This window comes from Streptomyces sp. NPDC001507, from assembly GCF_042894765.1.
GTDB lineage: Bacteria > Actinomycetota > Actinomycetes > Streptomycetales > Streptomycetaceae > Streptomyces.
Genome location: NZ_JBIAVV010000012.1, coordinates 224,745 through 279,368 on the forward strand (window position 1 = coordinate 224,745; position 54,624 = coordinate 279,368).

Sequence of the window (54,624 nt, forward strand, 5' to 3'; positions counted from 1 at the left end):
GCAGCGCGCGCTGCCGCTCCGGGTCCAGCCAGTCGGGGACGTGCACGGCGCCCGGTGCGATGCGGGCGCGCGCCCTCGGGAACAGTTCATCCTCCATGCCCCCATCCTGCCCGACCGGGCCTGAGCTGCGGTTCCGCTAGCCTGGACGCACGATGAGCGACCGTATGACGACTGCCTGGGGCGAGTTCGAGCTGTCCCGCTTCCCGGAGGATCCGCGCGACCGGCTGCGTGCCTGGGACGCCTCCGACGCGTATCTGCTGCGCCATCTCGACCAGGAGCGGACCGGGCTGTCCGGCACGGTCGTGGTGCTCGGCGACCGGTGGGGCGCGCTGGTCACGGCGCTGGCGGCGCACCGGCCGGTGCAGATCACCGACTCGTACCTGAGCCAGGAGGCGACCCGCGCGAACCTGGCGCGCGCGGGTGTCGAGCCGGGCGCGGTACGGCTGCTGACCACCCAGGATCCGCCGCCGGACCGGGTCGACGTGCTGCTGGTGCGGGTGCCGAAGAGCCTTGCGCTGCTCGAGGACCAGCTGCTGCGGCTGGCGCCCGCCGTGCACGCGGGGACGGTCGTGATCGGCACCGGCATGGTCAAGGAGATCCACACGTCGACGCTCCGGCTGTTCGAGCGGATCCTCGGTCCGACCCGGACCTCGCTGGCCGAGCAGAAGGCCCGGCTGATCCACTGCACGCCGGATCCGTCGCTGGAGCGCCCGGAGAACCCGTGGCCGTACAGCTACGCGCTCCCCGCCGGCATCGGCGCGGTCTCCGGTCGTACGGTCGTCAACCACGCGGGGGTCTTCTGCGCCGACCGGCTCGACATCGGGACGCGGTTCTTCCTGGCGCATCTGCCCGAGGGCGGCCGCCGGATCGTGGACCTGGGGTGCGGGAACGGGGTCGTGGGCACGGCGGTGGCGCTGGCCGATCCCACGGCCGAAGTGCTGTTCGTGGACGAGTCGTTCCAGGCGGTCGCCTCGGCGGAGGCCACCTACAAGGCGAACGGGGTCCCCGGGCACGCCGAGTTCCGGGTCGGCGACGGGCTGGCGGGGGTAGCGGCCGGCAGCGTGGACGTGGTGCTGAACAACCCGCCGTTCCACTCCCACCAGGCGACCACCGACGCGACGGCGTGGCGGATGTTCAGCGGCGCGAAGCGGGCGCTGCGGCCGGGCGGCGAGCTGTGGGTGGTCGGCAACCGGCACCTCGGCTACCACGTGACGCTGCGCCGCCTGTTCGGCAACAGCCGACTGGTCGCGAGCGACCCGAAGTTCGTGGTGCTGAAGGCGGTCAGGCGCGGGTAGTCCCGCCGGTGAGCACGCCGATGATCCGGGTCACCTCCCGGGCCATCGCCTCCCGGCCGGCACCGAGGTACGGGCGGGAGTCGACGGCCTCGGGATGGTCCGCGAGGAAACGGCGGACGGACGCGGTCATCGCCATGTTGAGTGCCGTGCCGACGTTGACCTTGGCGATGCCCCCGGCGACCGCGGCGACCAGTCCCCCGTCCGGGACTCCGGAGGAGCCGTGCAGGACCAGCGGGACCGGCACGGCGGCCGAGAGGCGGCCGAGGAGGTCGTGGTCGAGGGCGGCGGTGCGCGTGGTCATCGCGTGGGCGCTGCCGATCGCCACGGCCAGTGCGTCGACGCCGGTGCCGGCGACGAAGTCCCGTGCCTCGGCGGGGTCGGTACGCGCCCCGGGCGCGTGGGCGTCCAGCGCCGGCCTGCTGTCCTTGCCGCCCACCTCGCCCAGCTCCGCCTCGATCCACAGGCCCTGGCCGTGCGCCCAGGCCACGGCCGCCGCGGTCGCGGCGAGGTTCGCGGCGTACGGCAGCCGGGACGCGTCGTACATGACCGAGCTGAATCCCGCGTCCGGAGCCTGCCGGAGCAGGGCGTCGGTGCGGACGTGGTCGAGGTGCAACGCGACCGGCACGCGGGCGCGTTCGGCGGCCGCGGCGGCGGCGCGGGCCAGTGGGAGGAGGCGTCCGAGGCGGAACTTGACGGCGTTCTCGCTGACTTGGAGGACGACGGGCGCACCGGCCGCCTCGGCACCGGAGACGACGGCCTCCACGTGCTCCAGGGTGATGACGTTGAACGCGGCGACGGCGGTCCGGGCTTCGGCGGCCCGGGCCAGGAGTGTGCCGGTGGTTGCGAGGGGCACGCTCACTCCCCGCCGGCCGGGGTGAGGATCACCGAGCGGGTGAGATGGCGCGGCCGGTCGGGGTCGAGGCCCCGGGCGGCGGCCACGGCGACCGCGAGGCGCTGCGCGCGGACCAGTTCGGCGAGCGGGTCGAGGGCGCCCTGGATCCACAACCCGCCGGTGGCGGCGACCTGTTGGGCGAGTCCGGCCGGCGCGGGGCCGAACATCCAGGTGGCGGTGGCCCGGGTGGTGATGCTGATCGGGCCGTGCCGGTACTCCATGGCCGGGTAGGCCTCGGTCCAGGACAGCGAGGCCTCGCGCATCTTGAGCCCGGCCTCGCTCGCGAGTCCGACGGTCCAGCCGCGCCCGAGGAAGGTGAACTGGCCGCACTCGACCAGCTCCGGCGGCAGCGGAGTGGACAGCGCGGTCCTGGCGTCGGCGGCCACGGCGTCGGTGTGCAGGCCGAGGTGGGCGCGGAGCAGGGTGAACGCGCTGGTGGCGAACCGGGTCTGCACGACGGAGCGTTCGTCGGCGAAGTCCAGGACGACGAGGTCGTCGGCGGCGCCGGTGACGGGGGCGCCGGGGTCGGCGGTGATCGCGGCGGTGCGCGTGCGCCCCTTCAACTCGCCCAGCAGGTCCAGTACTTCGGTGGTGGTGCCGGACCGGGTGAGGGCGAGCACCCGGTCGTACGACCGCCCGTGCGGGAACTCCGAGGCGGCGAAGGCGTCCGTCTCGCCGTGCCCCGCGGACTCGCGCAGTACGGCCGCGGCCTGGGCCATGAAGTACGAGGTGCCGCAGCCGACGATCGCCACCCGCTCGCCCGGCGCCGGGAGGGCGTGGGCTCGGCGGGTGGCTTCGGCGGCGGCTCGGGTCCAGCACTCGGGCTGGCTGTTCAGCTCCTCAGTGATATGTGACATACCACTAGCCCTCCCCTGCATGAGACATCATGCTCGTTCTTGCAAGGTAGGGCCACTTTCCAAGCACAATCAAGCACCCTGCCGAAATCCAGGTGCGCTAAGGTCACCGGGAGTCACCGGAAGGACCGAGGAACGGAGGCGGCGGATGTCGCGCGACGCCCGCTGGAAGGCGCTGCTCGAATTGCTGGTCGAGCGCGGCCGCCTCGAGGTCGAGGAGGCTGCGGCCGAGCTGGCGGTCTCGGCCGCCACCATCCGCCGGGACCTCGACCAGCTCGCCGAGCAGCAGATGCTGGTGCGCACCCGGGGCGGGGCGGTGGTGCACGGGGTGTCGTACGAGCTGCCGTTGCGCTACAAGACCGCGCGGCAGGCCTCGGAGAAGCAGCGGATCGCCAAGGCGGTGGCGGACCTGGTCGAGCCGGGCGAGACGGTGGGACTGACGGGCGGTACGACCACCACGGAAGTGGCCCGCGCCCTGGCCGTACGCGGAGACCTCACCACCGGTACGCCGGCGCTGACGGTGGTCACGAACGCGCTCAACATCGCGAACGAGCTCGCGGTGCGGCCCCAGTTCAAGATCGTGGTGACGGGCGGGGTGGCGCGCCCGCAGTCGTACGAGCTCATCGGGCCGCTCGCGGACGGGGTGCTGGGTCAGATCACCCTCGATGTGGCGGTGCTCGGAGTGGTCGCCTTCGACGTCGCCCACGGGGCCGCGGCCCACGACGAGGGGGAGGCCGCGGTCAACAGGCTGCTGTGCGAGCGGGCGGCCCGCGTGGTGGTCGCCGCGGACTCCAGCAAGCTCGGCGGGCGGGCGTTCGCCCGGATCTGCGCGGCGGAGCTGGTGGACGCCCTGGTCACGGACACGGCGGCGGCGCCGGAGACGGTCCGCAGGTTCGAGGAGGCGGGTATCCGGGTCCTGACCGTGTGAGCGCGACCCGGCACCTTCCGGCGATCCGGCTCTCGGTCACATCCCGCCGGCGTGTCACATCCCGCTGGTGTCCGCACTGACGAATCCCGCGCCCCGCTGGTCGTTGCAGCCGAACACGGGCCGGTCGGCCGGGTCGGGCCAGCTCTGCTGGGCCTGGAGGGCGACGCTCACCAGGGTCAGCAGCAGGTCGACGTCGCTCGCGGCGTCGAGTCGTATGGTCACCCACTGCGAGCCCGGCACGATCCGGATCGCTCCCGTGCTCTTCAGGTCCTTCGCGAAGTGCCGGATGGCATGGGTGGTGAGACGCAGGTCCACATCGCGGTCGGAGTGGAAGTGCGCGATCTCGCCCTGCGCCGAACTCACGCCCTGCCCCAGACCGCAGCTCGGTACGGCCTGGGTCAGGTCGGGCCAGGTCGCCAGTTGCGCCAGAGCGCGCGAGGCCAACGTCATGGGGCCATCATGGCCCGCTCACTCTCCGGTAACCAACCAGCGAGCAGTTATTAACCGAGCTGTTGCCGGACTCTGTCCGAACACAAACCCCTGGGACGAGTGAATATCCGCAGGAATTCAGTGGTTCGGGGGACGGAAGGTGCCTGTCGGGCGTCCGGGACGGCCGTGTCCGACGTCACGTTTTGTGCGGGTCTGTTACGTGCCCTACGCGCGCCTGGCACCCGTCGCCGCGAACGCGTCGGCGGCGGCGAGGTCGAAGTCCCCGTGGTCGCTGCCGAGGCCCTGGGCGACCAGGGCCGCCACGGCGTTGCCGAGGACGGCGGCGTCGTGCGGGGTGCGGCCCAGGCCGATGCCGAAGACGAACCCGGCCGAGAAGGCGTCGCCGCAGCCGGTGGTGTCCACGACGTCGATCTCGAAGGCGGGTACCGGCTCGGCGCCCTCGGCGGTGACCAGCAGTGCGCCGTCGCCGCCCCGGGTGACCGCGACCAGTCCGGCGCCGGCGCCGACCAGCTTCTTCGCGCCCGCCACCAGGTCGTCCTCGCCGGAGAAGCCCAGCACCTGGTCGTCGTTGGGGAGGAGGTGGTCGACGTACGGCAGCGCGGCCGCGATCTGCTCGAAGCTGCCGAGGACACCGGGTGCGAGCAGGTCCACGGAGGTCGTCAAGCCGTGCTCCTTGGCGAAGTGCAGGATGCGGGCGGCGGCGTCGACGCCGATCAACTCCGGTCCGCCGAGGTGGAGATGGTCGGCCTCGGCGAGGGCGTCCCAGGGCACGTCGTCGACGCCGTAGGTGATGTTGGCGCCGAGCAGGTGCAGGGAGGGGCGGTCGCCGCTCGGGCGGATGGGCAGCACGCTCGCCGAGGTGGCGGTGTCGGTACGGCGGACGAGGAACCCGGTGTCGATCCCGGCCCTGCGGAGCAACTGCACGAGCATGTCGCCGGTCGCGTCGGCGCCGACGGCCCCGGCGCTGCGCACGGTGGCACCGAGCTTGGCGAGGCTCAGCGCGGTCCCGCCGGCGGTTCCGGCCGCGGTCATCCTGATGTCCTCGACCAGGGTGGCGCCCTGGCCCTCGGGTATCGCGTCCACCGGCCGGACCAGCACGTCCAGCACGTGCACACCCATCGTGACGACTCTCATGGCTTGTCCTCCTGCAGGGTTCGGGTGGTGCCGTAGTTCCGGGCGATGGCGGCCTCGATCACCGCGAGCTGCTGCCGCTCGTCCAGGACGCGGGGTGTTCCGAGGGCCGCCGCGTGCTGGTAGACGCCGCAGGCCCATTCGAGCAGCAGGGCGTTCTCGGCGGCCTTGTCGAGGGTCGGGCCGACGGTGACCGAGCCGTGGTTGGCCATCAGCGCGGCGCTGCGGCCGTCGAGCGCGGCGAGTACCGACTCGGCGAGTTCCGGGGTGCCGAAGGTGGCGTACGGCGCCACCCGCACGGTGCCGCCGAGGGCGAGCAACTGGTAGTGGATGCACGGCAGTTCGTCGACGACGCAGGAGAGGGCGGTGGCCATCGGGGCGTGGGTGTGGACGACCGCGCCGGCGCCGAATCGACGGTAGACCCCCAGGTGCAGGTCGAGTTCGGAGGTCGGCTCCAGGGTCCCGGCGACCACCTGGCCGTCCAGGTCGACCACCGTCACCTGGCCCGCGGTGAGTTGGGCGAGCACCGCTCCGGTCGCGGTGACCGCGATCCGGTCCCCCGCCCGCACACTGACGTTGCCCGACGTTCCGATCAGCAGGCCCGCCGCTCCCAGGCGGCGGCAGACGTCCGCCACCGCGGCCCGTTCCTGAACCAGCGCGGAGCTTGAGTCCGTCATGGCCGCGACGGTAACGTAAACCTGAAACAAAGTCACGTTCAGATTCAGGGGTGGTCGTGTGACCGACCCGGCCGCCGAGGAGACCGGTGCCGTGCTGCGCCGTACTCCCCAACAGGCCCGCAGCAAAGCCCGGTTGGCGCGGGTGCTCAAGGCGGCCGAGCGCGTGCTGATCGCCGAGGGCGTGCCTGCCCTGACCACCACCCGGGTCGCGGTGGAGGCCGGGGTCTCGGTCGGCTCGCTGTACCAGTACCTGCCGGACCGGGACGCGATCATCGACGCGCTGGCCGCGACGTACTTCGCCCGGCTCGAAGCGGTGATGGAGGAGTTCGTGCGCGGCGCGGCGGCCGAGCGCTGGTCCGACCCGGTCGGCGTGCTGATCGACACCTACGCCGGGCTCTACCGCACCGAACAGGGCTTCCGGGCGCTGTGGTTCGGCAGCGGTCTGACCGACCGGACCCGGGCGGCGGACCGGGAGCACAAGCGCCGGATGGCCGACGGCGTACGCCGGATGCTGCTCGCGCTCGGCATCGCCGCCGACACCGAGGGGCTCGGCCCCGCCTGCCATGCCGCCGTCCTCGCCGCCGACGCGCTCGCCCAGGAGGCCTTCCGCCGCGACGCCGAGGGCGACGCCGCCCTCCTCGACGAGGCGAAGGTCATGCTGCGCGGCTACCTCACGGCCCTGGCCGCGAGGCGCGGGCGGCGGGACGGTGGTGCGGCGGGCGCCGGTCCGCTCAGCGGGCCCGTTCCCAGACCGGCTGGACGCCCGGAGTCAGCGCCGTGAAGTCCGGCAGTTCGCGCAGTGCCTGCTCGGCGCCGCCCGGCGTGTAGACCGCGATGACGCGCAGCTGCCGCCAGCCGGAGTTGAACGTGGAGTGCGGCGTTCCCCTGGGCACGTAGACGAAGTCCCCCGCCGTCACCGGGAACTCCCCCGAGTCACCGACGGTCTGGACGCCCTCGCCGTCGATGAAGTACAGCACCTCGTCGGAGTTCGGGTGGGTGTGCAGGTCGTGCCCCTTGGTGGGGTTGATGATCACCTCGCCCGCGGTGAGGGGAGCCCCGGGGAACAGGCCGGCGCTCACTCCCCACTTGATGCTTCCCCAGTCGAAGACCTCGGTCGGCAGTTCGGCGGGCACGGTACGGGTCCTCGGCTCGAATTCGCTCACGGTTCCTCTCCTCGTCGAAGTCGCCGGCGGCGCGACGGCACGGACACCGTAACGGCCGTGCCGGCCGCCATGGTCATCGGAAGCTGATGGACTTGAAGTCCTCGGTCTGCCGGCGGATGCCGGTCTCCGTGGGCAGGCGTTCGATCGAGCTCGCGCCGAAGAAGCCCACGACCCCGTCCGTCCGGGCGAGGACGTACTGGGCGTCCGCGGGTTCGGCGATGGGGCCGCCGTGGCACAGCACGAGGATGCCGGGGTTGACGGCGACCGCGGCGTCCCGCATCGCCTGGACCCGCTCCACGCACTCGTCGAGGGTGAGCGCGGTGTGTGCACCGATGGTGCCCTTGGTGGTGAGGCCCATGTGCGGGACGAGGACGTCGGCGCCTGCCTCGGCCATGGCGGTGGCCTGACCGGTGTCGAACACGTACGGCGCGGTCAGCAGGCCGCGTTCGTGTGCGGCCGCGATCATCTCGACCTCCAGCGCGAAGCCCATCCCGGTCTCCTCCAGGTTCTGGCGGAAGACCCCGTCGATGAGCCCCACGGTGGGGAAGTTCTGCACTCCGGTGAACCCGGCCGCCCGGACCTGGTCGAGGAAGCGGCCCATCACCCGGAACGGGTCGGTGCCGTTGACCCCCGCGAGCACGGGAGTGTCCCTGACCACGGGGAGCACCTCGTCCGCCATCTCCATGACGATGGCGTTGGCGTCGCCGTAGGCCAGCAGGCCCGCGAGGGATCCCCGGCCGGCCATCCGGTACCGCCCCGAGTTGTAGATGATGAGCAGGTCGATGCCGCCCGCTTCGGCGGACTTCGCGGAGAGGCCGGTGCCGGCACCGCCGCCGATGACCGGCCGTCCTGCCGCCACGGTCCTCCGCAGCCGTTCGAGTGCCGTGCTTCGGTCCATCGTCGCGTTCCCTTCTCCTCGGTCCGCCCGCGGGTGCGGGTCGGGTCCTCACCGGCCGGAGGTGATCAGCCGGTGCAACTGCCGTGCGGCCTCGCGCCCGAACCCGGGGTCGTTGATGTGCCGGTCCACCTCGATGATCTCGGCGGGCGTCCCGGCGAGCGCGCCGTGCAGCGCCGCGAAGAGCTCCGCGTCCGCGGCCGCGTCGCGGAACGGGCCGTCCTCCTTGTCGATGCCGCTGACCCCGCGCAGCGGCAGGACCACCGCGACCGGCCCGCGGGCACGGGACAGCTTCGTGCCGATCCGCCGCCCGAGTTCGGCGTTCTCCTCCGGGGTGGTGCGCATCAGCGTGACCGTCGGGTTGTGGACCAGGAAGCTCCGGTCGTCGAACCCGGCGGGTACGGTCTCCCGCGGCCCGAAGTTGACCATGTCGAGTGCGCCGACCGAGACGACCTGCGGGATGCCTCGCTCCCCGGCCGCCTCCAGCCGGTGCGGGCCCGCGCTGAGCACCCCGCCCACCAGGTCGTCGGCGAGTTCCGTGGTGGTGAGGTCCAGCACTCCGGCGAGCCGGCCGTCGCGGGCGAGCTTCTCCAGGGCACGGCCGCCGGCGCCGGTGGCGTGGAAGACGAGCGGTTCGTAGCCGAGTCCGGTGAGTTCCGCCCGTGCCTCGTCGGCGGCGGGGGTGGTCAGGCCGAACATCGTGACGCCGACCAGGGGCCGCCGCTCGCCGGCCGGCGCGGTGCGGCGGGCCTGCTGCACGGCGGCCATCGCGGCGATCGCGGCGGCGGCGTTGCCGAAGACCTGCCCGGAGACGGAGTTGATCCCGGCGACGTCCACGACCGAGTGCATGAGCGTCACGTCGCTCTCACCGACGTACGGCGAGACGTCGCCCGAGGCCATCGTGGAGACCAGCAGCTTCGGCACGCCGACCGGCAGGGCGCGCATCGCCCGGGACGCGACCGACGAACCGCCGGAGCCGCCGACGGCGAGCACACCGTCCAGCCGGTCCTCCGCGTACAGCGCGAGGACCACCGAAGCCGCGCCGGAGGCCATCGCCGCCATCGCCGCGCCCCGGTCGCCGCTCTCCCGCAGCGCGGTGAGATCGGCGTCGCCCGCCCGGGCGACCGCCGCGGCGGTGACGTCCGCGGGGTGGTCCGAGAACACGCCGACGTCGATGGTGACGGTGTGCGCCCCGTGGGCGCGCACCCGGTCCGCGATCCAGGCGTACTCCTCGCCCTTGGTGTCCATCGTGCCGATGAGAACGACCGTGGCCATCGTGCGTGCCTCCTGCTCCTCTTCGAGCCCTGTGCCAGGAATTGTGGTGGGGTGGCAGCCTGGTGACTGGTCCACTTAAGGCCGAGTGGACCAAGCCGGGCCGAGCAGGGCCCGGCACAGGGCTTGGCACGGGCGAGTGGACCGGGCCGGGAGGTGAGCGGTCGATGCGGACGGACGAGGACGCCGAGCGGGTGGTGCGGCTGCTCGGGGTGTGGCGCGGTGAGGCGTCCGTGAGCGTTCCGCTCCGGGACGCGCTCGCCGAGCTGATCGACGGCTCGTACCTGCCCGCCGGATGGCGCATGCCCGGCCAGCGGGCGCTGGCGGCCGCGCTGGGCGTGGCCCGGGGCACGGTCGCACGGGCGTACGCCGAGCTCATGGCGAGCGGCCGGGTGGCCGCGGCGCGGGGGTCGGGCACGTACGTCCGGGGCGCCGTCGGTCTCGTCCGGCCGGACGAGGGGCGGCTGACGTCATTCGGCGGCGGACAGGTGGTCGTCGATCTCTCCTCCGGGGCGCTGCCCGGCTCCGAGCTGGTCGCGGAGGTCATGCCGGAGGTCGGCAGGCAGCTGCGCAGACACCATCTCGGGGGGACGGGCTATCACCCCGCGGGGCTGCCGGACCTGCGGGCCGCGCTCGCCGCCCGCATCACGGCGCAGGGTCTGCCCACGCGGACGGACCAGGTCCTGGTGACCGCCGGTTCCCAGCAGGCCGTCTGGCTGATCGCGACGGCCCTCGCCGGGCCGGGTACCGTCACGCTCGTCGAGGACCCCAGCTACCGGGGCGCTCTGGAAGCCTTCGCGGGGGCGGGCGGCCGGGTGCGAGGCGTCCCCTGCACCCCGGCCGGCGTGGACCTGAACCTTCTCGAAGCCGCCGTCGCCGACGCGGACCTGCTCTACGTGCAGACCGCGCTGCACAACCCGACCGGCGCGCACATGCCGGAGCCGCAGCGCAGGGCCCTCGCCGGCCTCGCGGCCCGGCACGGCACCTTCGTGGTCGACGACCAGTCGCAGGCGGAGCTCGGCTGGTTCCGCTCCGACCCGCTGCCGGGGCTGGAGCGGATGGCGGACCCGGAACGCCTGCTGATCGTGGGCACGCTGTCCAAGCTGTTCTGGGGCGGGCTCCGGGTCGGGTGGGTACGCGGGCCCCGGGAGGTGGTCGGGCGGCTCGCGGCGCTGCGCGGCGGCATCGACCTCGGCGGGCCGGTCGCCGACCAGCTGGCGGCGCTCCTCCTGCTGCCGCGGGCGGACCGGCAGCGCGTGCTGCGCCGCGAGTTCCTGGCCCAGCAGTTCGCGGTGACCGAAGAGGTACTGAGAACGGTGCTGCCGCACTGGCGGTGGAGCACGCCCGTCGGCGGTTCGGGCCTGTGGACCGACACCGGCCAGGACGCCGTGGCCCTCGCCCAGCACGCGCTGGCCCGCGGCATCCGGCTCACCGCGGGTCCGGCCTTCTCTCCGCACGGCGGGCACCGCACCTTCGTACGACTTCCCGTGTGGCACCCGCAGTCCCGGCTCGCCGCCGCGGCCGAGCTCCTCGCCGGTCTCAGCGGCACCGGGTCCCCCTGACGGGGACCACACCCGCGAGGTCCCTCCGGCCGGTGGTCCGGGCGCGCTCCCGCCCACCGCCCGCCCTTGCCCGGGCCTCCCCCCTCGCCTAGCCTGAGTTTGTGCCGCTAATAAACAAAACCCGGACGCACAACGCCGTGCCCGGAGACTCCCTCACCCGACTCCGTACCGCCCTGACCGTCTTCTTCGCCATGGACGGCTTCGTCTTCGCCGGATGGGTCGTCCGCATCCCCGCCGTCAAGGAACAGACCGGCGCCTCGGCCGGCGCCCTGGGGCTCGCGCTGCTCGGGGTCTCGGCCGGGGCCGTGATCACGATGATGTTCACCGGACGGCTGTGCCGCCGCTACGGCTCCCACCCGGTGACCGTCGTCTGCGCCGTGCTGCTCTCCCTCAGCGTCGCGCTGCCCCCGCTCACCCACTCGGTGCCGGCCCTCGGCGCCGTACTGCTCGTCTTCGGCAGCGCCTACGGCGGCATCAACGTCGCGTTCAACAGCGCCGCGGTCGACCTGGTACGAGCCCTGCGGCGCCCGATCATGCCCAGCTTCCACGCCGCCTTCAGCCTGGGCGGCATGCTCGGCTCCGGTCTGGGCTCACTGATCGCCGGCGTGCTGACCCCCACGCAGCACCTGCTCTGCCTCACCGCCGTCGGCCTCCTGATCACCCTTCTCGCGGGGCGCACCCTGCTTCGCACTCCCCCGCCGCACACCCCGGGGGACGACGCACCGCACGGCACGTCCGCACCGCGCCGCCTGGCACCCCGCACCCGGCTGCTGGTCGTCACGTTCGGACTGATCGCCCTGTGCACGGCCTACGGCGAGGGGGCCATGGCCGACTGGAGCGCCCTGCACCTGGAACAGGACCTGGGCGCCGCACCCGGCGCGGCCGCCATCGGCTACTCCTGCTTCGCGCTCGCCATGACCGTCGGCCGGCTCAGCGGCACGAGGCTGCTCGAAGCCCTGGGCCAGACCCGCACCCTGGTGTTCGGCGGCACGACCGCCGCGGCCGGCATGCTGCTCGGCGCGCTCGCCCCGGCTCTGTGGGCGGCCCTCCTCGGGTTCGCGATCACCGGGCTCGGCCTCGCCAACCTCTTCCCCGTCGCCGTCGAACGCGCGGGCAGACTGGCCGGCCCCGACGGCGTCGCCGTCGCCTCCACCTTCGGCTACGGCGGCATGCTCCTGGGACCGCCCGCCATCGGGTTCATGGCGGAGTGGCTCTCCCTCTCCACCGCCCTCACCACGGTCGCCGCCCTCGCCGCCACCGCCGCGACCATCGCACTCCTGACCCGGCGCTCGGCCGGACACTGACCGGAGTCGCCGACGGCAGGACACGGGCCGGAGTCCGCGCCCGGCCCGGTACGGCCCGGCGCCGCCTCAGTCCAGCAGCCCCGGTTCCCGCACCGACTCCAGCATCCCGGCCAGTCTCACCGTGTCGGCGGACGTCCAGTCCGGTGGGCTCGTGATCTCGGCCCACGCGCTCGTCGGCAGGGTGCCGTACCGGTGGCCGAAGCCGTCCGGGACGCTGTCGGCGCCCGCCAGGTCGCAGGCCACCTGCCAGAACGTCAGCAGCGGATACCACTGCATCGCAGGCGAGACGTCCCGGGCACGTGGCCGGTCCAGCCAGTCCGGCCGGTGGAAGGCGAGGTCGGGCGACCACCAGACGACCGGGTCGGAACCGTTCTGGAGGTAGACCGCGCGGGGCTCGCCCCAGGGCGCGTCCGGGATGCCGTAGTCCGCCGGCACCTGCGCGAAGCGCACATGTGCCCCGTCGGCGACCACCGGCCGCCACTCGGGGCTGCCCGGCTGCCGTTTCGCGGTGACCGACTTCCACAGCGGGTTGTCGTACGTCGGGCCGACGAACAGCGCGCCGCCGGTCTCCGCGACGAGCGTGGGCAGGGAGCCGTCCAGGGCGGACTCCATGGAGAAGGAGCCGAGGCTCTCGCCGTAGACGAGCAGCCGGGGGCGGGAAGCGGCGGGGAGGGTCCGCCACTTGGCGTAGACGGCGTCGAAGAGGGCCCCTCCGGTGGCGGCGGCCTCGTCCTCGGTGAGCGCGGAGACCCAGCTGGGGAGGTAGGAGTACTGCATGGCGACCATGGCGGTGTCGCCGCCCCACATGTACTCCAGTGGCCTGCTGCCCTGGTCGTTGATCCAGCCGGTGCCGGTGGTGCCCATGACGGCGAGGATCCTGCGGGAGAAACCGCCGGTGCGCTCGAGTTCGCGTACGGCGAGGGCGGCACGTTCGTCGAGGGTGCCGGCGGAACGCAGGCCGACGTAGACCCGTACCGGATCCTCGGCCGGGCGGCCGGTGAAGGCGGCGATGTCGGCGCGGGGCGTGGCGGTGCCGACGAAGTCACGGCCCTTGGCGCCCAGGGTGTCCCAGTGGGCGGCGGACTCGGGGCTGCCGGAGAGGGTAGGCAGCCCCGGCCGGTGGACGCCCTTGGTGGTGCCCTGGTCGGCGAGGGACGCGGCGCTCTCGATCGCGTCCAGCGCGGCGCGCAGCAGGAAGCCCTGGACGACTCCGACGATCACGAAGGCGGCGAGGACGACCCCGGTGGCGTAGGCGGCGGGTCGCGGGACGAGGGTGCCGAACGCGTGCGCGACGACTCGGGTGCCGAGCCGTACCGTCCGGGCGGCCAGGAGCAGCAGCGTGGCGACGAGTGCGGCCACGACCGGGACGAGCGCCCACTGCCACCAGACGAGGTGCGGGGGCAGGTTCACCGCCCGGCGGACCTGGCCCTCCCAGCCGACGCTCCAGGCGGTGGCCGTGATCACGGCGGCGGCGCCGAGCACGGCAAGGGCGGCCCACAGGGCACGGCGGACCCGCCGGCGGACGCGGACGCCGGCCCAGCGGAGCAGTAGCCGGGCGAGGGCCTCCGCTGCGGCCCCGACGCCGTAGCCGACGGCCGCCGAGACGCCGGCCGCGAGTCCCTGCAGCCACCAGGCACGCGGGAGCAGGGACGGGGTGAGGGACAGGCAGTAGCACAGGACCGCCACCGCGATCCCGCCCCAGCACGGCCGCCGCCGGACCACCCGGTCGGGGCCCAGGTGCCGGCGCACCCGCTCCGCCGTCCGCCGGGTCCAGTCCTTCGTACGATTCAGGGCCTTGCCCGCTCCACTCACTTCGCCACCTCGGGACCACGATCTGTCACCGCACCGGCCGCCGCATCCGGAAGATCGGGAAAAGGTGCGGAGCCGCACGTGGTGTCCCATCGTGGTGGGCATGGCTCTGGCCCGGACCACCGAGCACCCCACCCCGCTGCGGAGGACGGTAGCGGGGTCGGCACCGCCGGGCCGTGGTCGTGGCGGTGGGCACCTCGTGACCCGCCCGCCGCTCCGCGCCCCGGCCGGGTTCTGACACCCCGCCCGCCATGCCGCTCCCCCGGATTCCCCGGCTGCCCACCCGTACCGCCGTGGCCGCGGTGGTGGCCGTGCTGGTGCTCGCGAACCTGCTGGACAACCGCTGGGCCGGGTCCTGGATCCTGCTCACCGCCGTGCTCACCTCGGCCGTCCTGGTGGGGCTGCTGTTCTGGGCCGGGGGCGGCTGGCCCGAACTGGGACTCGGACGGAACACGCTCGCGGCCGGGGCGCGTTGGGGAGCGGCCCTGATCGGGATCGTCGCCGGGGTCTATCTGTGCGCGGCCCTGCTCCCGGTCACCCGCGGCCTGTTCGCGGACCAGCGGACGAACGCGCTGAGCGGTTCGGAGATCGCCTTCAAGGCGCTGGTCGCGGTGCCCGTGGGAACGGCCCTGCTGGAGGAGACCGCCTTCCGCGGAGTGCTGTTCGCGCTGCTGTGCCGACTGCGCACGGCCACCACGGCCGCCGTCCTCTCCTCCGTGCTCTTCGGCCTCTGGCACATCCTCCCGTCCCTGAACCTCAACAAGGACAAGCCGACGCTGGGCTCGATCTTCGGGCACTCGGTCGCCGGGGCGGTCCTGGTGGACGTCGGCGCCGTGCTGTTCACGGCCGTGGCGGGCTGTCTGCTGTGCTGGGTGCGCGACCGCAGCGGCTCCCTGCTGGCACCGATGGCCCTGCACTGGGCGGTCAACGCACTCGGCTACGCGGTGGGGTTCCTGCTGCGCTGAGCGCACCGCCGCAAGGCCGCGGTGTGCCGTCTCCCGACCGCGGCGCCGTCGTGGCCGGTCGCGCAGTTCCATCAGCCTTCGGCGGGGTACCCCAGCCCCCCCCCTTTCGGGGCGCCGCCGATCAGCGGCAGGAACAGCCGCGCATCCGGCAGACTCGCCGCATGGAGACTGCTGAGTTCCTCGAAATCCTCGACCGGGAGGGCCGGTTGCTGGCCGCGGCCGCCACGGACGCGGGGCTCGACACGCCGGTGCCCACCTGCCCGGACTGGCGGGTGCGCGACCTGCTGCGGCACACCGGCACCATCCACCGGTGGGCCGCCGGGGTCGTCGCCGACGCGCAGACCTCGCCCCGTCCCGTCCCCGGCCCCCCGGACATCGACGGCGCGGAACTGACAGCCTGGTACCGGGACGGCCACCGCCGGCTCGTCGACACCCTCGGCGGCGCACCGCGGGACGTGCCGTACTGGACCTTCCACCCCGCCCCCGTCCCCTCACCGCTGGCCTTCTGGCTCCGTCGGCAGGCCCATGAGACGACCGTCCACCGGTACGACGCCGAGGCGGCACGCGGCGGCCCGGCGACCCCGGTCGGCACGGGCTTCGCGGTCGACGGCATCGACGAACTGCTGCGCGGCTTCCACGCCCGCACCCGCAGCCGGGTACGCAGCGAGCACCCGCGAGTGCTGGGGGTGCGCACGGTGGACGCGGACGCGGCCTGGACCGTACGGCTGTCGGAGCGACCGCCGGTCACCGAACTCGGTGCGCCTCATGACGCGACGGCCGAACTCGCCGGTCCCGCCGACCAGTTGTACCTGGCCCTGTGGAATCGGGTACCGGTGCCGAAGGTGACCGGCGACCCGGAACTTGCCGACCTGTGGCGGACGGACTCCGGAATCTGACTCCGGCCGGCCGACCGACGGCGGCGGCGCGCGGCCCGGTCTGCCGGGCTCAGCCCGGCTCGGCGGCCAGCATCCTGGTGAGCACCGCGCGCTGCACCGGCAGCAGCTCGCCGTGCAGCGCGCGCCCCTTGCCGGTGAGCGCCACCCGCACGCCCCGCCGGTCCTCCGGGCACATGGCCCGCTCGACCAGGCCGTCCTTCTCCAGGCGGGCGATCAGCCGGGACAGCGCGCTCTGGCTGAGGTGCACCCGCTCGGCGATCTCCTGGACCCGGAAGCTGCAGACGCCGTCCGCCGCCGGGCCGTCCGAGAGCAGGTCGAGGACCTCGAAGTCGCTGCCGCACAGGCCGTGTCCGCCCAGGGCGCGGTCCAGCTCGCACTGGGTGCGGGCGTGCAGGGCCAGGATGTCCCGCCATTGCTCCACGAGTGCCTGTTCGGGCTTCTTCGCCGCCATCCGGGCACCGTAGCAGAGAACAGGGATTGTTGCATCGTAATTAAATGCGTTTGCATTCGATGCATGTGCATGTAGTGTCTGGGTCCATGACCTCTCCGCTCACCGCCCCCGCCGCCGAGGGACGCTGGACTCCCCGGCTCTGGGGCACGCTCCTGGTGCTGTGCGCCGCCATGTTCCTGGACGCGCTGGACGTGTCGATGGTCGGCGTGGCCCTGCCGTCGATCGGCTCCGACCTGCACCTGTCCACCTCGACGCTGCAATGGATCGTCAGCGGCTACATCCTCGGATACGGCGGTCTGCTGCTGCTCGGCGGCCGCACCGCGGACCTGCTCGGCCGGCGCCAGGTGTTCCTCGTGGCCCTCGGCGTCTTCGCGCTCGCCTCGCTGCTCGGCGGCCTCGTCGACTCGGGCCCGCTGCTGATCGCCAGCCGCTTCATCAAGGGCCTGAGCGCGGCCTTCACCGCGCCGGCCGGCCTCTCGATCATCACGACCACGTTCCCGGAGGGCCCGCTGCGCAACCGCGCCCTCTCCATCTACACCACCTGCGCGGCCACCGGCTTCTCCATGGGCCTGGTGCTGTCCGGCCTGCTCACCGAGGCCAGCTGGCGCTTCACCATGCTGCTGCCCGCGCCCATCGCCCTGATCGCGCTCCTCGTCGGCCTCAAGCTGCTGCCGCGCAGCTCCCGCGAACGCGACCACAACGGCTACGACATCCCCGGCGCGATCCTCGGCACCGCCTCCATGCTGCTGCTGGTGTTCACCGTCGTGGAGGCACCGCAGGTGGGCTGGGCCTCGGCCCGCACCCTGCTCTCCTTCCTCGCGGTCGCCGTCCTGCTGACCGTCTTCGTCCAGGTCGAACGCCACTCCCCCGGACCGCTCATCCGTCTCGGCGTGCTGCGCTCGGGCAACCAGGTCCGCGCCCAGCTCGGCGCGATCGCCTTCTTCGGCTCGTACGTCGGATTCCAGTTCCTGACCACCCTCTACATGCAGTCCCTGCTCGGCTGGTCCGCGCTGCACACCGCCCTGGCCTTCCTGCCGGCGGGCGCGCTGGTGGCGGTGTCGTCGACCAAGGTCGGCGCGATCGTGGACCGTTTCGGCACCCCGCGGCTGATCGCGGCGGGCTTCGCCTTCATGGTCGTCGGATACGCCCTGTTCCTCCGTGTCGACCTGAGCCCGGCCTACGCCGCGGCGATCCTGCCCTCGATGCTCCTGATCGGCGCGGCCTGCGCCCTGGTCTTCCCCTCCCTCAACATCCAGGCCACCAACGGCGTCGACGACCATGAGCAGGGCATGGTGTCCGGGCTCCTCAACACCTCGGTGCAGGTGGGCGGCGCGATCTTCCTGGCGATCGTCACAGCCGTGGTCACCGCGGGCGCGCCCGCCCACGCGACCCCGCAGGCGGTGCTCGACAGCTACCGTCCCGGCTTCCTGGTGGTCGCGTTCGTGGCCCTCGCCGGGCTGCTGATCACCCTCACGGGACTGCGCACCCGGCGCCCGCAGCAGACCGTCGTGATCGCCAAGTCCACCGCCCCGGAGACCTCCCTGGAGGCCTCACTGGAGATCTCACCGGAGACCTCACCGGAGGCGGAGCGCGTGCCCACACGCGACTGATCGGGGACGCCTCCGGACGTGTGCCCGGCGGGGCCTGTTGCCCGCCGGGCACACGGCTGTGAAGCCGACGGGATGACGCCGTACGCGCGCTGGTCCGTTTCCAGGGCTCGGCTCAGCCCAGCCAGCCCGGTCGTACCAACCCCGACTCGTAGGCGAGGACGACCAGTTGGGCGCGGTCGCGGGCGCCCAGCTTGACCATCGTGCGGCTCACGTGGGTCTTGGCGGTGAGGGGGCTGACGACCAGGCGCCGGGCGATCTCCTCGTTGGACAGACCGATGCCGACCAGGGCCATCACCTCCCGCTCCCGCTCGGTGAGCCGGGCGAGGACGTCGGCGGCGGCCGGCTCCTTGGAACGGGCCGCGAACTCCGCGATCAGCCGCCGCGTCACCCCCGGCGACAGCAGCGCGTCCCCTGCCACCACCGCCCTGACCGCGCGCACCAGTTCGTCCGGCTCGGTGTCCTTGACCAGGAAGCCGGAGGCGCCGGACCGGATCGCCTCGAAGACGTACTCGTCGAGCTCGAACGTCGTCAGCATGACCACCTTGACGTCCGCCAGCTCCGGTTCGCCGGTGACCCGGCGGGTCGCCGCGAGGCCGTCCAGACGCGGCATGCGGATGTCCATCAGGACGACGTCGGGGCGTAGTTCACGCACCTTGTGCAGCGCCTCCTCGCCGTCCGCCGCCTCCCCGGTCACCTCGATGTCCGGCTGCGCGTCGAGCAACGCCCGGAAACCCGCCCGCACCAGCGACTGATCGTCGGCGAGCAACACCCGGATCATCGGTCCTCCCTATCATCCCTGGCACCCCCGCCGTCCCTGGCGTCCCGGTTGTCCAAGGGCAGTACGGCCAGCACCCGGAAGCCCCCGTCGGCGCGCGGCCCCGCCTCGATCGTGCCGCCCAGGGCCGCCGCCCGCTCCCGCATCCCGGCCAGCCCGTTCCCGCTGCCGCCCGCGTCCGCACCGGTCGCGGGACCGTCGTCGTCGATCCGCAACCGCAGCTCCCCGCCCCCGTGTTCGAGCCGCACGCGCGCGTGCCGCGAACCCGAGTGCCGTACGACATTGGTGAGGGCCTCCTGCACGATGCGGAAGGCGGCCAGGTCGGCGCCGGGCGCCAGGCGCGGCGGCTCCCCCGTCACGTCCACGGTGAGTCCGGCGCCCGCCGCCTGTTCCACCAGTTCCGGCAGCCGCCCGAGACCGGGCGCGGGCGCCCGTGGCACGTCTCCCGGGGCGCGCAGGGTGTCGAGCACCTGACGCACCTCGCCGAGGGCCTCCTTGCTGGCCGCCTTGATGGTGGTGAGTGCCGACCTGGCCTGCTCGGGGTCGGAGTCGAGGAGCGCGAGTCCCATGCCGGCCTGGACGTTGATGACCGAGATGCTGTGCGCCAGGACGTCGTGCAACTCCCGGGCGATCCGCAGCCGTTCCTCGTCCGCGCGCCGCCGGGCCGCCTGTGCGCGGTCGGCCCGTTCCCGCGCCCACTGCTCGCGCCGCAGCCGGACCAGTTCGGCCAGCGAGACGATGATCAGCACCCAGGTGACGATGATCAGCTCCTGACCGAGGTCGGCACCGCTGTCGCCCGGCGGCGGCAGCCACCGGTACAGCCAGAGCGAGATCAGCAGATGCCCGGCCCACAGCATCCCGAGCGCCGCCCAGGCGGCCCTGCGGTGCCCGGCGACGACGGCGCTGAAGCAGGCCACGGCGACGGCCGCGAAAACCGGTCCGTACGGGTAGCCGGCGGCGAGGTAGGCCAGGGCGAGCGCGGCCGTGCCGAACGCCACGGTCACCGGATGCCGGTGCCGCCACAGCAGCAGGGCGCAGGTGGCGAGGAGCAGCACGCGGGCGTAGGTGTCGAGGTGCTCGCGGTGGGGCTGGGTGTGGGCGGCGAAGTTCGACCCCACCAGTACGAGGACGGTGAGCGGCAGGGTGGAGCGCCAGGGCAGGCGGGGGCGCCGGACCCCCGTGCCGGGGCCGGTGCCAGGGCCGGTGCTGGTGCCGGGGCCGGTGGCTTCCGGGTGGTTCCACCACGGGGGGCCGGAGTGCCACCACCGGGCGGGGCCGCGCTCCCGTACCCGCTGCTCGTCCATGACCGCCACGCTAGACGCCGTCGCCCCGCGCGAGCGTCAGCCCGGCGAGGTGATCACGCGTACTCCCCGGGTAGTAGGTGGTGGCGGGCGGCGGACGGCGGCCTGGTGTCAGCGAACCGCCGTCAGCTCCGCCACCTCGGCGTCGAACATCCGGTCCGGGTCGAATCCCATGCCCGTGAAGTGACCGGCGAGTTCGAGGGAGAGCACCCCGTGCATCCGGGTCCAGAAGGCCAGCGCCCGGCGCAGTACTCCCGGTGGCGCGGAGTGGCCGCCGGCCCACTCGCGGTGCTGGGACAGGTGCGCGGTGAACCCGGCGGAGGCCGGCGGGGGCGCCGCGGGCTCGGCCGCCGCGCAGACGTCGAGCAGCGCCGCCACGATCTCCCGGGCGATGCCGGTGATGTCGTCGGGCGCCCGGTAGCCGGGGACCGGCGTGCCGTAGACGAGGAAGTAGCGCTGGGGGTCGTCGAGCGCCCACCGGCGCAGGGCGTGGGCGAGGCCGTCGATACCGACGTCGTCCCCGGCGGCGGCACTGAAGGTGTCGGCCAGGCTGCGGTAGGCATCCCGGATCAGCTCGGTGATCAGCTCGTCGCGGCTGCCGAAGTAGCGGTAGAGGGCCGGACCGCTCATGCCAAGTTCCTTGGCGATCGCGTTGAGGGACAGACCCGACGCGCCTGACCTGGCGATCTGCTCCCAGGCGCGCGCCTTGATGTCCGCTCGCACCTGGCTCCGGTACCGCTCGCGGGGGCTCATCGCGTCCGTGTCCGCCGCCATGGCCGTCACGCTCCTCTCGCACTTCTTTGTTTCAAGTTATCACTTTCGAGAGTGGCTCTAACAGTCGCGAGCACACCATCTGAAGTGATGGGTTGACACTCCAGCTAGGAGGAGTCATGTTTGTTATAACTTCTAACGCAAGCGAGAACCCATCTCGCTTGCGAGTTCATCTACACCCCGTTCATCTACACACCGTCTGTACGCGGAGGCCGTCGTCATGGGAATCGCAGAGACCGCAGGAACCGCCGGAAGCACCGGCGCCGGAAGCACCCAGCTCATCGAGGTCGTCCTGCCGGGCGTCGTCGAGCCGGAGGGCCTCCGTATCGAGCGCCGGGAGATCCCGGCCCCCGCAGCCGGCCAGATCGTCGTCCGCGTGGAGGCGACCGGCGTCTCCTTCGCGGAGCAGCAGATGCGCCGCGGCCGCTACTACGACCAGCCGCCCTTCCCCTTCGTCCCCGGCTACGACCTGGTCGGCACTGTGCAGACGGCCGGGGCGGGCGTCGCGCCGGAGCTCGTCGGCAAGCGGGTGGCGTCGCTGGTGAAGGTCGGCGGCTGGGCCAGTCACGTCGTGCTCGACACGGCCGACGCCGTGCAGGTGCCCGCCGGCGTCGGCGCCGCGGAGGCGGAGACGCTGGTCGTCAACGGGATCACGGCCTGGCAGATGCTGCACCGCAAGGCCAGGGTGCGCAGCGGCGGCACGATCCTGGTGCACGGCGCCAACGGCGGCGTCGGCACGGTGCTCGTCCAGCTCGCCCGGGCGGCCGGTCTTCAGGTGATCGGCACGGCCTCCGCCCGTCACCACGCCGCGCTGCGCGAGCTGGGCGTGACCCCCGTCGACTACCGCACCGAGGACGTGCCGGCCCGGGTCCGGGAACTGGTCCCCGGCGGCGTCGACGCCGTCTTCGACCACCTCGGCGGCCGCAGCGTCGTCGACTCCTGGCGGCTGCTCGCCCCGGGCGGCACCCTCGTCGCCTACGGCAGCGCCACCACCAGGGACGACTCCGGCTCCAAGCAGCTCCCCGTACTGAAGATCCTCGGCCGCGTGTGGTTGTGGAACGCGCTGCCCAACGGCCGGCACGCCTGCTTCTTCAACGTCTGGGAGGGCCGCGCCCTCGGCAAGGACCGCTTCCGGGCCCGGCTGCGCGCCGACCTCACCCAGGTGTTCCAGGCCTTCCAGCGTGGCGAGGTCACCGCGCGCGTCGCCGCCCGGCTGCCCCTGACCCAGGCCGCCGAGGCCCTGCGGCTCGCCGAGTCGGGGACCGTCGCGGGGAAGGTGGTCCTGATACCGGACGCCGGAGACGGGTCGTCGGCCGACTCGGCGCGATGAGGACCACAGGCCCGGCGGCCGCCGATTCGACGACCGGCCGCCCAGCGGCCCTCCGCCCAGCGGCCCTCCGCCCAGCGAACGCCGGCTCAGCGAACGCCGGCTCAGCGAACGCCGGCTCGGCCTTCGCCCGCTCGGCGCTCGCCACCGCTCCCCGCGAACGCGGCGCCGTCCGCGAAGGCCAGCCCCGCGAAGCGTTCGCCGATCCGGCGGTGGGTGGCCGCGTCCGGGTGGAGCCCGTCGGGCAGCGGGAGTTCGGCGGCGTCGGCCTCGCCGTAGAGGGCACGGCCGTCGAGGTAGTGCAGGTGCGGGTCCTCGGCCGCGCGCTGGGCGACGATCCGGGACAGCTCGTCCCGGACGACGTTCAGGGTGAGCTTGCCGCTCGCGCGCTCGGCCGGGTCGCCGGTGGCGACGAAGGTGATCCGTCCGGCACCGAGGGCGCTCAGGTCCATGGCGGTGGGGCCCGGCGTGTCCTCGTGCATGGGGCACAGGATCGGGGAGACGACCAGCAGCGGGGTGGTGGGGTGCCCCTCCCGGACGGTGTCGAGGAAGCCGTGCACGGCGGGGCCGAAGGCGCGCAGCCGCATCAGGTCCGCGTTGACGACGTTGATGCCGAGCTTGAGGCTGATCAGGTCGGCGGGGGTGTCCCGGACGGCGCGGGCGGTGAACGGGTCGAGCAGGGCGCCGCCGCCCAGCCCCAGGTTGACCAGTTCCACGCCGGCGAGCGCGGCCGCGAGCGCGGGCCAGATGGCGGTGGGGCTCGCGGCGTCGGAGCCGTGGCTGATCGAACTGCCGTGGTGCAGCCAGACCTTGCGGCCGGGATCGGGTGCGGCGGCGAGCGGGGCGTCGGTGCGCAGCGCGACCAGTTCGGTGGTCTCGTTGTGCGGCAACCAGATCTCGACGGTCTTGTCGCGCCCGGGCAGACCGGTGAACCGGAGGGTGCCGACCGGTCCGGGGCGCAGCTCCATGGACCCGGTGCTCATGTCGACGACCTGGACCGTGCCGCCGGACACGCTGCCCTGCCCGGCCAGGGTGCCGTCGACGAGCAGGTCGTAGACGCCGTCCGGGCGGGCCGGCGCGCCGACGTAGAGCCGCTTGGTGCGGAGGGTGTCCAGTTCGACTGCGGTGGCGCGGGTGCGGAACACCAGTCGTACGCCGGAGGGCTGGGACTCGACCATGGCGAGCTGCGGGTCGCCGCACTGGGCACGGGCCCGGGCCGGGAGCCGGTGCGGCAGGACGCCGTGTTCCGTGCGCTCCAGGTCGAGGGCGCCGCGCAGGAGGTCGGCGGTGATCGGCGTGGTGATCCAGCGGGAGTCGGTGTTCATCGCCTCTGCGTTCCGTCTTGCGTTCCGTCTTGCGTCCGGTCTTGCGGTCCGTACGGGGGTCGGGCTGGTGTGGGCCAGTTGCGCAGCAGCGCGTCGAGGGCGTCGAGGACGCGGGTCCAGGACTGCTGACTGTCGGGGGCGCTGTGGCTGAATCCGCCGCTCAGTTCCAGGTCGACGTAGCCGTGGAAGACGCTGCCGAGCAGCCGGACGGCATGGGTCTCGTCGGGTTCGGCCAGGTCGTAGCCGCGCAGGATCGCTCGGGTCATCTGCGAGTGCCGGACGCCGGCACTGGCCGCGGCCGTCTCCGGATCGAGGCGCAGCCGGGCCGCCGTGTAGCGGCCGGGGTGGGCGCGGGCGTAGTCGCGGTAGACGTCGGCGAACGCGAACAGGGCGTCCCTGCCGGCCCGGCCCGCCAGCGCGTCGGCGGCCCGGTCGGCGAGTTCCTCCAGCGCCAGCAGCGCGATCCTCGTCTTCAGGTCCTGGGAACTCTTGACGTGCGAGTAGAGGCTGGCGACCTTCACGTCGAACCGTCTGGCCAGGGCCGAGACGGTCACCTGGTCGAAGCCTGCCTCGTCCGCCAGCTCGGCTCCGGCCCGGACCAGGCGCTCCGTGCTCAGCCCCGCTCGTGCCACACCCGCTCCTCCGCCTTCAGCTCTTGCCTTCATCGAGAACCGATTATGCATTTGCCTAAAACCTTTAGGCAAATTAGCGTGCGCCACATGCGACAGCTGACTGCGCAAGAGATCCGCGCCGCCTTCGTGAACTGCACCAAGGGCGCGGCGAAACGCCTGAACATCCCGCACGACCTGGACGAACGGCCGTGGGCCGACCTGGACTACTTCGGCTGGCGCGACCCCCAGGCACCCGACCGCGCCTACCTGGTGACCGAACTGGACGACGGTCGAACGCAGGCGGTGGCGCTGCGCTGCCCGAGCCCCGCCTCCTGGCAGACCCGGCGCAGCATGTGCTCGATCTGCCTGACCACGCACACCGGGGGCGTCTCCCTGATGGTCGCCGCCAAGGCGGGGAAGGCCGGGCAGCAGGGCAACTCCGTGGGCGCCTACCTCTGCAGCGACCTCGCCTGTTCGCTGTACGTGCGGGGGAAGCGGGACGCGGGCGTGGGCGGCCGGATGCCGGAGTCGCTCACGCTGGAGGAGAAGGTACGCCGGACGGTCGGAAACCTCGCCGCGTTCCTGGAGAAGGTGACCGGATGACGGATGACCGGAATGCCGGATGACCCGGCCGACCGGATGACCGGCTGGCCGGCCGACCGGATGACCGGCTGACCGGATGACCGGCGCCGTCAGGGGAAGACCAGCCCGACTCCGTGGGCGAGCTGCGCGGCCGCATGCCGGAAGAACCGCTCCCGTTCCGCTTCCTCCACAACTCCCTGGAACTGGCCGAACAGTTCGAACCCGACCAGCCCGAACAGCTGGGCCCACGCCGCGGCCATGGCCACCGCCACCTCCGGCGGCAGGCCCGGCACCAGTTCGCCGGCCATCCGGCGGGCCTCGGGGGCGAGCTCGGCAGGCACGGGGGTGCGGGCCAGCCCACGCCCCTCGAACGCCTCGCGCAGGATCCCGACGAGGACGAGGGCGACCCGGGCGGCCGGCGGAATGGTCGTCTCCGGCGCCGAGTATCCGGGCACCGGCGAGCCGTAGATCAGCGCGTACTCGTGCGGATGGGTCAGCGCCCAGCCGCGCACCGCCTCGCACACGGCGACCCAGCGATGCGCGGGGGCGGCGTCTGCGGCAGCGGCGGCGGCATGGGCGGACTCTGCGGCCTCGCCGAGGGAGTCGTAGGCGTCGATGATCAACGCGGTCAGCAGGTCGTCGCGGCTGGGGAAATAGCGGTAGAGCGCCGAGGAGACCATGCCGAGCTCACGCGCCACCGCCCGCAACGACAGCTTGGCGGCACCCTCGGCCGCGAGCTGTCTGCGCGCCTCGTCCTTGATGGCGGCGGTGACTTCCATCCTGGCTCGCGCGCGGGCGCCCTGCGGAGTGGTCATGGAGCGCAGTCTGTCACGCCTGCAGAGCAGTGCACACATTATGGAGCAGTGCACATGGTTTGGAGCGCCGGTCTCGCATCAGAGCGGCGCTCACACACCAGTGCGCCGCTCAAAAAAGAGAGCACTGCTCTTGCAGTGGATCACCGATCTCCCCACACTGTTCCTCAAGAGAGAGCACTGCTCTCCCAACCGCGCTCGCCCAAGTGGGGGTCACCATGTCGTCGTCACAACCGCAGCCGCAGCCGTACCCGAAGCCGTACTACGCCGAGGCCAACCCGGTCGCCGTCCGCGTGAACAGCCTCGTCGGCTGGCTCGCCCGGCACGGGATCAGCCTCGCGGGCAGCGCGGAGCTGTCCGTGCGCGGCCGCACGAGCGGCAGGATGCAGCGCGTCCCGGTCAACCCGCACACGTACGACGGCATCCAGTACCTGGTCTCCGCGCGCGGGAACTCCCAGTGGGTGCGGAACATGCGCGTGGCGGGCGGCGGGGAGCTGCGGGTGGGGCGGAAGGTGCGGGAGTTCACCGTGGAGGAGCTTCCCGACGCCGAGAAGCTCCCGGTGCTGCGGGCCTACCTGGAGAGGTGGGGCTGGGAGGTCAAGCAGTACTTCCCCGGAGTGACGGCCGGGTCCTCCGACGACGAGCTCCTCGCGGCCGGCGCCGATCACCCCGTCTTCCGGATCACCGTCAGGAAGTGACGGCTTCCCCGGTCACGGAGTGACGGCTTCCTCGTCGGCCGCGCCCTCCTCGGCCGGAGCGTTCTCCTTCGCCGCCGGCTCCGGGCCGAAGGCGGTGAGGGCGCGCTGGGCGAGCGGGTGGGAGCGGATGAGCTCGCCGAGGGAGGTGCGGCCCTGGGTGATCTCCTTGAACGCGCGCCAGGCCGGACGGAACCCGGTCAGCGCCGCGTGGAACAGGCCGGGGCGGCGCTCGAACACCGCGAGCATCCGCTTGCCGACGCTCATCTCGACGCCGAGGCCCGCCTTGACCGCGAAGGCGTAGTTGAGCGCCTGCCGGCGGGTGTCGACGGCGTCGTGGGCCTCGGCGATCCGTACCGCCCACTCCCCCGCGAGCCGCCCCGAGCGCAGCGCGAAGGAGATGCCCTCGCGGGTCCACGGTTCGAGCAGGCCCGCAGCGTCGCCGCAGACCAGCACCCGGCCCCGGGACAGCGGGGAGTCGTCGGCGCGGCAGCGGGTCAGGTGGCCGGAGGAGATGCTCGGCTCGAAGCCGGCGAGGCCGAGCCGGGCGACGAAGTCCTCCAAGTACCGCTTGGTGGCGGCGCCTTCGCCACGGGCCGAGATGACGCCGACGGTCAGCGTGTCGCCCTTGGGGAAGACCCAGCCGTAACTGCCGGGCATCGGGCCCCAGTCGATGAGGACCCGGCCCTTCCAGTCCTCGGCGACCGCCTCGGGCACCGGGATCTCCGCCTCCAGGCCGAGGTCGACCTGGTCGACCTTCACCCCGACGTGGGCGCCTATGCGGCTGGCGCTGCCGTCGGCACCGACCACCGCGCGGGCCAGCAGGGTCTCGCCGCCCTGGAGCACGACCGCGACCGTCCGCCGGTCCGGGACCGCCGAACCGTGCTGCTCGACGCGCTGCACGGCGGCGCCGGTGCGCAGCTCGGCGCCCGCCTTCTGGGCGTGCTCGACCAGCTGCTGGTCGAACTCGGGCCGGTTGATGAGCCCGAACATCATCTGCTTGGAGCGGCGGGTGCGGGTGAACCGTCCGTTGTTGGAGAAGGTGACCGCGTGCACCCGGTCCTTGAGGGGCAGCTCGAAGCCGGGCGGCAGCGCGTCCCGCGAGGGACCGATGATGCCGCCGCCGCAGGTCTTGTAGCGGGGCAGCTCGGCCTTCTCCAGCAACAGCACGCGCCGTCCGGCGACCGCCGCCGCGTAGGCGGCCGAGGCGCCCGCGGGTCCCGCGCCCACCACGACGACGTCCCACACCCGCTGCGCGTCGTCCGCCTGCACGTCGTCCGCCGAAGAATTCTCGCCGCTCACGATGGTCCGCTGCTCCGATCAAGCCGTAGAAGCCATATCAGGCCGTAGAGGCCGTTTCAAGCCGTGGAGGCCCTGTAAAGCCGTGGGCCGGGATCTGTCCGCCCATGGGCCGGCATCTGTCACCTGTCCCCTCGCATCCTACGGCGGAGATCGCCGCAGGCCGCTGTGGGAGGATCGGTCCACTCACCAGTTCAACGTCGCACCCACGAGGAGCGTGCCCATGTCGTCCAATCCGGTCGCCGAGACCGTCGCCGCCCTGCTGCCCAGGGCCAAGGCGGAGCTCGCCGAGCTGGTGGCCTTCAAGTCGGTGGCGGACTTCGCCCAGTTCCCGAAGAGCGAGAGCGAAGGCGCCGCGAACTGGGTGGCCGACGCGCTGCGCGCCGAGGACTTCACGGACGTCGCCGTACTGGACACCCCGGACGGCACGCAGTCGGTGTACGGCTATCTGCCGGGTCCGGAGGGTGCCAAAACGGTCCTGCTGTACGCGCACTACGACGTGCAGCCGCCGCTGGACGAGGCCGCCTGGACCACCCCGCCCTTCGAGCTGACCGAGCGGGACGGCCGCTGGTACGGGCGCGGCGCCGCCGACTGCAAGGGCGGCGTGATCATGCACCTGCTGGCGCTGCGCGCGCTGAAGGCGAACGGCGGCGTCCCGGTCAACGTCAAGGTGATCGCCGAGGGCTCGGAGGAGATGGGCACCGGCGGCCTGGAGCGGTACGCCGAGCAGCACCCCGAGCTGCTGACGGCGGACGCGATCGTCATCGGCGACACGGGCAACTTCCGGGTGGGGCTGCCGACGGTGACCACGACGCTGCGTGGCATGGCCATGGTCCGCATCCAGATCGACACGCTGCGCGGCAATCTGCACTCGGGCCAGTTCGGCGGCGCCGCCCCCGACGCCCTGGCCGCGCTGATCCGCGTCCTGGACTCGTTGCGCGCCGAGGACGGTTCCACGACGGTCGACGGGTTCGCCCCGGAGTCGCGGTGGGAGGGCCTGGAGTACGACGAGGAGCAGTTCCGCGCGGACGCCAAGGTGCTGGACGGTGTCGGGCTGATCGGTGACGGTTCGGTCGCCGACCGCATCTGGGCCCGTCCGGCGGTCACGGTGCTGGGCATCGACTGCCCGCCGGTGGTCGGCGCCACCCCCTCGGTGCAGGCCGGCGCCCGCGCCCTGGTCAGCCTCCGGGTGCCGCCGGGCGTGGACGCGGCCGAGGCCGGCAAGCTGCTGCAGGCCCACCTGGAGGCGCACACGCCGTGGGGCGCCCGGGTGCGGACCGAGGTGGTCGGCCAGGGCCAGCCGTTCCGCGCGGACACCACCAGCCCGGCGTACCTGGCGATGGCCGACGCGATGGCGGTCGCCTACCCGGACGAGACGATGCAGTACGCCGGCCAGGGCGGCTCCATCCCGCTGTGCAACACCCTCGCCGGCCTCTACCCGCAGGCCGAGATCCTGCTGATCGGCCTGAGCGAGCCGGAGGCGCAGATCCACGCCGTCAACGAGAGCGTGTCCCCCGAGGAGCTTGAGCGGCTGTCGGTGGCGGAGGCGCTGTTCCTGCGGAACTACGCGGCGGGCTGAGCCCCCCGGGGCGGCGGACCTCCACGGTCCGCCGCCTTCCGCTGTGGGCCGAATCGCTCCGCCCACAGCGGAGGAGCCTCGCCGTGGACCGGGGGGCGTCCCTACGGTCGGGACATGGACGTCGTCGAACTGCTCCCCCGGCTGCATCTGCTGCGCTTCCCGGTGGGCCAGGCCTACCTCTGGCACGACCCGGAGACCGGCGCCTCCACCCTGGTCGACGCCGGCCCGCCCGGCTCGGGCCGGCCGATCGCCGACGCGCTGACGGCGCTGGGGCGGTCCCCTTCGTCGGTACGGCGGATCGTCCTCACCCACTTCCACGAGGACCATGTCGGCGGGGCCGCCGAGTTCGCCGCGCTGAGCGGGGCCGAGGTGCTGGCCCACCGTCTGGACGCGCCCGTGATCCGGGGCGAACTCGCCGGTCCGCCGCCGGTGTTCGAGGAATGGGAGCGGCCGATCCATGCCGCGGCGGCCAGGCTGCTGCCGGCCGGCCCGCCGGTTCCCCCGGGCGAGGTGACGGAGCTGTCCGACGGGGACGTCCTGGACTTCGGCGGCGGTGCCGGCGTCGTCCACGTCCCCGGCCACACGAACGGCAGCATCGCTCTCCATCTCCCCTCCCACGGTGTGCTGTTCACCGGGGACGCGGTGGCGGCGATGCCGGGGACCGGTGCGGTGGTGCTCGGGGTGTTCAACCTCGACCGGGACCGAGCGGTCGACTCCTTCCGGCGGCTGGCCGCCCTGGACACGCAGACGGTGTGCTTCGGCCACGGGGACCCGGTGACCGCCGACGCGGCACGGACACTGCGGGAATCAGCGGACACCTACGCCCCGCCGCGGTGACCATGGAGGCATGACCGACACCGCGCACCGCATCGCCGCCCACACCGGCGTCGCGGCCTCCCTGGCCCCGCTGAGCGACGCCGAACTGGCCGGGCTGGTCGCGGAAGGCGCACCGCTCGGCACCGGGATCGGCGGCAGAGCGGTGCGGGTGACGGTGGACGGCAGGCCGGTGTTCGTGAAGCGGATCCCCCTGTCCGACCGGGAACGGCAACCGCGGCACGCCCGCTCCACCGAGAACCTCTTCGGCCTGCCGCCGTACTGCCACTACGGCATCGGCGCGATCGGCTCCCCGGGGTTCGGGGCCTGGCGGGAGCTGGCCGCGCACGAGGTGACGACGGACTGGGTGCTGGCGGGCCGGTTCCCCGGTTTCCCGCTGCTGCACCACTGGCGGGTGCTGCCCGAACCGCCCGCCCCGCTGCCCGGCGAACTCGCCGACGTCGACGGGGCGGTGGCCTACTGGGGCGGCTCCGCGGGCCTACGGGCACGCATCGAGGGCCTGCGGGACGCCTCCGCGAGCCTCACCCTCTTCCTGGAGCACGTCCCGTACACCCTGCACGACTGGCTGGACGCCGAGCTGCGCACCGACCGCGCGGATTCGGCCTGCGCCTTCGCCGCTCACGGGCTGGAAGAACTCACCGCGTTCCTCTCGGGCAGCCATCTCCTGCACCTCGACGCCCACTTCCGCAACATCCTCACCGACGGCCGACAGCTGTACCTCACCGACTTCGGGCTCTCCCTCAGCTCACGCTTCCGGCTGGACCAGGACGAACGGGACTTCCTCGGCCGGCACCGGCACTACGACCGCGCGTACACCGTCTACCACCTGGTGATCTGGCTGGTCACCGCGCTGTACGGGTACCGGGGCGAGGAACGCGCGGAGTTCGTGCGGGCCTGTGCCGGCGGGACGCGGCCCGAGGGCATCCCGCGGGCCGCCGCCGGCCTGCTGGTGCGGCACGCCCCGCTCGCCGTCGGCATGGAGGTGTTCTGCCGGCGGCTGGAGCGGGAGAGCCGGCTGACGCCGTTCCCGTACCCGGACGGTCACAGCAGCTGCACGCTCTCCGCGTAGTGGCAGGCGACCGGGTTGCCGCCGCCCCGGTCGACCAGGTCCGGCACCTGCTCGACGCAGGCGGTGCGCTCGCTGTCGCTGAGCTGGTTCGCGAACTTGGGGCAGCGGGTGCGGAAGCGGCAGCCGCTGGGCGGGCGGACCGGGCTCGGGACGTCGCCCTGGACGGTGATCCGTTTCCGGGCGCGTTCCTTGCGCGGGTCGGGCAGCGGGATCGCCGAGACCAGGGCCTGGGTGTAGGGGTGGGCGGGGCGGGCGAAGAGCTGCCTGGCGGGGGCGATCTCCACCAGGCGGCCCAGGTACATCACCGCGACCCGGCCGGCGACGTGCCGCATCACGGAGAGGTCGTGCGCCACGAACAGGAAGGACAGGCCCAGTTCGCTCTGCAGGTCCATCAGCAGGTTCAGGACGCCCGCCTGGATCGACACGTCCAGCGCGGAGACCGGCTCGTCAAGCACGATCACCTTGGGGCGCAGCGCCAGCGCCCGTGCGATGCCGATGCGTTGGCGTTGGCCGCCGGAGAACTCGTGCGCGAAACGGTTGCCGTGCTCGGGGTTGAGGCCGACCAGGCGGAGCAGTTCGCGTACCTCGTCGGCGCCGCCGGTCCCGTAGCGGCCGTGGATGCGCAGGGGTTCGGCGACGATCTCGTGGACGGAGATCCTGGGGTCCAGGGAGGCGTAGGGGTCCTGGAAGACGATCTGCAACTCGCGCCGCAGCGGCCGCATCTGACGTCTGCTCAGGTCGGTCAGCAGGCGGCCCCGGTAGTGCACGGTGCCCGAGGTGGCGGTCTCCAGGTTGAGCAGGGTCCGGGAGACGGTCGTCTTGCCGGAGCCGGACTCGCCGACCAGGCCGAGCGTCTCGTTCTCGTGCAGGTCGAAGGAGACCCCGCAGACGGCGTGCACGTCGCCGACCCGGCGGCGGACCACACCGCGCGACATCACCGGGAAGTGTTTGACCAGGTCGCGGACCTGGAGGACAGGGGCGCCGGTGCCGCCGTGGCCGGGCAGCGGGGGCAGCGGATCGGTCATCGGGCATCGTCCTCCAGGTCCGCGAACCGGGCCAGGGCCTCGGTGTCGGCGCCGACGGCGTCGAAGACCTCGCCGGCCGCCGCGTCCACGAGTTCGTCGGCGAAGTGGCAGGCGCTGCGGTGCGCGCCGGATCCGGCGGGGCGCAGGGCGGGTTCGGTGGTGTCGCAGGGCTCGCGGCGCATCGGGCAGCGGGGCGCGAAGGGGCAGCCCGGGGGCAGGTTGAGCAGTGAGGGCGGGGAGCCGGTGATGGGGGTCAGGCGGTCCTCCTCGCGGTCGAGGCGGGGCAGGGAGCCGAGCAGGCCCAGGGTGTAGGGCATGCGCGGGGTGTAGAAGATCTCCTCGACGGAGCCGGTCTCCACGATCCGCCCGGCGTACATGACGGCGACCCGGTCGGTGTGTCCTGCGACCACCCCCAGGTCGTGGGTGATCAGGACGAGCGCGGCGCCGGTCTCGGCGCGGGCGGCCTCCAGCGCCTCCAGGATCTGCGCCTGGACGGTGACGTCGAGGGCGGTGGTGGGCTCGTCGGCGATGATCACGTCGGGGTCGTTGGCGATCGCGATGGCGATGACGACTCGCTGGCGCATGCCGCCGGAGAGTTCGTGCGGGTAGCTGTCGACGCGCCGTTCGGGGCTCGGGATGCCGACCGTGCCGAGGAGTTCCACGGCGCGTTCGCGGGCCGGACGTCTGCCGAGGCGCGGGTTGTGCCGGAGCAGCGTCTCGGCGATCTGGTAGCCGACGGTGTAGACGGGGTTGAGGGAGGTCATCGGGTCCTGGAAGACCATGGCGATGCCGCTGCCGCGTACGTCCGAGAGCCGGGCGTCGGACATCCCGAGCAGCTCCGTGCCCTCGAACCGGACGGAGCCGCGCACCCGGGCCGAGCCGGGCAGCAGCCCCATCACGGCAAGGGCGGTGACCGACTTGCCCGATCCCGACTCGCCGACGATGCCCAGCGCCTCACCGCGCTCCAGCCGGTAGCCGACGCCGCGCACCGCGCGTACGGCACCGTCCTCGGTCGGGAACTCCACGCTCAGGTCCTCGACTTCGAGCACCGCGCCGGTCTCCTCGCCCTTCCCCACGACCCTGTCGATGCCGCCCTTGCCGTTGCCGGTGTCGGTCACTGTCGCACCCTTTGCTGCCGGGGGTCGAAGGCGTCGCGCAGCCCGTCGCCGATGAAGTTGATGGTCAGGGCGATGGCGATGATGAAGGCGCCGGGGATGTAGAAGAGCCAGGGCCGGGTGTCGACCGCGGTCTGTGCCTGGGCGACCAACAGCCCGAGGGAGGTGTCGGGCGGCTGGACGCCGAATCCGAGGAAGGACAGGGCGGTCTCGGTGAGGATGCCGGTGGCGACCAGGATCGTGGCGTTCACGATGATCGGGCCGAGGGCGTTCGGCAGCAGGTGCCGGAAGATGATCCGGGTGTCGGAGGCGCCGAGCGCCCGGGCGGCCTCCACGAACTCCTTCTCGCGCAGCGACAGTACGGTCGAGCGCACCACCCTCGACACGTACGCCCAGGTCAGTCCGGCGATCACCACGGCGATCCAGTACCAGGAGCCGCCGCTGCGCGAGGAGATGACCAGGGCGATCGCGAACAGCGGGAGCGTCAGCACCAGGTCGGCGATGCGCATCATCAACGCGTCGACGAAGCCGCGGTAGAAGCCGGCGACGGCTCCCCACACGGCACCGACCAGAGTGGAACCGAGGGCGATGAGGATGGCGATCTTCAGGGAGGTCTGGGTGCCGCGCATCACCTGGGCGTAGGCGTCGTACCCCGAGGAGTCGGTGCCGAACGGATGCTTCCAGGAGGGCGGTTGGGAGTTGTCGGGCGTGAACTTGGCGTAGGAGTAGTGCCAGAAGTGCGGGCCGACGAACGCCCACAGCACGATCAGCACGAACACGACCATGCTGATCATCGCTGCCCGGTGGCGCAGGAAGCGGCGCAGGACGAGCTGCGTCTGGGTGCGCCGCACGACGGTGAACTCGTGGTCGTCGCTCGGCGTGCGGGTACCGGCCGGCCCGACTGCTCCGACGTCAGTCATAGCGGATCCTCGGGTCGAGTACGGCGTAGAGCAGGTCGGCGAACAGGTTGAAGACGATGACGACGACGGCGGACAGCAGCAGCCAGGCCATGGTCCGGTAGACGTCGAGGGTGGTGGCGGCCTGGACGAGCATCTCGCCCATGCCGTGCCACTGGAAGATCGTCTCGGTGATGACCGCGCCGCCGAGGATGATCGCTATGTCGAGGGCGGTGACGGTGGCGAGCGGGATCAGCGCGGTGCGCAGGGCGTGCCGGGTGAGCACCCGGCCGCGGCGCAGCCCCTTGGCGCGGGCGAGCCGCACGTAGTCGCTGTCCAGGACTTCGAGCATGGCGGCGCGGGTGTAGCGGGTCCAGGAGGCGAAGGAGACCAGGGCCAGGGTGATGGTGGGCAGGATGAGGTGGCCGACGCGGTCGCTGAACTCGTTCCAGGTGGTGTCGACCTCGAGGTACGGGGACTTCTCGCCGATGGTGCCGAGGAACTGGCTGCCGGTCTCCTGGTTGAACCAGATCCCGGCCTGCTTGAGCAGGACCGCGAACCAGAACACGGGCATGGCGAGGAACAGGAAGCCGAGGAAGGTGATGGTGTAGTCGGCGACGCTGTACTGGCGGATCGCGCTGAACACGCCGAAGACGACCGCCATCACGAGGGCGAGCAGCATGGCGGCGGCGACCAGGGTGACGGTGACCCGGAAGCGGGTGAACAGGTCGTGGCCGATGTCCAGGTTGGACTGGACGGACGGGCCCCAGTCGCCGTGCAGGACGCCGGTGATCCAGTTCCAGTAGCGTTCCGCGACCGGTTGGTCGGCGTGGATGTGGCGGGCGAAGGCGGTCACGGCGGCCTTGCTGGGCGGGGGTTGCCGGGAGGTGGCGAAGTTGGCGACCGGGTCGCCGGAGTTGACGACGACCAGGAAGACGATGAACGTCGAGACGATCAGGACGGGTACGGAGACGAGGATGCGGCGCACGGTGTAGGCGAGCATGCGGTCTTCTCTCGCGGTGGCCCGGCCCCGGGGTCGCCGGGGCCGGGATGCGGATCCGAGTGGTCGCTGGGGTTACTTCTTGAGGCCCCATTCGCCGACGTTGTACGGCGGTCCGACGTTGGTGGAGTTGTTGCGCATGTTGACGAACCGGGTCTGCACCGCGAGGAAGGTGGGCTTCTGGTAGAGCGGCAGCACGTAGGCGTCGTTGACCATGATCTGGTCGGCCTGGTTGAGCAGGGCGGCGGCCTTGGTCTGGTCCGTCTCGCCGATGGCCGTGCCGATCAGGGAGTCGACCTGCTTGTTGCTGTAGCCGCCGTAGTTGCCGCCGGCTCCGGTCGTCCACAGCTGCTGGGCGCCGCTGATCGCGAAGGGCGAGGCGACCCAGGCGAAGACGATGATGTCGTACTGGTGGCCGGCGAGGACCGTGCCGAGGTCGGCGGCGCCGATCGGCTTGATCGTGACCTTGATCCCCAGGTTGGCGAGGTCGCTCTGCAGGATCTGGCACTCGCTCTGCCGGATCTGGTTGCCGGTGGTGTAGCGGCAGTCGAAGGGGCCGACCGTCTTGCCGTCCGGGGTCTTCAGGGCGGTGCCCACTCCGGTGAACTTGGCGTCGGTCAGGTACTTCCTGGCCTTGGTGAGGTCACCCGAGCCCTGGCCGCCGGCACTCACCACGTCCTTGTAACCGGCCGTTCCCGGAACGAAGTTGTGGTTGTAGAGCTGCTTCACGCCGGGATCGAACTGGGCGACCGTCTTGGCCATGATGTCCTTGACGCTGATGGCCGTGAACATGGCCTGCCTGAGGGCCAGGTACTTGCCGATCACCGGGTTGTGCAGGTTGAGGTCGAAGTGCTCCCAGGTGAGCCCGCTGCCGATGGTGTAGGTGACGTTGGGGATGGCCTTCACCTGGTTGACGAGGTCGACCTCGGGCTGCGGGTAGATGCCCTGGACCTCGTTGTTGCGCAGCGCGATCGGCTCCTGGGTGGCGTCCGAGATCACCTTGAAGATCAGCCGTTGCAGGGTGGCCTTCTTGCCCGTCCACTTCGGGTCGGGCTCGTAGGTGGCGTGGTCGTTGTCCACCCACTCGGTCATCTTGTAGGGGCCCGCGGTCGCGTACTTGGTGGGCGGGTTCTTCTGGAAGTACTGCCAGCCCTGGGTCATCTGGGCCGCCGTCATGTGGGCGGCGTCGCCCGCCCTGGCCCCGGAGACCTTCTCGGCGACGTGCGCCGGGTAGAACGGGTAGCCGGCGCCGAACAGGGACTTCCAGTCGGCGTAGGGCCTGGCCATCACCACGGTGACGGTCTTGCCGTTGTCGGAGCCGGTGACCGACTTGATGCGGTCGTAGCCGGCGGTGCTCTCCGGGAGACACCCCTTGGTCTGGGTGGAGTCACTGGCGGGCGGCGGCGGGCAGTCCTTGCCGTCGTTGGTGCGCCAGTAGTAGACGAAGTCGTCGGCGGTGATCGGGGTGCCGTCGTTCCAGGACGCCTTGGGGTTGATCTTGTAGACGAGGGTCTGCGGACTGGCGCTCGTCTGGGCCGCCGAGGTCACCAGGTCGGTGTTGAGCTTGACGCTGAAGTCCGGCTGCGGGACGTAGATCTGGGGCAGCACGGGGGTCAGCGCTTCGGCGTTCTCGAAGGTGTTCCCGTTGGTGTCCTGCACGTTCCACTGCTGGATGTTCTTCTCGATGACGTAGGTGAACGTGCCGCCGGCCTTGGTGGTGCCGGAGTTGCAGGTGTCGGCCTTGCCCTGGGTGGCGCAGGACGTGAGACCGGCGGAGGTGCCATTGCCGCCGCTGCCCCCGCCGCCTCCCCCGCTGCTGCAGGCGGCGAGCGCCAGGACGAGCCCGGCGGTCAGTGCCAGGCCCCTTGTGAGGGCCGAAGAGTGCGCGCGCATGTCCCTCCTTCAGCCGGTCGTTGTCCGGCCTGTGCAAGGCGGCCAGCGGCCGCGAGGAAGTTGAGCTGCGCACCGACGGTAGAACGTCTGTGTACCTCCTTCACGTTCTTGTTCATACCAGGACGGCGACAATTCACCCTCGTTTCCCCCTAGGAACCTTCCACCCCGCGCAAAGTCCCCTACACACGCCCCGGAAATGCCAAAGTCCCCGCCAACATCACTGATGCGGCAAGGACTTGACGAACTCTCAGGTAATGTCAACCGACCGGGACACCGGCCTCCAGATAGAGCGCGGCACCGCGTTCGCGGGCCCGCAGCGCCCAGCGCAGCCGCTCGTAACGCACCGGGGGCAGCAGGTCGGCGGCCTCCTGCTCGGTGACGAACCGCCAGTCCCGCAGCTCCGGTCCCGGCAGCACCAGCCGCCGCGCCTCGGCGGAGTCGAGCCGGCCGCCGTCGAAGAGCAGGCGCAGGCCGCCGTAGCGGGGCGGCGCGGGCTGCTCCCAGTCGACGACGAGCAGCCCCGGCAGCTCCTCCAGCCGTATCCCGGTCTCCTCCTCGACCTCCCGCACTCCCGCCCGGGCGGGGGCCTCACCGGGCTCGACGACACCACCGGGGAACTCCCAGCCGGCCTTGTAGGTGGGGTCCACAAGGAGGAAGCGGTCGTGCTCGTCGAAGAGGAGGACGCCTGCGGCGACGGTTTCGGCGGTGGGTTCGGGGGTTTGTACTATGTCACATACCGCGGCTTCGCCACTGCCCACCGCCTCCGCCACCCGCACCGCCGCCTCGTACGGACTGAGTGCGCTGGTGTCGACGAGATGGGCGTCGGCGCTGATCCAGGAGGCGAGGGCGGTGCGGTAGGACTCGATCTGGTCGTACGACCACTGCCGGATCCGCATCTCCCCGTCGGGCAGCTCGGGCGGGATCTCGCGGCCGGCTATTCGCTCACGCAGGATCGTTTCCGCCGGGGTGAGGCACAGGTGCCGGACCGCGATCCTGCGGGCGGCGAGGCCACCGAAGATCTCGTCGCGGTACTCCTGGCGCAGCAGCGTCATCGGCACCACCAGGGTTCCGCCCAGCTCCGCGAGCAGCGCGGCCGCGGTGTCGATCACCAGCCGGCGCCAGATCGGCAGATCCTGGAAGTCTCCGACCTCGGCGAGATGTTTGGCCGGCAGCAGGTGTGTCAGCGCCCCGCCGACGAGCTCGGGGTCGAAGAGCGTGCTGTTCGGGATCAGTTCGATCAGTTCACGTGCGGTGGTGGTCTTACCCGCACCGAACGCGCCGTTGACCCAGACGATCACGGACTCCCCCTCTTCTGTTGGCCCCCTGTGGCTTGCCCGCTCCACACTGCCACGGAAACCAGTTCCCGTTGAGGGCCCGCAACCGGAGTGCCGGTGTCCGTTGCCCGGGACACCGGCACTGCCGTCCCCTCGGTCTTCGCCGGGCTACTCCTGACCCAGGAAGTCCGGGTCGGTCTGGAAGCTGTCCTCGCCGACGACTTGGCCGACGTGGCCCAGGGTGTCCGAGACGTACAGGTCGCCGAGCGGGCCTTCGTCGGCCGCGTGGGACGGAGTGATGGCGGCCACGACGAATCCGGTGGCCAGGCTGGCGATGGCGAGCATGCTGCGCTTCTTCATGCCCGTCTCAACTGCGCCGGCGGCCGGTGGTCACGGGCGTACCCGCGAGGGGAGCAACGCGGCACGCCCGAGCGGGCACCGCGCGGCCGTGGTCTCGGAGACCGGACGGCCTGACCTGTTCCGGCCGGGACGGCAGCCGGTCCGGCGAGCCCGGCCGGGTGCGCGCTCACCGCGTCGGTCACCGGCCTCGGCGGTACCCCGCGGCCCGGAGGGCGCCGGTGCCGCCGACCGGCCGCGCCACGCCCGAGCGCCGGTCGGCGGCCGACCGCTCCCGCGGGGGCGCCGGGCGCGAGTGCAGCTCCGCGTGCGGACCGGCCGGCCGGACCTGGACCCCGGCCGACCGGGCCTGAACGTTCCTGCGCGGCCTGACGACCGCCCTCGGACCGCCGTCAGACCCCCGCCGCCTCCGCGTCCGGCCTGGCGGCCAGCGCGGCCGCGGCGGCGCCCACCAGGCCCGCGTCCGTGCCCATCTGGGCCGGTACGACCGTGAGGCGCTGGACGAAGGAGAGGGTCGCGTAGTCGGTGAGGGCCTTGCGCAGCGGCGTGAACAGGATGTCCCCCGCCTTGCCGACGCCCCCGCCGATCACCGCGATGTCGATCTCGACCAGGGTCGCGGTGGCCGCGATCCCGGCCGCGAGCGCCTGTGCGGCCCGCTCGAAGGAGGCCACCGCGACGGGGTCGCCGGCCCGGGCCGCGGCCGCCACCGCCGCCGCCGAGGTGTCGCCGTCCGGACCGGGCCGCCAGCCGCCCTCCAGCGCGCGCCGGGCGATGTTGGGGCCGCTCGCGATGCGCTCGACACAGCCGCGCGACCCGCAGGGGCAGGGGTCCCCGTCGAGGTCGACACTGATGTGGCCGATGTGACCGGCGTTGCCGGTCGGGCCGGGGTGCAGCCTGCCGCCGAGCACCAGGCCGCCGCCGACGCCCGTCGACACCACCATGCACAGCGCGTTGTCGTGGCCGCGGGCCGCGCCCTGCCAGTGTTCGGCGGCCGTGATGGCGACGCCGTCGCCGATCAGCTCGACCGGCAGCCCGCCGGCGGCCGCCCGCACCCGCTCGACGAGCGGATACTCCCGCCAGCCGGGCACGTTGACCGGGCTCACGGTGCCGGCGGAGGCGTCCACCGGGCCGGCGCTGCCGATCCCGAGCGAGCGGGCGCGCCCCCACAGCGGTGAAGCGGCGAGTTCGCCGACCACCTCCTCGACGGCCCCCATGACCGTCTCGCCGTCCTGCTGGGCGGGTGTCGCGCGCTGGGCGCGCGCCTGGATCCGTCCGTGACCGTCCACCAGCGCGCCGGCGATCTTGGTGCCGCCGATGTCGAGGGCCGCCACGAGGTCGGTGTGCATCAGAGTCAGTTCTCCCCGTCAACCATGAGTAGCCGAGTGACACAACAGGCCGGTCAAGCGGTGGGGACGCAGGCCGGAGATTGCGGTGGACAGTCTCCCTTGCATCTGACAACGTTGTCCAGGCTCTATGCTCGACGCCACATCCTCATACAAACCCACGAGTCTGTGTATCCCTGATACAAACCCATGAGCCCAGACACAATCCGTGAGCCCATGCATCCCGTGGACGACAGGACAGGACGCCGCATCGTGCCCGAGACCTCCCGCCGCGCAGACCGTCTCCCCGGCTCCCGTTACGGGACCCGGCCGACGATGAAGGACGTGGCGGCGCGGGCCGGTGTGGGCCTCAAGACGGTGTCGCGGGTGGTCAACGGCGAGCCCGGGGTGACGCCGGACACCGAACGCCGGGTCCAGGAGGCGATCGACGCGCTGGGCTTCCGCCGCAACGACAGCGCGCGGGTGCTGCGCAAGGGCCGTACCGCGAGCATCGGCCTGGTCCTGGAGGACCTCGCCGACCCGTTCTACGGCCCGCTCAGCCGCGCGGTGGAGGAAGTGGCCCGCGCGCACGGTGCGTTGCTCATCAACGGCTCCAGCGCCGAGGACCCGGAGCGGGAGCAGGAGCTGGCGCTCGCGCTGTGCGCGCGGCGGGTGGACGGCCTGGTGGTGATCCCGGCCGGGGACGACCACCGCTATCTGGAGCCGGAGATCAGGGCGGGCGTGGCGACGGTGTTCGTGGACCGCCCGGCCGGGAAGATAGACGCCGACGTGGTGCTCTCCGACAGCTTCGGCGGTGCCCGGGACGGGGTCGCCCACCTGATCGCGCACGGCCACCGCCGGATCGGGTTCATCGGCGACATGCCCCACATCCACACGGCGGCCGAGCGGTTGCGCGGTTACCAGGCGGCGATGGAGGACGCCGGGATAGCCGTCGAGGCCGCGTGGACCTCCCTCGGCGTGACGGACCCGGAGCGGGTGCGCCGGGCCGCCGAGGAGATGCTCTCGGGGCCGGAGCCGATCACGGCCATCTTCGCGGGCAACAACCGGGTCACCGTCACCGTGATCCGCGTCCTAGCCGAGCAGCGCCGCCCGGTCGCGCTCGTCGGCTTCGACGACATCGAACTCGCCGAACTGCTGCACCCGGGCCTCACGGTCGTCGCCCAGGACGCGGCCCTGCTCGGCCGCACGGCCGCCGAACGGCTGTTCCGCCAGCTGGACGGCACCCACATGGCACCCGAGCGCATCGAGCTGCCGACCAGGCTGATCACCCGCGGCTCGGGCGAACTGCCCCCGGCGGACTGAGCCGCGCATGACGGACCGGACGCGCACGGAACCGAGCCGCCGCACGGCCACCGGCCGGGAGTTCACCGAAGCGAGCCGCGGGAGGACCGGCCGGACACACGCGGCGTCGAGCCGCCCGGCGACCGGTCGGACGCCGGCCGTGCCGAGCCGGACGACGGCCTGCCGACCGCTCGCCGATCCGAGCCGCCCGTGACCGGCCGTACGCTCGCCGAGCTGGGCCTCGACGAGGCACCGCGGGACCGTCCGCTGACCTACCCCGGTGCCTGGCCGGCCGACTCCGGGCTTCTCGACGGCGACCGGCTGCTGCCGCTCGGGCGTCTGGTGCACGACGAGGACCGGGTACCGGTGCTCGCGGTCGGCTCCAACGCCTCACCCGCCCAGCTCCAGCACAAGATGGCCGAGTCCGGTGTCACCGGGGCCATCCCCATGGTGCGCGCCCGGGTCCGCGGCCTCGACGTCGGCGTCTCCGCGCACGTCAGCCGCCTCGGCTATGTCTCCGCGTCCCCGGTCGCGTCCCCGTCGGCGGTACGGGAGCTGTTCGTCCTCTGGCTGGACGGGCGGCAGCTGGAGGTGATCGACGCGAGCGAGGGCGTACCGCTGCCGAACGGCAACTTCAGGCGGGCCTGGCTGCCCGCCCCGGCCGTCCGCGCCACCCTCGCGGACGGCACGGCGCTCCCCGGCGTGCACGCGTACGTCAACCGGCACGGCGTGCTGCACGACGGCACCGGCGCACCCCGCCGCCACCCCGGCGAGCGCACCCTGCTCACCGAACTCCTGGCGGAGTCGGCCGAGTTGAGAGAGCTGTTCGGAGGCACGCCCGAGCAGTTCTGCGCGCGGGCGCGGGCCGACGCGGCACTGTGCGGGCGGGGCACCCGGCTGTTCGCGGACCGGAAGTGGGCGGTCGCGTCGGGGCTTGAGCGGTACGTGCGCGCTCAGCAGACGGGAAGCCCGGGGAGCGGCTCGTCGTTCGTGCCGCCCTCGATGTAGACGTCGCTGATGTACACGCCGGTGTTGCCCTTGTCGTCGTCGGTCCGGGCCCACCAGACGTTGGTCCGCCCGCCGTGGGTCTCCCGGCGGCCCAGGTCGGCCTGGCAGTAGAACGAGTGGATGCCCTGGCGGACCTTGCCGGCCTTGGTTCCGTCGGCGGTGTAGGACTTGGCGCCGCCGCTGCGCACCTGGCAGGTGTACGTGCCGTCTCCCGCGGGCGCGCAGACCGGGACGGGGGTGGCGGGGGTGGTGGCCGATGCCGTCGCGGTGGCGGTGGCATCGGCGGTGCCGGAGGGGCTGGGGCCGGAGGTCCGCGCGCCGGAGGGTGCGGCGGAGGCGCCGTCCGCCGGTCCCGCCGGTGCGCCCCCGGCGGCGTGCGTGGCGCTGCCGGCCGGCACGGCGCCCGTCTCCGCGCCCTGCCCCACGGGGTCGGCGCCGGCCGGGTGCCTGGCACCGGTGCCGCGGGCGCTCTCCGAAGCACCGGCCGGCGTCGGGGCGGGCGGCCCCGCGTCCGTCTTCGCCGTCTGCCCCCTGTCGTTCCGTAACGCGACCGTGAGCCCGGTCGCCGTGAGGACGACGGCGACGGCCACCACGACGAGCAACCGGGCCCGGCGGCGGGTGCGGGCCGGCCGGGCGGGGCTCGTCGGTCCGTCCAGGGCGCCGGGCAGCGGCGCGGGCGCTAATCTTCGGGCGGGCACCAGATCGGCGCCCGGGGTGCCGGCTCCCGTGGCGAGTCCGGCGGCGGGCACCGGGGCGAGCTGTCCGACGTGCTCGGGGTCGGGCCCCTCCGCGGACTTCCGGACCCGCCCGTCGCCGGCCCCCGCACCGGCCTCCTGCCCGGTCCCCGGGTCGGGCCCGTCCTCTGGCGACACCGCCGCCTCGGCCCCGGCCTCCGGCCGCCCGGGCTCCCGCTCCCGCTCCCGCTCCCGCTCCCGCTCCCGCAGGACCGTCGTCGGCGTGTCCTGGACCGGTTCCCGCGCCACCGCCCGGAGCAGCGCGCAGGCCTCCTCGGCGTCCGGGCGGGCGTCGGGAAGCTTGTCCATCAGGCGCCGGAGCACCGGCGCGAGCGGGCCGGCCCTGCGGGGCTCCGGGAGGGGCTCGTCGACGATCGCGGTGAGCGTCGAGAAGGTGGACGTGCGGCCGAACGGCGAGACGCCCTCCACGGCCGCGTACAGGGCGGCGCCGAGGGCCCAGATGTCGGAGGCCGGGCCGGGGGCCGCGCCCTTGGCCCGCTCGGGAGCCAAATAGTCCAGGGAACCCACGAGTTCGCCGCTGCCGGTCAGCTGGGTGGCCGAGCCGTCGCCGGGATCCGCCATGGTGGCGATGCCGAAGTCGGTGAGGACGACCCGGCCCGAGCGGTCCAGGAGTATGTTGCCGGGCTTGACGTCGCGGTGCAGGACGCCGGCCAGGTGGGCCGCGGCCAGGGCGTCCATGACCTCGGCGCCGACGCGGGCGGCCTCCTGCGCCCCGAGCGTGCCGCGCTCGCGCAGCAGGTCGTCCAGGGAGGGGCCGTCGACCAGTTCCATGACGATGAGCGGGCGGCCGTCGACCTCGGCTATGTCGTGCACGACGACCACCCCGGGGTGCCGCACCCGGGCGGCGGCCCGCGCCTCGCGCTGCATCCGCAGCCGGAGGTCCGCCAGTTCGGGTCCGGCGCTGTCCGTGTAGGCACGCAACTCCTTGACGGCGACCTCGCGGCCGAGGACCTCGTCGACGGCGCGCCACACCACGCCCATGCCACCGCGCCCGAGCCTGGCCACTACCCGGTACCGCCCTGCCAGCAGGCGACCGGTCCCGTCAGCCTGTCCGTACGAACCCGACACCAAAGCTCCGCCCCTCGCACACACCTGTGAATGGCGCACCAGAGTACGGGGCAGTGACAGGGTCGGTTCAAGTCGGCTGGAAGAGCTGTGACTTGACCGGTACCCGCTACTTCCCGGAGGCCGTCAGATCGCCGCGCCTGGGCATCGCGAAGGCCTCCAGGTCGGCCCGGGTCAGGCCGGTCAGCCGGGCCACCTCGCCGTTGTCGAGGGCGCCGCAGTCCAGACCGCGCAGCAGGTAGCCGCTGAGGGCCTTGGCAGTGGCGGGCTCGTCCATGACGTCGCCGCCGGCGCGGTTGGCGTACCGGGTGAGCCGGGCGGCCGCCTGCTCCAGGCCCTCGCGGTAGAAGGCGAACACGGCCGCGTACCGGGTCGGCAGATGGCCGGGGTGCATGTCCCAGCCCTGGTAGTAGGCGCGGGCCAGGGCGCGCCGGGTGAGACCGTAGTGCAGCCGCCAGGCGTCGTGCACCCTGGCCGTCGGCCCGACCGGCAGGACGTTCGTGGAACCGTCCGACACGCGGACACCCGTACCGGCGGCGGCGACCTGCATGACCGCCTTGGCGTGGTCGGCGGCCGGGTGGTCGCTCGCCTGATAGGCGGCGGAGACCCCGAGACAGGCGCTGTAGTCGAAGGTGCCGTAGTGGAGCCCGGTGGCCCGGCCTTCGGCGGCCTGGATCATCCGGGCGACGGTGGCGGTGCCGTCGGTGGCGAGGATGGACTGGCTGGTCTCGATCTGGATCTCGAACCCGATCCGGCCGGACTCCAGCCCGTGGATCTTCTCGAAGGCCTCCAGGATCCGGGCCATCGCGGTGACCTGTTCGGGGTAGGTCACCTTGGGCAGGGTCAGCACGAGCCCGGCGGGCAGTCCCCCGGCCGCGATCAGCCCGGAGAGGAAGATGTCGAGGGTGCGGATGCCCCGGTCGCGCACCGGGGCCTCCATGCACTTCATCCGGATGCCCATGTACGGCGCCGCGGTGCCCTCGGCGTACGCCTCGGCGATGAGCCGGGCGGCGCGGGCGGCGGTCTCGTCCTCCTCGGCGTCGGGGCGGGGGCCGTAGCCGTCCTCGAAGTCGACGCGCAGGTCTTCCACCGGCTCCCGCTCCAGTTTGGCGCGGACCCTGGAGTGGACGGGCCCGGCGAGGTCGTCGGGCAGGCCGAGGACGGCGGCGAAGGCGGCGGCGTCGGGGGCGTGTTCGTCGAGGGCGGCGAGGGCCCGGTCGCCCCAGGAGCGGATCGTGCCGGCCGTGAAGGCGTCGCCGGGGACGTAGACGGTGTGGACGGGCTGACGGGTCCCCGGATCACCCGGATAGCGGCGCTCCAGTTCGGCGTCGACGGGTGCGAGGGAGGCGCTGATCTCCTCGCTGACGGCGCCCGCGAGGCTCGTCGCCACCTTCTCCTGCCGGCCCTGACCCATCCCACACCCTCCTGTTTTCCACTGTACGGAATCAACAATCCGTTGAATGAAGGTATCCGGGTGCCGTCGGGGCGGTCAACACCGTGTCCACGGGGCGACACGCCCCCATCTGGGCATGTTCACCCTCATCACACTCCCGGGTATCACACTGCTCAACGCCCGCCCGTCCGGCTTGTGCCCCTGAAGGAGCCGTCGTGCCGAACCAGCGCCGAGTCACCCGCCGGCTGGGACTGCAGGCCCTGTTGGCCGCAGCGGTCACCGTGCCCCTCTCCAGTGGCGCGATCACCACCTCGTCCGCCTCCTCCGTCTCCGCCGCCCGCTGGCGGGCCCGCCGGGTCGCCACCCTCGCGGCGCCGGCGCGGCCGGCCCCCCGCCTCGACGTCATGACCTTCAACCTGCGGTACGCCGACACCGCCGAGCCCAACAGCTGGGCCGACCGCCGCCCGGTGATGGCCGAACTGCTGCGCCGCGCACAGCCCCAGATCATGGGCACCCAGGAAGGCCTCTACCAGCAGCTGCGCGACATCGACAGCGACCTCGGACCGCACTACGACTGGGTCGGCACCGGCCGCGAGGGCGGCAGCCGCGACGAGTCGACGGCCGTCTACTACGACCTCCGGCGCCTGGAACCGCTGGAGCACTACACCTTCTGGCTCTCCGACACCCCGGAGGTCATCCGCTCCAACACCTGGGGCGCCGCCTTCCCCCGTATCGTCACCTGGGTCCGCTTCCGCGACCTGGCCGACGACGGGCGGGAGTTCTACGTCGCCAACACCCACTTCGACCAGAAGAGCCAGTACGCCCGCGAGCGCAGCGCCACGCTCCTGGTCAAACGGATCGCGGAGTTCGACCGGAGGCTGCCCGTGGTGGTGACCGGCGACTTCAACGCCTACGCCCACCGGAACCGGGCCTACGACACCCTGGTGGACTCGGGGCTCGTCGACACCTGGGACGCGGCGGAGCACCGCGGCCCGCAGTACGCGACCTTCCACGGTTACCACCGCCTCAAGCCCGACGGCGACCGGATCGACTGGATCCTGACCTCGCCGGGTGTGACCACGCACCGGGCGACGATGGACACCTTCTCGATGCACGGCCAGTTCCCGAGCGACCACCTGCCCGTGCAGGTCTCACTGAGCCTGCGGTGACATGGCGAGGCCCCCGCGACCGGTGTCGGTCGCGGGGGCCTCGGACTGCCTGGCGGCGGTGATCAGCCCTTGCGGGCCTTGACCTCCTCGGTCAGCTGCGGGACGACGTCGAAGAGGTCGCCGACCACGCCGAAGTCGACCAGCTCGAAGATCGGGGCCTCGGCGTCCTTGTTGACGGCCACGATGGTCTTCGAGGTCTGCATGCCCGCGCGGTGCTGGATCGCGCCGGAGATGCCGTTGGCGATGTACAGCTGCGGGGAGACGGACTTGCCGGTCTGGCCGACCTGGTTGGTGTGCGGGTACCAGCCGGCGTCGACGGCGGCACGCGAGGCGCCGACGGCCGCGCCGAGGGAGTCGGCGAGCGCCTCGATGATCGCGAAGTTCTCGGCACCGTTGACGCCGCGGCCGCCGGAGACCACGATCGCGGCCTCGGTCAGCTCCGGACGCCCGGTCGACTCGCGCGGGGTACGGCCGGTCACCTTGGTGCCGGTCGCCTTGTCCGAGAAGGTCACCGCGAGGGCCTCGACGCTGCCTGCGGCCGGGGCGGCCTCGACGGCGGCGCTGTTGGGCTTGACCGTGATGACCGGGGTGCCCTTGGAGACGCGGGACTTGGTGGTGAAGGACGCGGCGAACACCGACTGGGTGGCCACCGGGCCCTCGTCGCCGGCCTCCAGGTCGACGGCGTCGGTGATGATGCCGGAGCCGATGCGCAGCGCGAGGCGGGCGGCGATCTCCTTGCCCTCCGCGGAGGAGGGGACGAGGACGGCGGCCGGGGAGACGGCCTCGACGGCGGCCTGCAGGGCGTCGACCTTCGGGACGACCAGGTAGTCGGCGTACTCGGACGCGTCGTGGGTGAGGACCTTCACCGCGCCGTGCTCGGCCAGCGCGGCGGCGGTGTCGGCGGCGCCGTTGCCCAGCGCGACGGCGACGGGCTCGCCGATGCGGCGGGCCAGGGTCAGCAGCTCCAGGGTGGGCTTGCGGACGGCACCGTCCACGTGGTCGACGTAGACGAGGACTTCAGCCATGGGAATGCTCTCCTGCTTGGATCAGTTGAGGGGCGGTCGGCGAGTGCGGGGCTCAGATGAACTTCTGGCCCGCGAGGAACTCGGCGAGCTGCTTGCCGCCCTCGCCCTCGTCCTTGACGATCGTGCCCGCGGTGCGGGCCGGACGCGCGGTGGCGTCCTGGACCGCGGTCCAGGCACCCTCCAGGCCGACCTCCTCCGCCTCGAGGTCGAGGTCGGACAGGTCCCAGGACTGAACCGGCTTCTTCTTGGCGGCCATGATGCCCTTGAAGGACGGGTAACGCGCCTCACCCGACTGGTCGGTGACGGACACGACCGCCGGCAGGGAGGCCTCCAGCTGCTCGCTCGCGGCGTCGCCGTCGCGGCGGCCCTTGACCGTGCCGTCCTCGACCGAGACCTCGGAGAGCAGGGTGACCTGCGGGACGCCGAGGCGCTCGGCGAGCAGGGCCGGCACGATGCCGGCGGTGCCGTCGGTGGAGGCCATGCCGGAGACCACCAGGTCGAAGCCGGCCTTCTCGATCGCCTTGGCCAGCACCAGCGAGGTGCCGATGGCGTCGGTGCCGTGCAGGTCGTCGTCCTCGACGTGGATCGCCTTGTCCGCGCCCATGGACAGCGCCTTGCGCAGCGCGTCCTTGGCGTCCTCGGGACCCACGGTCAGCACGGTGACCTCGACGTCGTCGTCCGAGTTCTCCGCGATCTGCAGCGCCTGCTCGACCGCGTACTCGTCCAGTTCGGAGAGGAGACCGTCCACGTCGTCACGGTCGACGGTCAGGTCATCGGCGAAGTGCCGGTCGCCAGTGGCGTCGGGCACGTACTTCACAGTGACAACGATCCTCAGGCTCACGCCGGCTCTCCTACTGCATCGTCTCTTCTGGGCTGCCTCTTGCAGGCAGCATAGGCGCCTCAAGCGGCTCATCCCGGTCGGGGCGGCCGCGCGCTCCGAACGAAATATTACTCACCAGTACACCCAGTTCGTTCCCGCTAAGCAAGCGCTTTGAACTGTGACCTTCGCAACGCAGCGTAACCGGAACTCGACGCGTTCGCAGAACGAGGGGCGTGTGAACCGCGGAACCAGGGGTGTGTGATCAGTCCCGCAGCCCGTTGAAGGCGCCCTGGTGGTACAGGAGCGGCCGGCCGGCGCGGGAGGGATCGCCGACGAGCACCTCGGCGAGCACGATCCGGTGGTCACCGGCCGGCACCCGCGCCACGACCCGGCACACCAGCCACACCAGCACGTCGTCGAGGACCGGGACGCCCTCGTGGCCGTCGCGCCAGCTGGTGGGCGCCCCGAACCGGTCGGCGCCGCTGCGCGCGAAGGTGGCGGCGAGCTCCGCCTGGTGCTCGCCGAGGATGTGCACGCCGATGTGCTCGGCGGTGGATATCGCAGGCCAGCTGGAGGCGCCCGTGCCGACACCGAAGGAGAGCATCGGGGGCTCGGCGGAGACGGAGGTGAGGGAGGTGGCGGTGAAGCCGACCGGGCCGTGGGCGCCACGCGCGGTGATCACCGCCACACCGGCCGCGTGCCGCCTGAAGGCGGAGCGGAGCAGGTCGGGAGAGGCGAGCCGAGGGGCGCCGAGGTCGGGCGTGGCCGTCATGGAGTTGTCCTTCTTCGGGAGGCGGTCGTCGGGTCCGGGGCTGCTCAGCAGCCCGGACAGCGCGCGCTCGCCGTGCGGGCCAGGTCCACGTGGACCCGTCCGAAGAGAAGGAGTTCCTGAGGCATACGGTCAGGCTGACGATAGGTGGTGCGCCCAGTCAAGTACGTTCCGCGATATGGGAGGTGCCTCACCGTCATCGTCATCGCCGTCAGACCGCCTCGCCCAGCGCCGCGATGACGTCCGCCTTGCGGGGCTGTCCGGTGGCCCGGCGCACCACCCGGCCGGCCGCGTCGAGCACCAGCACGGTGGGGGTCTTGAGGATCTCCAGCTCGCGCACGAGGTCCAGGCGGGCCTCGGCGTCGATCTCGACGTGGGTGACGCCGGGGACCATCCCGGCGACCTCGCCCAGCACCCGCCGGGTGGCCCGGCAGGGTGCGCAGAAGGCACTGGAGAACTGCACCAGCGTGGCCCGTTCGCCCAGCTCGCCGCCGAGTTCGGCCGCCCCGAGCCGCTTGCCGTCGTCGCGCCCGCGCACCCGTACCCTCCCGCTCCGCCGCCTGTGCAGCACTCCGTAGACGCTCGCCGCCGCGAGCACCGCCACGCACACCACCAGTCCGGTCATCACCGGACAAGGATCCACGAGACGGCTCACCGAAGGGAAAAGCGTTCACAAGACTGCAAAGATTCCCGACTCCCCTGCCGGCCCGCGGGGCGGAATCCTTGGTTCATGGACATCGACGCACGTGGGCCGCGGTTCGCGGCGGCCGTGACGACGGCCGTACTGGCCGCCGCACTCATCACCCGAAACCCCTGGATCCTCGCCTGGCAGACGCTGGCGTTCGCGCTCGGCGCGGCCGGCGGGGTGGCCAAATCACCTTACGGCTGGGCGTTCCGGACACTCGTACGACCGCGTCTCGGCGCCCCGACCGAGTTCGAGCCGCCGGAGCCCCCGCGGTTCGCACAGGCGGTAGGACTGGTCTTCGCAGGGCTCGGCCTGACCGGATTCGCGCTGGGCCCCGCATGGTTGGGCCTCGCGGCGACCGGCCTCGCGCTCGCCGCGGCCTTCCTCAATGCGGCGTTCGGGTACTGCCTGGGGTGCGAGATGTTCCTGCTCATGCGGCGGTTGACGGCCCGCCCGGAGTAAAGGCGCGTTAAAAGCGCGAGGTGGATCAAGGGACCCAACGTGACGAGGATCTCGCCACGCCCGGGCACCAGGGCTGGCTACCCGTCCGTTCTTCGGGCACGATCTGCGAGACGCCGTAAACCTACGGCTCCGTAACTTCCCGCCGGGAGCCCCTTTCCCAGGCAGAGCAGAAAGGGTCCGCCCCGCCCATGGCAGAGCTGGTCTACCGTCCCGTCATCGGTTTCGCCAAGACGCTGTTCAAGGTCTGGGACCTCAAGATCGACTGCCAGGGTTCGGAGAACATCCCGCGCTCGGGCGGCGCCGTGCTGGTGAGCAATCACATCAGCTATCTGGACTTCGTCTTCGACGGCCTGGCCGCGCTGCCGCAGAAGCGCCTGGTGCGGTTCATGGCGAAGGAGTCGGTGTTCCGGCACCGGATCTCCGGCCCGCTGATGCGCGGGATGAAGCACATCCCGGTGGACCGCAAGCAGGGTGAGGCCGCCTACCAGCACGCGCTGGACTCGCTGAAGTCCGGTGAGATCGTGGGGGTCTTCCCGGAGGCCACGATCTCCCAGTCCTTCACGCTGAAGAGCTTCAAGTCGGGTGCCGCGCGTCTCGCGCAGGAGGCCGGCGTCCCGCTCGTGCCGATGGCCCTGTGGGGCACCCAGCGCATCTGGACCAAGGGCCAGGCGCGCAACTTCAAGCGGAACCACCTGCCCATCACCATCCGGGTCGGCGAGCCGGTCGACGCGCCCCGGGACCAGTACGCGGGCGCCATCACCCGCCGGCTGCGCGAGCGCGTCCAGGAGCTCCTCGACGCCGCCCAGCGCGCCTACCCCGCCCGCCCGAAGGACGCTTCCGACACCTGGTGGCTCCCGGCCCACCTGGGCGGCACGGCTCCGACGCTGGACCAGCTGAAGGCCGCCGAGGCGGTCTGAGGGCGGGCCACGGGGGCCCGCCTGCGGCTTCCCTGAGCTTCATGCACCTGCCATCATGAAAGGTGGCTGCGTGTCCGGTGTGCCTGGGGGGAGCCTGTGGCCCAGTCCGACGTGCCGGTGGCCTGGATCGGCCTGGGTGGTGTGGTGGTGGGCGCAGGGGCCACAGCGCTCGGGGCCAGGTACACGTCGATGAGTGGCATCAAGGCCGCGACCGTGCCGCAGCTCGACCCTCTGCAATCCGAACTCCTCGCCTTCACCGCACCGTTCATCGAGGCCAGGATCCAGCTGATGCCCACCCTCGACGGGCTCACCCCCGCCAACCAATGGACGCGGATCGCACCCACCCTGCCTCGCTCGGCCCCGAAGTGGTGCTCGATGGCGTCCAATCCGCTCACGCTCTACGAGATGCCGGGGATCGTCCGGAGCAAGGCGCACCGCGTCGACGGCGCGATCCGCTCGCACCAAGCGCGCAGTGCGGCCACCCTGGATCCCGCCGCCCACTCGGCCGTACGCCTCCTGCACAGGGAGCTCGGCGATCTGGTCAACGAGTTCTCCCGCGCCTTCAAACGGCTGGCCAAGCGAGGCATGGGCGTGATGTGAGGGAGCGGGCCTCGCGCGGCCGGCGGGGCCACCGGCGGGCACGCCGCGACCGACGCCCGCCTAAAGGGCGTCGGGGAGCGTCTTCCAGAGGTACGGGCGGTCCGGTGCCGCCTGGAGGGCGCCGAGCACAGCCGGATGAGGTTCGGCATACAGGAGTGGATAGTCCATCTCATCGGACTGCGGGTCGGGGTCCCAGGCCAGCCGTTCGCCGGCGAGGGAGAACTGCGCGTCCAGCCCCGGCTTGTTGCCGCGCGGGTCCTGCCGGTGCCAGGCGCCGTGGAAGCGGACGGCGACCAGGCCGTGCACGACGTGACCACCGGCGTCGTCGTGCGTGAGGCGCTGGTAGCACAGGGCCGTGGGGATGTCCTCGGCGCGCAGCAGTGCGGCCAGGGCATGGGCCTTGGCATGACAGATGCCGGTACGTCGCTCCAGCACGTCCGAGGCCCGCCAGGTCACGCGCAGATCGCCGGAGTCCTGGGAGTGCGGGATGGCATCGCGCACGAACTCGTACGCGGCCCGTGCATAGCCATACGAGTCGTCGACTCCCGCAGCCAGCCGAGCGGCCGTCTCCAGGACCAGCGGATGGCGATGGTCGATGACCTCGTCAGCAGCCAAGTAGGCAGACAGGTCAGCGGCGTTCTGGATCAGCTCCATGCCCGCAGAGCATAGGAATGCGATCACCCAGGCGTCAATGAATTTTCGCTCAACCGCATATCTATGCAATAGAGGGGCTGTGCAGTGCCCCTTCAGGGGCGCGGGGAAGTGCGCGACCAGCCACCACGGCGCCGCAGCCGAAAGACCACGGCACCCCGGCGGAGCCCTCAGCGCGCCATCTCCTCCTTGAGCGCCGCCACGAACGCGTCCACGTCCTCCTCGGTCGTGTCGAAGGCGCACATCCAGCGCACGTCCCCGGCCGCCTCGTCCCAGAAGTAGAACCGGAAGCGCTTCTGCAGGCGCAGGCTCACGTCGTGCGGGAGGCGGGCGAAGACGCCGTTGGCCTGCACCGGGTGGAGGATCTCCACGCCGTGCACGGCCCGGACGCCCTCGGCGAGCCGCTGGGCCATCTCGTTGGCGTGCCGGGCGTTGCGCAGCCACAGGTCCTTGGCGAGCAGGGCCTCCAGCTGGACCGACACGAAGCGCATCTTGGAGGCAAGCTGCATGGACAGCTTGCGCAGGTGCTTCATGTGGCTGACGGCGTCCTGGTTGATCACCACGACCGCCTCGCCGAAGATCGCGCCGTTCTTGGTGCCGCCCAGCGAGAGGATGTCCACGCCGACGGCGTTGGTGAACGTGCGCATCGGGACGTCCAGGGAGGCCGCCGCGTTGGCTATCCGGGAGCCGTCCAGATGGACCTTCATGCCGTGCGCGTGGGCGTGCTCGCAGATCGCGCGGATCTCGTCGGGCGTGTAGAGGGTGCCCAGCTCGGTGCTCTGGGTGATGGACACCACCTGGGGCATGGCGCGGTGCTCGTCGTCCCAGCCGTACGCCTGCCGGTCGATGAGGTCCGGGGTGAGCTTGCCGTCGGGGGTGGGCACGGTGAGCAGCTTGAGCCCGCCCATGCGCTCGGGGGCGCCGCCTTCGTCGACGTTGATGTGCGCGCTCTCGGCGCAGATCACCGCGCCCCAGCGGTCGGTGACCGCCTGGAGCGCGACGACGTTGGCGCCGGTGCCGTTGAAGACCGGGAAGGCCTCCGCGGTCGCCCCGAAGTGGCTGCGGACGATCCGCTGGAGGTTCTCCGTGTACTCGTCCTCGCCGTAGGCCACCTGGTGGCCGCCGTTGGCGAGGGCCAGGGCGGCCAGCACCTCGGGGTGGGCTCCGGCGTAGTTGTCACTGGCGAAACCGCGGACCTGCGGGTCGTGGTGGCGACGCGCGTCGGTCTTCGGAGGGTTCACGGCTTCTCGGTCAGCCACAGACGGTTTCCGTTCACTTCGGCGGCGGACTTGCTCCAGACGCCCTCGATGGCCTCGGCGAGGTCCTTGACGTCCGTGAAGCCCGCGAACTTCGCGTTGGGACGCTCGGCGCGCATCGCGTCGTGCACCAACGCCTTCACCACCAGGATGGCAGCGGCGGAGGTCGGGCCCCCGGGCCCCCCGGCCTTGCGGAAGTAGTCGGCCAGCGCGAGCGTCCACGCCTCGGCGGCGGCCTTGCCCGCGGCGTACGCGGCGTTGCCCGCGGTGGGCCTGCTCGCGGCGGCGGCGCTGATCAGGACGTACCGGCCGCGCTCGCTGCGCTGCAGCGCCTCGTGGAAGGCGAGGGAGGTGTGCTGCACGGTCTTGACGAGCAGCAGCTCCAAAAAGTCCCAGTCGTCCAGGCTGGTCTTGGTGAAGGTCTCGCTGCCCCGCCAGCCGCCCACCAGGTGCACGAGACCGTCGACGCGCCCGAAGTCCTTCTCGATGTGGGTGGCCCAGTCCCGGGTGGACTGGAGGTCGAGCAGATCCACCGTGTCACCGGTGACGGTCGCGCCGCCGGAGGCATAGCGGGCCGCGTCCACCGCCTCCGACAGACGCTGCGGGTCGTTGTCCGCCCCGACGACGGTCGCGCCGGCCTCGGCCAGCCGCATCAGCGTCGCGCGCCCCGCGGGTCCGCCCGCGCCGGCCACCGCGATCACCGCACCTCTGAGAGCCCCGTTGCCCACCAT

Annotated in this window: 55 protein-coding genes (1 of these 55 cut by a window edge); 20 read left to right on the plus strand and 35 right to left on the minus strand. The window is 72.4% G+C overall.

The window, feature by feature from the left end; translation table 11 throughout:
• Positions 1–97: the beginning of an alpha-ketoglutarate-dependent dioxygenase AlkB family protein gene (locus tag ACFY0K_RS35235; protein ID WP_390643238.1), read on the minus strand. Its footprint begins 554 nt before the window's first position; only the first 97 of its 651 coding nucleotides appear in the window; its start codon is at positions 95–97; its stop codon lies off the left edge, out of view.
• A 67-nt stretch (positions 98–164) separates the two neighbouring features.
• Here ACFY0K_RS35235 and ACFY0K_RS35240 point away from each other — a divergent pair, with 67 nt between their 5' ends.
• Positions 165–1,295, plus strand: a complete 1,131-nt coding sequence (locus tag ACFY0K_RS35240) for a methyltransferase (RefSeq protein WP_390643239.1) — start codon at positions 165–167, stop codon at positions 1,293–1,295.
• On the opposite strand, the gene ACFY0K_RS35245 is transcribed toward ACFY0K_RS35240, so the two are convergent.
• Both ACFY0K_RS35245 and ACFY0K_RS35250 read right to left on the minus strand, forming a co-directional pair.
• The gene (locus ACFY0K_RS35245; protein ID WP_390643240.1) at positions 1,282–2,148 is read right to left on the minus strand and encodes a ketose-bisphosphate aldolase; all 867 of its coding nucleotides are present in this window, start codon (positions 2,146–2,148) and stop codon (positions 1,282–1,284) included. The two genes, ACFY0K_RS35240 and ACFY0K_RS35245, sit on opposite strands and share 14 nt — an antisense overlap.
• A 2-nt stretch (positions 2,149–2,150) precedes the next feature.
• Positions 2,151–3,044: an SIS domain-containing protein gene (locus ACFY0K_RS35250; protein WP_390643241.1), complete on the minus strand. Its 894-nt coding sequence runs from the start codon at positions 3,042–3,044 to the stop codon at positions 2,151–2,153.
• 145 nt (positions 3,045–3,189) lie between these two features.
• Here ACFY0K_RS35250 and ACFY0K_RS35255 point away from each other — a divergent pair, with 145 nt between their 5' ends.
• The gene (locus tag ACFY0K_RS35255) at positions 3,190–3,969 is read left to right on the plus strand and encodes a DeoR/GlpR family DNA-binding transcription regulator (protein WP_351956184.1); all 780 of its coding nucleotides are present in this window, start codon (positions 3,190–3,192) and stop codon (positions 3,967–3,969) included.
• A 54-nt stretch (positions 3,970–4,023) separates the two neighbouring features.
• On the opposite strand, the gene ACFY0K_RS35260 is transcribed toward ACFY0K_RS35255, so the two are convergent.
• From ACFY0K_RS35260 to ACFY0K_RS35270, 3 genes are all read right to left on the minus strand, one after another.
• Positions 4,024–4,419 (minus strand): luciferase family protein, encoded by a 396-nt coding sequence (locus ACFY0K_RS35260; protein WP_351956183.1) that lies wholly within the window; start codon positions 4,417–4,419, stop codon positions 4,024–4,026.
• A gap of 204 nt (positions 4,420–4,623) precedes the next feature.
• Positions 4,624–5,553 carry a carbohydrate kinase family protein gene (locus tag ACFY0K_RS35265; protein ID WP_390643242.1) on the minus strand — a complete coding sequence of 310 codons (930 nt, stop codon included), beginning with the start codon at positions 5,551–5,553 and terminating at the stop codon, positions 4,624–4,626.
• The gene (locus ACFY0K_RS35270) at positions 5,550–6,227 is read right to left on the minus strand and encodes a class II aldolase/adducin family protein (RefSeq protein WP_390643243.1); all 678 of its coding nucleotides are present in this window, start codon (positions 6,225–6,227) and stop codon (positions 5,550–5,552) included. The genes ACFY0K_RS35265 and ACFY0K_RS35270 overlap by 4 nt, the downstream gene beginning before the upstream one ends.
• A 58-nt stretch (positions 6,228–6,285) precedes the next feature.
• Between ACFY0K_RS35270 and ACFY0K_RS35275 the strand changes: the two genes are divergently transcribed.
• Complete coding sequence (locus tag ACFY0K_RS35275; RefSeq protein WP_390643244.1) at positions 6,286–7,008, plus strand: TetR family transcriptional regulator; 723 nt, start codon at positions 6,286–6,288, stop codon at positions 7,006–7,008.
• On the opposite strand, the gene ACFY0K_RS35280 is transcribed toward ACFY0K_RS35275, so the two are convergent.
• From ACFY0K_RS35280 to ACFY0K_RS35290, 3 genes are all read right to left on the minus strand, one after another.
• A complete protein-coding gene (locus tag ACFY0K_RS35280) occupies positions 6,959–7,390 on the minus strand; it encodes a cupin domain-containing protein (protein ID WP_390643245.1) in 432 nt (143 codons plus the stop codon). The two genes, ACFY0K_RS35275 and ACFY0K_RS35280, sit on opposite strands and share 50 nt — an antisense overlap.
• A gap of 73 nt (positions 7,391–7,463) precedes the next feature.
• Positions 7,464–8,288 carry a phosphoenolpyruvate hydrolase family protein gene (locus ACFY0K_RS35285; RefSeq protein WP_351956179.1) on the minus strand — a complete coding sequence of 275 codons (825 nt, stop codon included), beginning with the start codon at positions 8,286–8,288 and terminating at the stop codon, positions 7,464–7,466.
• 48 nt (positions 8,289–8,336) lie between these two features.
• Positions 8,337–9,560 (minus strand): Tm-1-like ATP-binding domain-containing protein, encoded by a 1,224-nt coding sequence (locus ACFY0K_RS35290; RefSeq protein ID WP_390643246.1) that lies wholly within the window; start codon positions 9,558–9,560, stop codon positions 8,337–8,339.
• A 164-nt stretch (positions 9,561–9,724) separates the two neighbouring features.
• On the opposite strand from ACFY0K_RS35290, the gene ACFY0K_RS35295 reads away from it, so the two are divergent.
• Together ACFY0K_RS35295 and ACFY0K_RS35300 are read left to right on the plus strand one after the other, a co-directional pair.
• Positions 9,725–11,119: a PLP-dependent aminotransferase family protein gene (locus ACFY0K_RS35295; RefSeq protein WP_390643247.1), complete on the plus strand. Its 1,395-nt coding sequence runs from the start codon at positions 9,725–9,727 to the stop codon at positions 11,117–11,119.
• Positions 11,120–11,256: 137 nt separating this feature from the next.
• Positions 11,257–12,423: an MFS transporter gene (locus ACFY0K_RS35300; RefSeq protein ID WP_390643248.1), complete on the plus strand. Its 1,167-nt coding sequence runs from the start codon at positions 11,257–11,259 to the stop codon at positions 12,421–12,423.
• 66 nt (positions 12,424–12,489) lie between these two features.
• Here ACFY0K_RS35300 and ACFY0K_RS35305 read toward each other — a convergent pair whose 3' ends face one another.
• On the minus strand, positions 12,490–14,235 hold the full coding sequence (locus ACFY0K_RS35305; protein WP_390643249.1) for an alpha/beta hydrolase: 1,746 nt from the start codon (positions 14,233–14,235) through the stop codon (positions 12,490–12,492).
• Positions 14,236–14,483: 248 nt separating this feature from the next.
• Here ACFY0K_RS35305 and ACFY0K_RS35310 point away from each other — a divergent pair, with 248 nt between their 5' ends.
• Both ACFY0K_RS35310 and ACFY0K_RS35315 read left to right on the plus strand, forming a co-directional pair.
• The gene (locus tag ACFY0K_RS35310; RefSeq protein WP_390643250.1) at positions 14,484–15,197 is read left to right on the plus strand and encodes a CPBP family intramembrane glutamic endopeptidase; all 714 of its coding nucleotides are present in this window, start codon (positions 14,484–14,486) and stop codon (positions 15,195–15,197) included.
• Between the two features lie 161 nt (positions 15,198–15,358).
• Entirely contained in the window at positions 15,359–16,093 is a 735-nt protein-coding gene (locus ACFY0K_RS35315; protein ID WP_390643251.1) for a maleylpyruvate isomerase family mycothiol-dependent enzyme, read from the plus strand.
• Positions 16,094–16,142: 49 nt separating this feature from the next.
• Here ACFY0K_RS35315 and ACFY0K_RS35320 read toward each other — a convergent pair whose 3' ends face one another.
• Complete coding sequence (locus ACFY0K_RS35320; protein WP_388713900.1) at positions 16,143–16,544, minus strand: MarR family winged helix-turn-helix transcriptional regulator; 402 nt, start codon at positions 16,542–16,544, stop codon at positions 16,143–16,145.
• Positions 16,545–16,630: 86 nt separating this feature from the next.
• Here ACFY0K_RS35320 and ACFY0K_RS35325 point away from each other — a divergent pair, with 86 nt between their 5' ends.
• Positions 16,631–18,154: an MFS transporter gene (locus ACFY0K_RS35325; protein WP_390643252.1), complete on the plus strand. Its 1,524-nt coding sequence runs from the start codon at positions 16,631–16,633 to the stop codon at positions 18,152–18,154.
• A 112-nt stretch (positions 18,155–18,266) separates the two neighbouring features.
• Here ACFY0K_RS35325 and ACFY0K_RS35330 read toward each other — a convergent pair whose 3' ends face one another.
• The 3 genes from ACFY0K_RS35330 to ACFY0K_RS35340 all read right to left on the minus strand — a co-directional run bounded on the left by ACFY0K_RS35330 (position 18,267) and on the right by ACFY0K_RS35340 (position 21,004).
• Positions 18,267–18,932 carry a response regulator gene (locus tag ACFY0K_RS35330; protein WP_382718265.1) on the minus strand — a complete coding sequence of 222 codons (666 nt, stop codon included), beginning with the start codon at positions 18,930–18,932 and terminating at the stop codon, positions 18,267–18,269.
• Positions 18,929–20,233 (minus strand): sensor histidine kinase, encoded by a 1,305-nt coding sequence (locus ACFY0K_RS35335; protein WP_390643253.1) that lies wholly within the window; start codon positions 20,231–20,233, stop codon positions 18,929–18,931. Before ACFY0K_RS35335 ends, ACFY0K_RS35330 begins: the two co-directional genes overlap by 4 nt.
• Before the next feature lie 108 nt (positions 20,234–20,341).
• Positions 20,342–21,004, minus strand: a complete 663-nt coding sequence (locus ACFY0K_RS35340) for a TetR/AcrR family transcriptional regulator (protein WP_390643254.1) — start codon at positions 21,002–21,004, stop codon at positions 20,342–20,344.
• Positions 21,005–21,221: 217 nt separating this feature from the next.
• Between ACFY0K_RS35340 and ACFY0K_RS35345 the strand changes: the two genes are divergently transcribed.
• Positions 21,222–22,331 (plus strand): medium chain dehydrogenase/reductase family protein, encoded by a 1,110-nt coding sequence (locus ACFY0K_RS35345; RefSeq protein WP_390643255.1) that lies wholly within the window; start codon positions 21,222–21,224, stop codon positions 22,329–22,331.
• 101 nt (positions 22,332–22,432) lie between these two features.
• Here the strand turns inward: ACFY0K_RS35345 and ACFY0K_RS35350 are convergent, their stop codons facing one another.
• Together ACFY0K_RS35350 and ACFY0K_RS35355 are read right to left on the minus strand one after the other, a co-directional pair.
• A complete protein-coding gene (locus tag ACFY0K_RS35350; RefSeq protein WP_390643256.1) occupies positions 22,433–23,653 on the minus strand; it encodes a GDSL-type esterase/lipase family protein in 1,221 nt (406 codons plus the stop codon).
• Positions 23,650–24,285, minus strand: a complete 636-nt coding sequence (locus tag ACFY0K_RS35355) for a TetR/AcrR family transcriptional regulator (protein WP_390643257.1) — start codon at positions 24,283–24,285, stop codon at positions 23,650–23,652. Before ACFY0K_RS35355 ends, ACFY0K_RS35350 begins: the two co-directional genes overlap by 4 nt.
• A gap of 87 nt (positions 24,286–24,372) precedes the next feature.
• Here ACFY0K_RS35355 and ACFY0K_RS35360 point away from each other — a divergent pair, with 87 nt between their 5' ends.
• On the plus strand, positions 24,373–24,867 hold the full coding sequence (locus tag ACFY0K_RS35360) for an FBP domain-containing protein (RefSeq protein ID WP_390643258.1): 495 nt from the start codon (positions 24,373–24,375) through the stop codon (positions 24,865–24,867).
• Positions 24,868–24,956: 89 nt separating this feature from the next.
• Here the strand turns inward: ACFY0K_RS35360 and ACFY0K_RS35365 are convergent, their stop codons facing one another.
• Positions 24,957–25,661, minus strand: a complete 705-nt coding sequence (locus tag ACFY0K_RS35365; RefSeq protein ID WP_390643259.1) for a TetR/AcrR family transcriptional regulator — start codon at positions 25,659–25,661, stop codon at positions 24,957–24,959.
• Between the two features lie 215 nt (positions 25,662–25,876).
• Here ACFY0K_RS35365 and ACFY0K_RS35370 point away from each other — a divergent pair, with 215 nt between their 5' ends.
• Complete coding sequence (locus tag ACFY0K_RS35370) at positions 25,877–26,356, plus strand: nitroreductase/quinone reductase family protein (RefSeq protein WP_390643260.1); 480 nt, start codon at positions 25,877–25,879, stop codon at positions 26,354–26,356.
• A 12-nt stretch (positions 26,357–26,368) separates the two neighbouring features.
• On the opposite strand, the gene ACFY0K_RS35375 is transcribed toward ACFY0K_RS35370, so the two are convergent.
• Positions 26,369–27,655 carry a geranylgeranyl reductase family protein gene (locus ACFY0K_RS35375; protein WP_390643261.1) on the minus strand — a complete coding sequence of 429 codons (1,287 nt, stop codon included), beginning with the start codon at positions 27,653–27,655 and terminating at the stop codon, positions 26,369–26,371.
• A 220-nt stretch (positions 27,656–27,875) separates the two neighbouring features.
• Here ACFY0K_RS35375 and ACFY0K_RS35380 point away from each other — a divergent pair, with 220 nt between their 5' ends.
• The 3 genes from ACFY0K_RS35380 to ACFY0K_RS35390 all read left to right on the plus strand — a co-directional run bounded on the left by ACFY0K_RS35380 (position 27,876) and on the right by ACFY0K_RS35390 (position 31,134).
• A complete protein-coding gene (locus tag ACFY0K_RS35380) occupies positions 27,876–29,231 on the plus strand; it encodes a dipeptidase (RefSeq protein WP_390643262.1) in 1,356 nt (451 codons plus the stop codon).
• Between the two features lie 114 nt (positions 29,232–29,345).
• Complete coding sequence (locus ACFY0K_RS35385; RefSeq protein WP_390643263.1) at positions 29,346–30,068, plus strand: MBL fold metallo-hydrolase; 723 nt, start codon at positions 29,346–29,348, stop codon at positions 30,066–30,068.
• 10 nt (positions 30,069–30,078) lie between these two features.
• Positions 30,079–31,134: a protein kinase family protein gene (locus ACFY0K_RS35390; protein WP_390643264.1), complete on the plus strand. Its 1,056-nt coding sequence runs from the start codon at positions 30,079–30,081 to the stop codon at positions 31,132–31,134.
• On the opposite strand, the gene ACFY0K_RS35395 is transcribed toward ACFY0K_RS35390, so the two are convergent.
• From ACFY0K_RS35395 to ACFY0K_RS35430, 8 genes are all read right to left on the minus strand, one after another.
• Positions 31,107–32,159, minus strand: a complete 1,053-nt coding sequence (locus ACFY0K_RS35395) for an ABC transporter ATP-binding protein (protein ID WP_388713938.1) — start codon at positions 32,157–32,159, stop codon at positions 31,107–31,109. The genes ACFY0K_RS35390 and ACFY0K_RS35395 overlap by 28 nt on opposite strands.
• Positions 32,156–33,277, minus strand: coding sequence for an ABC transporter ATP-binding protein (locus tag ACFY0K_RS35400; protein WP_390643265.1), 1,122 nt, complete (start codon positions 33,275–33,277; stop codon positions 32,156–32,158). The genes ACFY0K_RS35395 and ACFY0K_RS35400 overlap by 4 nt, the downstream gene beginning before the upstream one ends.
• Complete coding sequence (locus ACFY0K_RS35405; RefSeq protein ID WP_390643266.1) at positions 33,274–34,194, minus strand: ABC transporter permease; 921 nt, start codon at positions 34,192–34,194, stop codon at positions 33,274–33,276. Before ACFY0K_RS35405 ends, ACFY0K_RS35400 begins: the two co-directional genes overlap by 4 nt.
• Positions 34,187–35,173, minus strand: a complete 987-nt coding sequence (locus ACFY0K_RS35410) for an ABC transporter permease (RefSeq protein ID WP_382718234.1) — start codon at positions 35,171–35,173, stop codon at positions 34,187–34,189. The genes ACFY0K_RS35405 and ACFY0K_RS35410 overlap by 8 nt, the downstream gene beginning before the upstream one ends.
• A gap of 72 nt (positions 35,174–35,245) precedes the next feature.
• Positions 35,246–37,063 (minus strand): ABC transporter family substrate-binding protein, encoded by a 1,818-nt coding sequence (locus ACFY0K_RS35415; protein WP_390643267.1) that lies wholly within the window; start codon positions 37,061–37,063, stop codon positions 35,246–35,248.
• Between the two features lie 257 nt (positions 37,064–37,320).
• Complete coding sequence (locus tag ACFY0K_RS35420) at positions 37,321–38,361, minus strand: NUDIX domain-containing protein (RefSeq protein ID WP_390643268.1); 1,041 nt, start codon at positions 38,359–38,361, stop codon at positions 37,321–37,323.
• A 144-nt stretch (positions 38,362–38,505) separates the two neighbouring features.
• A complete protein-coding gene (locus ACFY0K_RS35425; protein WP_351956152.1) occupies positions 38,506–38,697 on the minus strand; it encodes a hypothetical protein in 192 nt (63 codons plus the stop codon).
• 389 nt (positions 38,698–39,086) lie between these two features.
• Complete coding sequence (locus ACFY0K_RS35430; protein WP_352363060.1) at positions 39,087–40,040, minus strand: ROK family protein; 954 nt, start codon at positions 40,038–40,040, stop codon at positions 39,087–39,089.
• Positions 40,041–40,253: 213 nt separating this feature from the next.
• Here ACFY0K_RS35430 and ACFY0K_RS35435 point away from each other — a divergent pair, with 213 nt between their 5' ends.
• Together ACFY0K_RS35435 and ACFY0K_RS35440 are read left to right on the plus strand one after the other, a co-directional pair.
• Positions 40,254–41,339, plus strand: coding sequence for a LacI family DNA-binding transcriptional regulator (locus ACFY0K_RS35435; protein WP_351956150.1), 1,086 nt, complete (start codon positions 40,254–40,256; stop codon positions 41,337–41,339).
• A 189-nt stretch (positions 41,340–41,528) separates the two neighbouring features.
• Positions 41,529–42,326, plus strand: coding sequence for a hypothetical protein (locus ACFY0K_RS35440; protein ID WP_390643269.1), 798 nt, complete (start codon positions 41,529–41,531; stop codon positions 42,324–42,326).
• Here the strand turns inward: ACFY0K_RS35440 and ACFY0K_RS35445 are convergent.
• Complete coding sequence (locus ACFY0K_RS35445) at positions 42,272–44,086, minus strand: protein kinase (RefSeq protein ID WP_390643270.1); 1,815 nt, start codon at positions 44,084–44,086, stop codon at positions 42,272–42,274. The genes ACFY0K_RS35440 and ACFY0K_RS35445 overlap by 55 nt on opposite strands.
• Before the next feature lie 169 nt (positions 44,087–44,255).
• Entirely contained in the window at positions 44,256–45,560 is a 1,305-nt protein-coding gene (locus ACFY0K_RS35450) for a DUF6986 family protein (RefSeq protein ID WP_390643271.1), read from the minus strand.
• Between the two features lie 194 nt (positions 45,561–45,754).
• Here ACFY0K_RS35450 and ACFY0K_RS35455 point away from each other — a divergent pair, with 194 nt between their 5' ends.
• Positions 45,755–46,708 (plus strand): endonuclease/exonuclease/phosphatase family protein, encoded by a 954-nt coding sequence (locus tag ACFY0K_RS35455; protein WP_390643272.1) that lies wholly within the window; start codon positions 45,755–45,757, stop codon positions 46,706–46,708.
• A 62-nt stretch (positions 46,709–46,770) separates the two neighbouring features.
• Here the strand turns inward: ACFY0K_RS35455 and ACFY0K_RS35460 are convergent, their stop codons facing one another.
• The 4 genes from ACFY0K_RS35460 to ACFY0K_RS35475 all read right to left on the minus strand — a co-directional run bounded on the left by ACFY0K_RS35460 (position 46,771) and on the right by ACFY0K_RS35475 (position 49,947).
• Positions 46,771–47,733, minus strand: coding sequence for an electron transfer flavoprotein subunit alpha/FixB family protein (locus tag ACFY0K_RS35460; RefSeq protein WP_390643273.1), 963 nt, complete (start codon positions 47,731–47,733; stop codon positions 46,771–46,773).
• Between the two features lie 52 nt (positions 47,734–47,785).
• Positions 47,786–48,574, minus strand: a complete 789-nt coding sequence (locus ACFY0K_RS35465; RefSeq protein ID WP_093497572.1) for an electron transfer flavoprotein subunit beta/FixA family protein — start codon at positions 48,572–48,574, stop codon at positions 47,786–47,788.
• A 241-nt stretch (positions 48,575–48,815) separates the two neighbouring features.
• Positions 48,816–49,325 carry a flavin reductase family protein gene (locus ACFY0K_RS35470; RefSeq protein WP_351956143.1) on the minus strand — a complete coding sequence of 170 codons (510 nt, stop codon included), beginning with the start codon at positions 49,323–49,325 and terminating at the stop codon, positions 48,816–48,818.
• Between the two features lie 208 nt (positions 49,326–49,533).
• Positions 49,534–49,947, minus strand: a complete 414-nt coding sequence (locus ACFY0K_RS35475) for a thioredoxin family protein (protein ID WP_351956432.1) — start codon at positions 49,945–49,947, stop codon at positions 49,534–49,536.
• Between the two features lie 105 nt (positions 49,948–50,052).
• Here ACFY0K_RS35475 and ACFY0K_RS35480 point away from each other — a divergent pair, with 105 nt between their 5' ends.
• The 3 genes from ACFY0K_RS35480 to ACFY0K_RS35490 all read left to right on the plus strand — a co-directional run bounded on the left by ACFY0K_RS35480 (position 50,053) and on the right by ACFY0K_RS35490 (position 51,986).
• Entirely contained in the window at positions 50,053–50,469 is a 417-nt protein-coding gene (locus tag ACFY0K_RS35480) for a DUF4395 domain-containing protein (protein WP_390643274.1), read from the plus strand.
• Between the two features lie 188 nt (positions 50,470–50,657).
• Positions 50,658–51,386: a lysophospholipid acyltransferase family protein gene (locus tag ACFY0K_RS35485; RefSeq protein WP_390643275.1), complete on the plus strand. Its 729-nt coding sequence runs from the start codon at positions 50,658–50,660 to the stop codon at positions 51,384–51,386.
• A 96-nt stretch (positions 51,387–51,482) separates the two neighbouring features.
• Positions 51,483–51,986, plus strand: a complete 504-nt coding sequence (locus ACFY0K_RS35490; protein WP_390643276.1) for a hypothetical protein — start codon at positions 51,483–51,485, stop codon at positions 51,984–51,986.
• A 60-nt stretch (positions 51,987–52,046) separates the two neighbouring features.
• Here ACFY0K_RS35490 and ACFY0K_RS35495 read toward each other — a convergent pair whose 3' ends face one another.
• The 3 genes from ACFY0K_RS35495 to ACFY0K_RS35505 all read right to left on the minus strand — a co-directional run bounded on the left by ACFY0K_RS35495 (position 52,047) and on the right by ACFY0K_RS35505 (position 54,621).
• The gene (locus ACFY0K_RS35495) at positions 52,047–52,640 is read right to left on the minus strand and encodes a transglutaminase domain-containing protein (RefSeq protein ID WP_390643277.1); all 594 of its coding nucleotides are present in this window, start codon (positions 52,638–52,640) and stop codon (positions 52,047–52,049) included.
• 167 nt (positions 52,641–52,807) lie between these two features.
• The gene (locus tag ACFY0K_RS35500; protein WP_351956138.1) at positions 52,808–53,878 is read right to left on the minus strand and encodes a low specificity L-threonine aldolase; all 1,071 of its coding nucleotides are present in this window, start codon (positions 53,876–53,878) and stop codon (positions 52,808–52,810) included.
• Positions 53,875–54,621, minus strand: coding sequence for an SDR family oxidoreductase (locus ACFY0K_RS35505; protein ID WP_352363102.1), 747 nt, complete (start codon positions 54,619–54,621; stop codon positions 53,875–53,877). Before ACFY0K_RS35505 ends, ACFY0K_RS35500 begins: the two co-directional genes overlap by 4 nt.
• Positions 54,622–54,624: the final 3 nt, after the last annotated feature.

Coding starts and splice junctions, on each gene's coding strand:
- ACFY0K_RS35290 (WP_390643246.1), bottom strand. CDS start 9,560: ATGGCCACGGTCGTTCTCATCGGCACGATGGACACCAAGGGCGAGGAG.
- ACFY0K_RS35460 (WP_390643273.1), bottom strand. CDS start 47,733: ATGGCTGAAGTCCTCGTCTACGTCGACCACGTGGACGGTGCCGTCCGC.
- ACFY0K_RS35325 (WP_390643252.1), top strand. CDS start 16,631: ATGACCTCTCCGCTCACCGCCCCCGCCGCCGAGGGACGCTGGACTCCC.
- ACFY0K_RS35410 (WP_382718234.1), bottom strand. CDS start 35,173: ATGCTCGCCTACACCGTGCGCCGCATCCTCGTCTCCGTACCCGTCCTG.
- ACFY0K_RS35250 (WP_390643241.1), bottom strand. CDS start 3,044: ATGTCACATATCACTGAGGAGCTGAACAGCCAGCCCGAGTGCTGGACC.
- ACFY0K_RS35365 (WP_390643259.1), bottom strand. CDS start 25,661: ATGACCACTCCGCAGGGCGCCCGCGCGCGAGCCAGGATGGAAGTCACC.
- ACFY0K_RS35390 (WP_390643264.1), top strand. CDS start 30,079: ATGACCGACACCGCGCACCGCATCGCCGCCCACACCGGCGTCGCGGCC.
- ACFY0K_RS35385 (WP_390643263.1), top strand. CDS start 29,346: ATGGACGTCGTCGAACTGCTCCCCCGGCTGCATCTGCTGCGCTTCCCG.
- ACFY0K_RS35405 (WP_390643266.1), bottom strand. CDS start 34,194: ATGACTGACGTCGGAGCAGTCGGGCCGGCCGGTACCCGCACGCCGAGC.
- ACFY0K_RS35395 (WP_388713938.1), bottom strand. CDS start 32,159: ATGACCGATCCGCTGCCCCCGCTGCCCGGCCACGGCGGCACCGGCGCC.
- ACFY0K_RS35480 (WP_390643274.1), top strand. CDS start 50,053: ATGGACATCGACGCACGTGGGCCGCGGTTCGCGGCGGCCGTGACGACG.
- ACFY0K_RS35260 (WP_351956183.1), bottom strand. CDS start 4,419: ATGACGTTGGCCTCGCGCGCTCTGGCGCAACTGGCGACCTGGCCCGAC.
- ACFY0K_RS35285 (WP_351956179.1), bottom strand. CDS start 8,288: ATGGACCGAAGCACGGCACTCGAACGGCTGCGGAGGACCGTGGCGGCA.
- ACFY0K_RS35345 (WP_390643255.1), top strand. CDS start 21,222: ATGGGAATCGCAGAGACCGCAGGAACCGCCGGAAGCACCGGCGCCGGA.
- ACFY0K_RS35485 (WP_390643275.1), top strand. CDS start 50,658: ATGGCAGAGCTGGTCTACCGTCCCGTCATCGGTTTCGCCAAGACGCTG.
- ACFY0K_RS35470 (WP_351956143.1), bottom strand. CDS start 49,325: ATGACGGCCACGCCCGACCTCGGCGCCCCTCGGCTCGCCTCTCCCGAC.
- ACFY0K_RS35270 (WP_390643243.1), bottom strand. CDS start 6,227: ATGACGGACTCAAGCTCCGCGCTGGTTCAGGAACGGGCCGCGGTGGCG.
- ACFY0K_RS35425 (WP_351956152.1), bottom strand. CDS start 38,697: ATGAAGAAGCGCAGCATGCTCGCCATCGCCAGCCTGGCCACCGGATTC.
- ACFY0K_RS35315 (WP_390643251.1), top strand. CDS start 15,359: ATGGAGACTGCTGAGTTCCTCGAAATCCTCGACCGGGAGGGCCGGTTG.
- ACFY0K_RS35330 (WP_382718265.1), bottom strand. CDS start 18,932: ATGATCCGGGTGTTGCTCGCCGACGATCAGTCGCTGGTGCGGGCGGGT.
- ACFY0K_RS35380 (WP_390643262.1), top strand. CDS start 27,876: ATGTCGTCCAATCCGGTCGCCGAGACCGTCGCCGCCCTGCTGCCCAGG.
- ACFY0K_RS35320 (WP_388713900.1), bottom strand. CDS start 16,544: ATGGCGGCGAAGAAGCCCGAACAGGCACTCGTGGAGCAATGGCGGGAC.
- ACFY0K_RS35255 (WP_351956184.1), top strand. CDS start 3,190: ATGTCGCGCGACGCCCGCTGGAAGGCGCTGCTCGAATTGCTGGTCGAG.
- ACFY0K_RS35475 (WP_351956432.1), bottom strand. CDS start 49,947: ATGACCGGACTGGTGGTGTGCGTGGCGGTGCTCGCGGCGGCGAGCGTC.
- ACFY0K_RS35415 (WP_390643267.1), bottom strand. CDS start 37,063: ATGCGCGCGCACTCTTCGGCCCTCACAAGGGGCCTGGCACTGACCGCC.
- ACFY0K_RS35435 (WP_351956150.1), top strand. CDS start 40,254: ATGCATCCCGTGGACGACAGGACAGGACGCCGCATCGTGCCCGAGACC.
- ACFY0K_RS35310 (WP_390643250.1), top strand. CDS start 14,484: ATGCCGCTCCCCCGGATTCCCCGGCTGCCCACCCGTACCGCCGTGGCC.
- ACFY0K_RS35360 (WP_390643258.1), top strand. CDS start 24,373: ATGCGACAGCTGACTGCGCAAGAGATCCGCGCCGCCTTCGTGAACTGC.
- ACFY0K_RS35335 (WP_390643253.1), bottom strand. CDS start 20,233: ATGGACGAGCAGCGGGTACGGGAGCGCGGCCCCGCCCGGTGGTGGCAC.
- ACFY0K_RS35265 (WP_390643242.1), bottom strand. CDS start 5,553: ATGAGAGTCGTCACGATGGGTGTGCACGTGCTGGACGTGCTGGTCCGG.
- ACFY0K_RS35495 (WP_390643277.1), bottom strand. CDS start 52,640: ATGGAGCTGATCCAGAACGCCGCTGACCTGTCTGCCTACTTGGCTGCT.
- ACFY0K_RS35450 (WP_390643271.1), bottom strand. CDS start 45,560: ATGGGTCAGGGCCGGCAGGAGAAGGTGGCGACGAGCCTCGCGGGCGCC.
- ACFY0K_RS35430 (WP_352363060.1), bottom strand. CDS start 40,040: ATGCACACCGACCTCGTGGCGGCCCTCGACATCGGCGGCACCAAGATC.
- ACFY0K_RS35340 (WP_390643254.1), bottom strand. CDS start 21,004: ATGGCGGCGGACACGGACGCGATGAGCCCCCGCGAGCGGTACCGGAGC.
- ACFY0K_RS35240 (WP_390643239.1), top strand. CDS start 165: ATGACGACTGCCTGGGGCGAGTTCGAGCTGTCCCGCTTCCCGGAGGAT.
- ACFY0K_RS35370 (WP_390643260.1), top strand. CDS start 25,877: ATGTCGTCGTCACAACCGCAGCCGCAGCCGTACCCGAAGCCGTACTAC.
- ACFY0K_RS35350 (WP_390643256.1), bottom strand. CDS start 23,653: ATGAACACCGACTCCCGCTGGATCACCACGCCGATCACCGCCGACCTC.
- ACFY0K_RS35295 (WP_390643247.1), top strand. CDS start 9,725: ATGCGGACGGACGAGGACGCCGAGCGGGTGGTGCGGCTGCTCGGGGTG.